We start from the raw sequence: 53043 nt of genomic DNA, 5'->3' as shown, positions 1-53043 counted from the left end.
GTGGAGCTGTGGCCGCCGCACGCCGCCGCCGACGACCTTCCACCGCCGCCCAGCGCCATCAGCATGCCGGACACCACGCTGTATCTGGAGCCGGTGGTGAACGGCCGCCAGACCGGCAAAGTGGTGCCGGTCACCTACCGCGGCGGCCACTACTATTTGACGCCGCAGCAACTGAGCGACGCCGGCCTGCCGGTGGCGAACAAGCAAGCGAAAGAGATCGCCGTCGATCAATTGGATAAGGTCGACGTCACCTACAGCGGCGAAACGCAGCAGCTGTTGATCTCGGTGCCCAACGACTGGCTGCCCAAGCAAACCCTCGGCGACGCCAACCCAGAACAGCGGCTGCCGGCGCAAAGCAGCCTGGGTTTCTTGCTGAATTACGACGCCTACGTCAGCCAGAGCGGCGGGCGCGGCAATCCGGGCTATTTTTCCGCCTGGAGCGAACAGCGGCTGTTCGACGGCTTCGGCGTTATCGCCAACACCGGCATTTTCCGCAGCAGCTTCAACGGCGAGACCGCCGCACAGCAGAACAATCGCTATATCCGCTACGACAGCAGCTGGCGCTACAGCGACGACGACACCATGCTCAGCTATACCGCCGGCGATCTCACGACCGGCTCGCTGCCCTGGACCAGTTCGGTGCGCATCGGCGGCCTGCAGGTGGCGCGCAACTTCGCCACGCGGCCGGATCTGATTACCTATCCGCTGCCGCAGTTCTCCGGCCAGGCCGCCGTGCCGAGCAGCGTCGATCTGTACATCAACAGCTACAAGAATACCTCCGTCAGCGTGAACCCCGGCCCGTTCACCCTGAATACCGTGCCTTACATCAACGGCGCCGGCCAGGCGACGGTGGTCACCACCGACGCGCTCGGCCGCCAGATCAGCACCACGGTGCCGTTCTATGTCGCCAGCTCGCTGCTGCAGGCCGGGCTAAGCGATTTCAGCCTGTCGGCAGGGGCGCTGCGTCAAAATTACGGCTACCGTTCCGCAGACTACGGCCAATGGGTGGCCAGCGGCAGCGGGCGTTACGGCGTCACTGATTGGTTGACGCTCGAAGGGCGGGCGGAAGGCGCGGCTGAGCTGGCGGTCACCGGCGCCGGCGCGGGCGTGCGCCTGGGGCAGTTAGGGGTCCTCAACGCCTCCTACAGCTACAGCCAGGCGGGCAGCGATGCCTTCAACGCCCCGCCGGTCACGCCCCTTTATTACGATCCGATCACCGGCCAACCGGTACAGCAACCGGATGCCGGGCCGGTTTATCAGTACACCGGCCGCCACGGCGATCAGACCAGCCTGAGCTATACCTACAGCAACCAATATTTCAGCCTCAATGCCCAACGGGTACTGCGCAGCGCGAACTTCGGCGACCTCTCCACCTACAAGAGCAGCTACCGCCTGAGCCGCCGCACCGATCAACTGACCGGCAGCATCGGCCTGAGCCGCTTCGGCAGCCTGGGCGCCGGTTATTTCGACGTGCGCGACGCCATCGGCCAACGCACCCGCCTGGTCAACCTGTCGTACAGCCTGACGCTGTGGCGCAATATCAGCCTGTACGCCTCGGCGAACCGCGAGATCGGCGGCGACGGCTACAGCTCGCAGCTGCAGATCAGCATTCCGTTCGATGCCTGGGGCACCGCTAACGTCAGTACCGCCCGCGACGCCGGCAACCGCTGGAGCGAACGCGTCGCGTACAGCCGCGCCGCGCCGACCGACGGCGGTTTCGGCTGGAACCTGGCCTACGCCGGCGGTCAAGGCAGCGACAGCGATTACCGCCAGGCAGACCTGACCTGGCGCACCTCGCTGTTGGAAACCCGCGCCGGGCTGTACGGCAACCGTAACGATTACACCCGCTGGGGCGAAGTCAGCGGTTCGCTGGTGGCGATGAACGGCGGCGTATACGCCACTAACACCATCAACGACGCCTTTGCCCTGGTTTCGACCAACGGCTACGCCGGTATTCCGGTCAGCTACGAGAACCAGCGCATCGGCGTCACCAACGACAAAGGCTACCTGTTGGTGCCCACCGTCACTTCGTATTACCACGCCAAATTCCAGATTGATCCGCTCAATCTGCCGGCGGACGTCAATTTGCCGTCGGTAGAAAAAACCGTCGCCATTCGCGATCACAGTGGCTACCTGGTCGAATTCCCCGTCCAGCGCCTTTCCGCCGCCGACGTGGAGCTGGTCGATACGCAAGGCAAACCGCTGGCCAACGGCAGCCAGGTGGCGGTGATCGGCAGCAATCAACAAAGCTACGTCGGGTGGGATGGCATGACCTATATCGACCCGGTGCAGCAGCACAACCGGCTGAGCGTAATCCCAGCCGACGGCGGCGCGCCGTGCCAGGTCAGCTTCAGCCTGGCCAACCCGCAGGGGCTACAGCGCGTCGGTCCCCTCGTCTGCCAATAACACACGGAGAAGAAGAACGATGTATCGGCAAGTGAAAATTCTTTTGGCGGCGCTGCTGCTGCTGTGCGGGCAACGCGCGCTGGCGGACTGCGCCACCACCAACGGCACGGTGACCCTGCCCAGCAGCAACTCCTTCGCCGTCTACAACGGCCAGATCAGCGCCCAGGGTACCGCCGGGCTCAACTGTACCGGGCTGGGGCTCAATCTGTTGACGCAAAACACCGTCACGGTCAAGATCGCCTCCACCACCAACAATATGGCCCTGCTGAACGGCAACGGCTCCGGCGATAAAATTTCCTATCTCATCTACCCGGATGCCAACTACCAATACCCCTACAGCGTCGGCCAGACCATCGACTACAGCTCGCTGAACCTGCTGTCGCTGATCCTGATCTCTTCCAACGTCAACTTTCCGGTGTACATCAAAACGGTGGCGGGTGCGAACGTCAGCGCCGGCACCTATACCGACACCATCAATCTGGTGTGGAACTACCATATTTGCGGCCTGGGCCTGATAGGGCTGTGTATCTGGTGGGACGGCACCAACCAACCCAGCACCGTGACCATCACCGCAGTCATCACCAAAAGCTGCCTGATCAATACCGCCAATAACGTCAACTTCGGCAGCATGGCGCTGGTGGGGCAATTCAACCCGATCAACCAGAGCATCACCCTGACCTGCACCAAATCCCAGTCATACAGCTCCTACTTTACCAACGGCAACAACCCCATCACCGGTTGGCGGCAAATGCTCAGCGGCACCAGCAACTTCCTGCAGTATCAGATCTACCTGCCCAACACCAGCACCGTGTGGAGCAGCACCAACGCGCAAAGCGGCACCGGCACCGGCCTGGCGCAAAGCATTCCCTTTACCGCCGCCATCAATCCGGCGCAGACCGAAGTGCCGGTTGGTACCTATCAGGATAACGTCAGCTATGTCGTGACCTATTAGCCTGGCCGCTAGCCGCTCAGGAAGAATGTTGCCAGAATGTATTTTTTATGTGGCATTTTTTGCTCATTTGGCTATGCTCATACCGATGGCCTTACTGGTCCAACCTCCTACCACATCATTGAGCAAGGAGTTCCCATGAGCAAAACCGTCGTAAAAATTGGCAGCTTCGAGGTCGATGACGCGCATCTTCACGCCGGCGCCGACCGCGCCGGCACCCTGAGCATTCCCTGCAAGTCCGATCCGGACCTGTGTATGCAGCTCGACGGCTGGGATGAACACACCAGCATTCCGGCGATCCTTGATGGCAAACAGTCGCTGCTGTACAAGCAGCACTACGATCGGCAGGCGGACGCCTGGGTGATGCGGCTGGCATGAAAATACGCCGGGCCTGCTGACGACGCGCTGCTTTCATCGGAAACAGCGCGTTTTTTTATGCGATGGCGATGCCGCGGCCGGCAAAGAAAGGGGTGAAGCGGTTGAGCGGCAGCTGTACCTGCTCGCGCGTCGCCGGGCTGTCGCCCGAAGGATTGTGAAAGGTCACGCTTTGCGTATCGGCGGCGGTGATCAGCACCAGATGCCCGCCCCGCTGTGGCGGCAGGCTCTCGGGCCGGCGAATGGAGGGGTGCACCGAGGCGATAAAGTAGCGGTATTGGCTAAGCAGCGCCGATACGTCGACGGCCTCCAGCCCCACCTTCACCTCCGCTTGCAGCGCAAACTGCTCGCGCACGTACTCGACGAACGGCGCGTAAATCAGCCCTTTTATCCGCTCCCCCTCGCGCACATAGGCACCGTAAGGCAGGCTGCGCCGCGCCAGCTCCAGCAGCGGTGGCGCTTCGCCGTCGCGGTGGCTCAGCACCATTTTCAGGCAGGCCATGCCGCATACGTGGTTGGCCCACTCGACGTACTCCGCCCGATCGCGGGCGCCGCTGCGCGCCCAATTCTCGTCTTGCGCCAGCGTCATACGGCCGGCGATCAGATCGGCCGCCAGCTCCGGGCTTGCCCACTGGCATTCGTAGGGAACGGCGCGCATCCGTTTAGAACTTGTCGACGACTTTGAAATTCATCAGCACCAGCGTCATGTCCGGCGAGAACAGATCGTACTCTTCGAAGAAACGCTGCAGCTCTTTGCGCCAATGCGCCAGCGAACGATCGCCCTCGCCTTCGGCAAAGGCGTGCGCTTCATCGACCTGATCGTAAGTTTTCATTTCCACCGCGGTCAGTTCAACCGCGCAGACCGGTTCACCTTTGCCATCCACCACCAGGAACAGATCGCCGGCCTGCGGGATCCCTTCGCCGTCCAGGTTGGAACAGGTGGCCGTTTTGGTGCCATTGAGGATCAATTGCACCACTTCATCGGCCTGCTGCTCGGTATCGCCGAACGCCCAGCGCTCAAGGTGCTCGTATTTCTGTGGAATTGCCGTCGCCATGATTATACCTTTTGGAAAAATGCATCAATGCAGACAGGATAGTACAACGTATTGCCGGCCGTCTGCATCCGTCGCGAGCGCGACTGCGCGTTCCGCCACCGCCGCCTTTACGAGTTTTTACCGTTCTTCGCTGTGCCTGTCGCGCTGCCGGGCGCATACTGTGGACATTATTCACCCAATGGCAACCGCCAGGCGGCAACATGCGGCAAGACGACATCGATGCTGACGATACCTTCAGCGATTTACTCAACGGCGTCGCCCTGGTGACGCTTTTCCTCATCACCCTCGTCGGCGGGTGGTACTTCAGTTAAGGAGGCAACGTGGCAACAAAACGCATGGGCAACAAACTCAGTAAAATGGTCGTGGTGCTGCTGCTGATCTGCCTGGCGTTGCTGCTGTTGCGTTGGGCGGCGATCGCCTTCGGTTAATCTCGCGAACCGGCGCCGGTCAAGCGCCGGCGTCGTGCTCACCGCCGCCCTGGCGCGGTCGGCTCCAGCAACTCCTGCAAATAGGCCAGACGCGCTTCCCCTTGTGGCAACCAGAGGCGACACAGCCAATGTTGCGTTTCACCCGTGCGGCTGAGGCGGTAGTACTCCGCCAAGGTTTCGACCCAGTTCATGATGTTTTCTCCTGCTTTTCGACACCGTCAGTATTGAGCGTAAAAACCAGAAGAAATACTGATGGCTTGTTTTTTATGCTTCCTGTTTTGGGTGGCCGGTAGCGAAGCCGCAATTCAGCTGCTACATTGGGCAAAAATCAACCAGCCGAGGTAGGCCATGACGTTCTCGGAACAGGAGATTAAACCCGTATGGGATGAGGTCGCACGCCTGATCGGCGACGGCGTGATGCAGCTGCGCCATCGTGGCGAAGCGCTGTCGGTGGAAACGCTGGAAAAACATCTGGCGCGGCAGCTGGCGGACAGCAACGATATCGAACGGCGCATCCTGCTCGGCGCCGCCATCAACATGTTGAAAGGCGGAAAATGAATCGCCAACCGAAAAGGTTGGCGATCCGACAGAAGCCCGAGGTATGCAAGCCCGGCCTTCTGCGCGCTACTATGTCACGCTAATATGACGGAATTAATAGGAATTGTCGGGTTTTTACCCAAAACGCCCTATTTTTGTTGCCAGCATTACGCCAACACGAAATCGCTGGCATCCAGCGGCTGCCCCACCACTTTCACCAGGAAATCGCTGGCGTCAAAAGCGCCGCCCAGGTTGATCGCCACGTCGCTGACGTGACTTTGCGCGTCATAGCTCAACATCGCTTCACCCGCCTTGCCGCTGAACTGATCGACGAAGCGAATGCCGTCCGCGCTGCCGGTGTTGAACAGCGTCAGATCGATCTTGTCTTCACCGCGCACGAAGTCGCGGATCCAATCCGGTGCCGCCGCCGTCGATTCATCCGCCGCGAAATAGACGAAGGTGTCCTTGCCGGCGCCGCCCCACAGCTGATCCGCCCCTTTGCCGCCATACAGCACATCATCGCCCGCGCCGCCCTTGAGCACGTTGTCGGCGGCGTTGCCCACCAGCACATCGTTGCCCGATCCGCCGATGGCATTTTCAATCGTTACGCCTGCGGCGATGGACACGTTGCCTTTCAGGCCGCCAACGTCCGAGAACGCTTTTTCATTCAGGTTGATGCGCTGATTCTGGCCAAAGCCGGAGAAGTCGAAGGTGTCGTTACCGCCGGCATCCCAGGCGGTGAAAATAATCTTGTCCTGCGCGCCGGTAGCGGTGAGGAAGTCGCGATCGGTATTGGAATTGAAGCCGTAGATCGTATCGCCGGTGCGGGTGTTCATGTTGGCGCCGTAGAAATGCTGGATCGCCGTAATGTCGTTGAGCAGCGGCCCGGAAGAGTACGCGCCTTTAAAGTCCTGCCCGGTGTTGCTTTCGCTGAAATAGCTCATCACGCTGTGGGCGCGGCTGTCCTCGAAATAGGTTGCGTCCTTGCCGTAGGTGATGCTGACGCCCGGCGCGGCGTTATAGTCGCCCGGATGCTGCAGCCCCAGCGCATGGCCGATTTCATGGGTGAAGGTCTGGCGACCGTACTCGTTCTCATGGATCTGGTTGTTGACGAAGGTGTGGTTCTTGGCGTTATACCAGGTTTGCCCGGCAACCGAAGGCGAGGTATCCGGGTTATACGCAAAGGCATAGGAGCCGCGCGAGCTGTAGTCGAACAGGCCGAATTTGATGTTGGCGGCGGCGGTGTTGCTGGTTTCGGTAAAGGTGACGTTGGCCACGTCGGACCATGACTGCAACGACAGTTTGGCCTGCTCGCGCTGTTCGGCGTTAAAGCTGCTGAAGCCGCTGATGCCCATGCTCGGCATGTTGCTCGGCGCCTTTTCCCAGAAGCTGAAGGTCAGGGAGACCGGCGTGTCAGTCACGCCCTTGTCGTGCCAACTGCGATCGCCGCGCACCAGCTCCAGGCCGGCGTTTTCGAACGTTTTCGACGGATGAAGCACGGTAATGGTGTCGTCTTCATCGGGTTTATAAGCGCCCAGCAGGGCTAATACGCCTTCGGCCTTAACGGAAGCATTGCTTGATGACATAACCTTATCTCCATATTCGTCAATTCAATCGGGGGGATGCCCCAACTGGCGGATTGCCTGAACGGCAGCGGCCCGGTGTTGAATCAATACGGGGATATCGGTAATGCGGTGGCGCCTTCCCTCGGCACTCTGAATGAGAACGATAATCCCTTAAGAGAAAAGAATAGACACATTTTCGCCGAGTACAGAATTTTCTTAGATAAAGTACGACTATGCATTTGCGCCATACGAATGATTTTCAAGGTAATCATCAGCATTATCACGATAAGCGGAAGAAACGCATAAAAAAACCGGGGCAATCCAACCCCGGCTATCCATAAGAAATTCTGGACTCAGACTAACCAACCGAGCAGCAGCGTCGCCCCGATGACCGTGGAAGCGCCGCCGATGCGCGTGGCGATTTGGGCGAACGGCATTAGCCCCATGCGGTTCGACGCCGACAGGATCGCCACGTCACCGGTGCCGCCCAGGCCGCTGTGGCAACAGGTGACGATCGCCGCTTCCACCGGGAACATCTTCAGGTAAGGCGCAATCAGGAAACTGACCAGCCCCATCGACAGCACCACCGAGCCGCAGACCACCACATAACCGACCGAGAACACTGCCACCACGCTTTCCAGCGGCACGTACAGCATGCCCAGACCGATCATCAGCGGCCACACCAGCGCCGTGGAGACGAACTTGTAGAAACTGTGCGCGCCGGTTTCCATCGAGGCCGGGATCACCCGGCAGTACTTGCACAACACCGCGAACAGGATCATCAGCACCGGGCCGGGAATATGCACGATGTGTTCGAACAGGCCACCGACGATAAAGAAGGCGCAGATCACCAGCAGACCGCCGCCCATCAGTTGGAAATCGACGTTGCCGCTTTGCTCCTTGATGGCGAACATCGCGTTCTCCTGCGCCGAGCGGATCAGCATGCCGTCGCCGCTCAGTGCCTTGCGCTGCATGCCGATGCGAGCCAGCACCCCGGCGGTCACGATGGCGAAGATATTGCCCAGCACCGCCGCCGGCGCCAGCTGCGCGACGTAGACGTCCGGCGTCGCTCCCAGGATCGCCGAATAGGCCAGCGACAGCGGTAAAATCCCCTCGCCGATGCCGCCGCCGATGATCGGCACGATGATGAAGAAGAAGGTGTGATAGAAGGTAAAACCGAACAGCTTGCCCACCAGCAGCCCGGTGATCACCGCCGTCACCGTACCGACCACCAAGGGCACGAACATGCGAATCATCCCCTGGATCAGGATCACCCGATTCATGCCGAGAATGCTGCCGACCACCAGACTGGCGATGACGAAATACAGCAGGTTGGCGTCTTTCATCAGCAAATGGACGGTGCCCATGACGTTAGGCTGGAAGACATTGAAATAGACCAGCACCGACGGCACCATCAAACACAGAATGGCCGGCCCGCCGATATCGCGCAGCACGGGAATGCTTTTTCCCAACTGCGCCAGCGCAAAGCCCAGCGTCATTATCACCGCCAGGCCGCCGATCATATTCTTCGGCAGGAAGTTGGCATAGGCGGAAATCGCCACGATCGCGCAAATCGTGATAAACAGCGCGATCGGTACCGCACCGATATCTATTTGACGAAGTTGATTAATTAATCCTGAGGATTCGGACGATGCCGTATTTTTATCACAGGCCAGTTCTGCATTTATCTGTTTCATTATTCACCCTGCTGACAAGCGTACAGTACGGTTAGATTCACCTGGCGCAACGGTCTTGCCATAGCCAAGCAAAAACAAATGATTACGAAAAATCCTATTGTGGATTTCGTTTTTTCTAATAAAAAATAAAACAGTAGACAGTTCTGACGATATGATAAAAAATAAAAATGCAAAACTAAATTACGCCGGCGGAATTCAATATTGTGACCCTCCGCCAAGGTTAGTTTTAATTAATTATCGTCAGCATTTTGTAATTAAAGTAATCGAGTTTAAATTCGCTGCTATGCTATAGGAGGGCGAAAAAGCCCCCTGCTTTATTAATAAAGAACCGGAAACGCATTAGCTGAATCCGGTCAGCTTGATCCGAACCTTAATCCTGCGCGCGGCACCGCACGGGAAAGAGGCATAATATGACTCATAAGGAAGTAGAATATGTCTTCACGCGCTGTTACCCCACAAACCCTCGCTCGCTACGGCATTCATCAGGCCGCCGACGTCGTCTATAACCCCAGCTATGAATTACTGTTCGCCGAAGAGACCCGCGCCGACCTGCCGCCGCTGGAACGCGGCACCCTCACCCAGCTGGGCGCGGTCAACGTCGCGACCGGTGAATTCACCGGCCGTTCGCCGAAGGACAAATACATCGTGCGCGACGACACCACGCGCGATACCGTCTGGTGGTCGGACAACGGCACCGGCAAGAACGACAACCAGCCGCTCTCCCCGGAAGTCTGGCAGCATCTGAAAACGCTGGTGGGCAACCAGCTCTCCGGCAAGCGTCTGTTCGTGGTGGACGCGTTCTGCGGCGCCAACGCCGACACGCGCCTGAAAGTGCGTTTCATCACCGAGGTGGCCTGGCAGGCGCACTTCGTGAAAAACATGTTTATTCGCCCGAGCGACGCCGAACTGGCAGACTTCGAGCCGGACTTCGTGGTGATGAACGGCGCCAAATGCACCAACCCGGACTGGCAGCAGCAAGGGCTGCATTCGGAGAACTTCGTCGCCTTCAACCTGACGGAACGCATGCAGCTGATCGGCGGCACCTGGTACGGCGGCGAGATGAAGAAAGGCCTGTTCTCGATCATGAACTACCTGCTGCCGCTGAAGGGCATCGCCTCGATGCACTGCTCGGCCAACGTCGGCGAACAAGGCGACGTGGCGGTGTTCTTCGGCCTGTCCGGCACCGGCAAAACCACCCTCTCCACCGATCCGAAGCGCCAGCTGATCGGCGATGACGAGCACGGCTGGGACGACGACGGCGTGTTCAACTTCGAAGGCGGCTGCTACGCCAAGACCATCAAGCTGTCGCCGCAGGCGGAGCCGGAAATCTATCAGGCGATCCGCCGCGATGCGCTGCTGGAAAACGTCACCGTGCTGGCCGACGGCAGCATCGACTTCGACGACGCCAGCAAAACCGAGAACACCCGCGTCTCCTATCCGATTTATCACATCGAGAACATCGTCAAACCGGTGTCCAAAGCCGGCCATGCGCGCAAGATCATCTTCCTGACCGCCGACGCCTTCGGCGTACTGCCGCCGGTATCGCGCCTGACGCCTGAGCAGACCCAGTACCACTTCCTGTCCGGCTTCACCGCCAAGCTGGCCGGCACCGAGCGCGGCATCACCGCGCCGACGCCGACCTTCTCCGCCTGCTTCGGCGCCGCGTTCCTGACGCTGCACCCAACGCAGTATGCCGAAGTGCTGGTGAAACGCATGGAGGCCGCCGGCGCCCAGGCTTACCTGGTCAACACCGGCTGGAACGGCAGCGGCAAACGTATCTCGATCAAAGATACGCGCGGCATCATCGACGCCATTCTAAATGGCGACATTGAGCAGGCCGAGACATTCACGCTGCCGATCTTCGGGCTGGCAGTGCCGACCGCGCTGCCGGGCGTCGATCCGTCGATTCTCGATCCGCGCAAAACCTATGCAGACGAATCGCTGTGGCAGGAGAAGGCGCAGGATCTGGCGCAGCGCTTTATCGATAACTTCGCCAAATATACCGTCACCCCGGCGGGCGAAAAACTGGTGAACGCCGGGCCTAAACGGTAACGGCATTCCCCCGCTCAAGGGCCGATTCGTCGGCCCTTTTTTGTTTTCACTCCTCTTCCAGCAAACCCGGCATCACCAGCGCCACCGCCGCCGCGATGCGCTCGTCGATCGCGCTGCACGGCGGCAACAGCCCCAGCGTCATCTGCCGCAGCGGTTCGGCGATGGTCATCGCCAACAGCAGGTCGCTGGTTTGCGCCCAGTCGTGCTCACGCAGCCATCCGCACTGCTGCTGGCGCTGCAGCCAGTCCGCCACCGTCGCACGGCCGCGCTGAATACCGTTGCGCTGGTAGCTGTCCAGCAGCCCCTCGCGCCCCGGAAATTCGCTTTGCAGCAGCCGGAACATGCCCACCGCTTCCGCACTCAGCACTTGCTGCGCGATGGCCTGCAGCCCTTTTTCCAACAGCGGCGCAACCGCCGCCCGCTGCCCGGCATCCTGGGCGAAGGCCGGCTGAAACGCCTCGGTCCAACCGCTTACCGCCTGCGCCACCAGTTCGTCGCGGTTGGCGGCAAAGCGATACAGGGTTTTTTTAGCCACCCCGGCGCGTTTCGCCACCGCATCCATCGTCGCCGCGGCATAGCCACCGTCGATCAGCAGTGCCAACGTCGCCTGAACCAGCGCCGCGCGCAGCGCCGTTTCCGGCGTGGCCGGCCGGCCGCGAGCACGCAGCGGTTCTTCATTCGGGTTTGCCATATTTATTCCTCATAAGCGTTGACAGACTCAGCATAGCGGCATAGCCTTATTTTGGAAACGCAATTCGTTTCCAAAATAAAAAAGGAACCCATTATGACACATCCTTCCCTGCTGGCGCCGTGGGGCGTTAACGATATCAACGAGTTGCTCAGGCCCGAACCGCTGCGGCTGGAGATGGGACTGAGCCGCAGCGCCGACGGCCTGCTGACCGTCGCGGTTCGCACCGACCTGCACGGCTGCAAAGGGCGCATGCTGGACTGGTGGTTCACCTTCTTCGAAACGACTCAGCATATCAACTGGTGGCACCCGCACGATCACGTCGAACACCGCGGCTGGGATCGCCACTGGAAAAAGGGGGAAAGCTACGTCGGCGCCAGCATCGAAGCGGTCGAGTGGTTGGCGGAGCTGCCGCCGGTCGCGGCGCGCCTCAAGTTTCACGCCGCCGAGGACTTCTTCTCGCCGCAGCCGCTGCGCCAGGCGCGCGACGCGCAGGCGCTCTCCGCCGCCGTTTGCGCGCGCATCGGCTTCGGTGACCAGGTGGCGCTGGATGACAACGGCGATCCCTGCGACGGCGAGATGCTGCACCTGGTGCGCGACACGCCCTATGGCTGCGTGCTGCGCAGCCGCTTCCTGCTGGGCAAAGCCTGCGCCAACGCCCACGACGAGCTGCCGGACGACATCGGCTTTAACCTGATGCGCCACTGCTACAACGAGTTCAGCTATCTGGCGCAGTTCCTGCCGTCGCTGTACTACGCCGAAAACGGCCGCGAACCGGCGCCGTTGCTCTGGTAATGCGTCAGCGGGGACCTGTTAATTTTTCGCGATGCCGCTATAGTGATTTTCATCGCCATTCCCGCGTTTATGACGGAGAACTCATGGAAAACCCCAGCTATAGCGGCGGCTGCCTGTGCGGGCATATTCGCTTTCAGGCACGCGGCCTGCCTGGCAATCCGCACAGCTGTTCCTGCGATTTTTGCCGCCGCCACTCCGGCGCGCCGACGCTCTGTTGGGTCGAATTTCCGCGTCAGGCCATCGAGTGGAACGGCCCGGGTGGCATGCCGGCCCTATACCGTTCTTCACCCTATTCCAGCCGCGCCTTTTGCCCACGCTGCGGCAGCACGCTGGGGGCGATCGACGACGAGCCGACGGTGGCACTGGCCACCGGCAGCTTCGATCGGGCCGATCTGCCGGAGCTGCGCCCGACCTCACATGCGTTCGCCGATGTTTGCCCCGAATGGTGGCGTATCGACGGCATGCGCTGAACGCCTCACAGTTCCCGCTAAAATCAATTGATTGTTTTGTCGTATAAATTTAGAACTGACGAACAATAATTCAAAAGTATGGAAACGGGGATGAATCAACAGACTCTCGACGCACGCCGCTCGCGTCAGGCGTTGCTGGCCGGCTCGGTCGGCAACTTTATCGAATGGTACGAGTTCGGGGTGTACGGGTTCCTGGCCACCGTTATCGCCGCCAATTTTTTCACGCTGCAGGGTGAAAACGAAATCACCAGCCTGATCCTCACCTACGCCGCCTTCGCGCTGGCGTTTTTCTGTCGGCCGATCGGCGCGGTGATCTTCGGCCGCATCGGCGATCGCATCGGCCGTCGCCCGACGCTGATTGCGGTTCTGCTGTTGATGACGCTGGCCACCGCGCTGATCGGCGTCATGCCGACCTATGCCTCGATCGGCGTCGCCGCCCCGCTGCTGCTGACGCTGCTGCGCATGTTTCAGGGGCTGTTCGCCGGCGGCGAATTCGGCGGCGCCGTGTCGCTGATGACCGAGTTCGCCCCGAAGGGCAAGCGTGGGCTGTTCGGCGCCTGGCAGTCGCTGACCGTCGCGCTCGGCCTGCTGGCCGGCGCTGGGCTGGTGGCGCTGCTGGCCGCGCTGCTCAGCGTGCAGCAGCTGCATGACTGGGGCTGGCGCATTCCCTTCCTGCTGGCGCTGCCGATGGGCGCCGTGGCGCTGTGGCTACGGCTCAAGCTCGAGGAAACGCCCACGTTCACCCAGGCGCAGCAACATGCGGAGCACGCCGCCGCGCCGCCGGAAGCGAAGCTGGGCGGCGTGGTGAAAACCATTCTGATCGGCATCGGCCGCATGATGGGCTGGTCGGCCGCCGGCTATACCTTCCTGGTGGTGATGCCTTCCTATTTGCAAACTTCATTGCACGCCACCTTCCAGCAGGCGCTGGTGGCGACGGTGCTGGCCAACGTCGGCTTCGCCCTGACCATTCTGCCGGCGGGCATCATCAGCGACAAACTGGGGCGTAAAACGGTGATGCTGACGGCAGTGGCGGTGGTGATCCTGTTCACCTTCCCGCTGCTGCACCTGTTGCAGGATGCGCAGAGTTCACTGTGGGCCAAAGGGCTGGCGGTCATGATCGCCGGTGCCGTGGTCGGCCTGCTGGCCGGCCCCGGCCCGGCGATGCTGGCGGAGATGTTCCCGACCCGGGTGCGCTATACCGGCTTGGGGCTGGCTTACTCGCTGTCCAATGCGGTGTTTTCCGGCTCGGCCGGGCTGATTATCACCGGCCTCATCAAACAGACCGGTAATATCGACATTCCCGCCTACTACGTGGTCGCCACCTCGGTGGTCAGCCTGTTTGCGCTGATGACGCTGCGCCGCGACGACCATCTGCGCTCGCTGAACGAACGTTAATCCTCCGGGGGCATATCGCCCCCTTGCCAACTCGTGACCTCGATCACAACGCCAAAATGTTAACGTTAACTTTTGTGATTAACATCGCACGCGTGATATCTGCTGGCTTCATCCCCTTGCGAGTTAACGTTAACAATAGAGCTAACTTCACTCACCGGGGCCCTACCCATGAACCGCGAAACTAAAAAATATTACGTGCTGCTCAGCGGCCTGCTGTTCTTCTTTTTCTTCACCTGGTCTTCCAGCTTTTCGCTGATCTCACTGTGGCTGAATCAGAAGATCGGCCTGAAAGGCGCCGAGACCGGCCTGATCTTCTCCGCTATCTCGTTGGTGGCGCTGTGCGCACAGCCACTGTACGGGTTTATTCAGGACAAACTTGGGCTGCGCAAGCACCTGCTGCAGTTTCTCGGCGTGATGCTGCTGCTGACCGGCCCGTTCTTTATCTACGTTTACGCCCCGCTGCTGGCCAGCAGCCTGCCGCTCGGCGCGCTGGTCGGCGGGGTATTTATCGGCGCCACCTTCTTCGCCGGCATCGGCGCGCTGGAATCTTATACCGAGCGAGTCAGCCGCATCAGCGGTTTCGAATTCGGCCGCGCCCGCATGTGGGGATCGCTCGGCTGGGCCAGCGCCACCTTTTTGGCCGGTTTTATCTTCAATATCGATCCGAACATCAATTTCTGGCTGGCCTCCGCCGCCGCCGTGGTATTCCTGTTGCTGCTCAGCCAGGTGCGCGAGCTGAAGCCGAACGCCATGGCCGGCCTGGCGTTCGGCAAACCGGAAAATCTGCGGCTGCAGGATGCGCTGGCGCTGCTGCGTATGCCGGGCTTCTGGGCGCTGGTGGTGTTTGTGCTCGGTATCAGCGTGTACAACGTTTTCGATCAGCAATTTTCGGTCTACTTCGCCTCGCAGTTCGCTTCTCGCGAACAGGGCAACGAGATGTACGGCTTCCTCAACTCGCTGCAGGTCTTCCTCGAAGCCGGCGGCATGTTCCTGGCGCCGCTGCTGGTGAACCGCATCGGCGCCAAACAGGGGCTGCTGCTGGCCGGTGGCGTGATGGCGCTGCGCATGTTCGGCTCAGGCTTGGTCAGCGGCGCATTGATGATCTCCGCCATGAAACTGCTGCACGCCGTAGAGTTGCCGATCCTGCTGATCGCTATCTTCAAATACATCGCCAGCCGCTTCGACAGTCGCCTCTCCTCAACGCTTTACCTGGTGGGCTTTCAGTTCATCACCCAGGTGATGGCCAGCTTCCTGTCGCCGCTGGCGGGCTACGGTTATGACCGCATCGGCTTTGCCGACACCTATCTGCTGATGGGGTGCGCGGTCGCCGCCACGACGCTTGTCTCCTGTTTCCTGCTGCGCGGCGAACGTTCCCCCAGCGCAGCCCCCTTTCAATCCGCCATTAAATCAAGTGAGTCTGTCCAATGAACACTGCCTTAGCTCAAGCCGACCATGCGGTCGAAGCCCTGCGCGCAGAGCGCCGAGACGAATACTACCCGCAGTTCCATCTCGCGCCGCCCGCCGGCTGGATCAACGATCCCAACGGCCTGATCTGTATTGACGGCGTCTATCATGCCTTCTTCCAGCATCACCCCTATAGCGAGCACTGGGGCCCCATGCACTGGGGGCACGCGACCAGCCGCGATCTGATCCGCTGGCAGCACCAGCCCATCGCCCTGGCACCCGATGCGCCCTATGACAAAGACGGTTGCTTTTCCGGCTGCGCCGTGGATGACAACGGCGTGCTGACGCTGATTTACACCGGCCACGTGTGGCTGGGCGAGCCCGGCGACGACAGCCAGGTGCGGGAAGTGCAATGTCTCGCCACCAGCGAAGACGGCATACGCTTCGTCAAGCACGGGCCGGTGCTGGCCGCGCCGGACGGCATTCAGCATTTCCGCGATCCGAAAGTCTGGCGCGAGAACGGCGAATGGTGGCTGGTGGTCGGTGCCAAAGAAAACGGCCTGGGCCAGGTGCGCCTGTACCGTTCTACAGACCTGCGCGCCTGGCGCTTCGATCGGGTGCTGGCCGGCGCGCAGGCGGCGCATCAAGGGTATATGTGGGAATGCCCGGATTTCTTCCCGCTGGGGGAACAACACCTGTTGTTGTTCTCGCCGCAGGGGCTGGCAGCACAGGGCTACCGCTACCGCAATCGCTTCCAGAGCGGCTATCTGCTCGGCCACTGGCGGCCGGACAGCGACTTTAGGGTGACCCAACCCTTCTGCGAGCTGGATGCCGGCCACGATTTCTATGCGCCGCAGACCTTCACCGCCGCCGACGGCCGTCGGCTGCTGTTTGCCTGGATGGATATGTGGGAATCCCCAATGCCCAGCAAAGCGCACCGTTGGGCCGGCGCCCTCACCCTGCCGCGTGAGCTGACGCTGGCCGCCGACGGCAGCGTCCGCATGAACCCGGCGCGTGAACTGACGGCGCTGCGCCGAGAATCGCACACCTTTTTGGCACAGACGCTGACCAATCAGCATCTGCCGCTGACGGACGACGTGCAGGAACTCACCCTGACGTTGAAACCGGCCGACAACGACGCCGAGCGCTACGGGCTGGCCATCGGGAGTGCGGCGCGGCTGTTCGTCGACAATCAGGCGCACCGGCTGGTGCTGGAACGTTTTCATGAAAACCCCGCCCTGTGCACCTGCCGCAGCGTGCCGCTGCCAGAAGGTGACAGCCTGTCGCTACGGATCTTCATTGACCGCTCATCGCTGGAGATCTTCGTCAATCAGGGGCAGGCCTGCCTGACCAGCCGAATTTATCCGACGGAGGGCGATCGCCGCCTCAGCCTGTTCGCCGAAGGCGGCCGGGCACAGTTTGAGCCCATCACGGGATGGCAGTTGGCAAACCTCTGGGGATAATGGGAATGAGCACCGGGCGCGCAGCGACGCACCCGGTGCGCTTACAGCGAACCACGCTCCAACAGCGGGCAAGGCACTTTCAACGTCTCACGCTGCTCCCGCTGCTCAATCACATGCAGCGCCGCAAGGCGGCCCAGCTCGTAATGCGGCAGCTGCACCGTCGTCAATGCCGGCAGGAACAGCTCGCCGGTGCCGACCATATTGTCGTAACCCAGCACCGCTACCTGTTGCGGTATCCGCCATCCTTGCGCCAGCAATACCTGATACACCAGAAAGGCTATCCGATCGTTCCCGCACACCACGACATCGCAATCGCGCCTTCCTGCAGAGAAATGTCGCTCCAACAGCGCGACGCAGTCGCGATAGCTTTGGTCGCCGCCGCTCAGATCGAGATGATACTGCCGCAGCTGTTCAACATCGCGCCCCGCTTCGCGCCAGGCGCGTTCCAGACCGCGGCGGCGCAGGCCCGCCGCCAGCGTATCCGCCGGTAAATGAATGCACAGTGGCGCGCGATAGCCTTTGGCGATCAGCGCGCGCGTGGCGTCATACTGCCCTTGCTCGTCATCAGGAATGTAGCTGGCGATCGAATGCGCCGGGCTGACGCAGTTGGCCAGCACCAGCTTTTTGTCCAACAGTTTGGCCGGCAATGTCACCTCGCGCAGCCCCATCGTGGTGAAGATCACCCCATCCGGACGATGCGCCAGCAGCAGATCGACGGTCTGTTCGGCGTTGTCGTCGGCAAACAGGTTGACGACGAAGCTGTTCCAGCCTCGCTCGCGCGCGGTTTTCTCAATCGACAGGATCATTTCCACCGAGAACGGCGTCGTGGCGGTGTCCAGCGCCAGCACGCCGAGCGTCTGCACGCGATTTCCGTCACCGCGAATACGCCGCGCCGACAGATCCGGCACGTAGTCCAACTGGTCGATAGCCTGTTTGACGCGGCGGTAGGTTTCCGGCCGCAGCTTGCCGGGTTCATTGATGGCGCGGGACACCGTCATCAGCGAGACTCCGGCAAGTTTTGCGACGTCTTTCAGCGAAGCCATGCGCCCTTCTTTATGATGATTAATGGGAAAAAGTGAATAATCCCATAACCGGGCGCAGGACTCTACTCTGCGTTAGCAGGCTGTGATGTTCGCCCACAGGAGAGCGCCGTCGGCCGTCAGCGGCGCCACTTCACCGCCCGCCGTCTGCCCCGCCCACCAGACGCCCTCGCGCACCCGCAGTTCGCCGCCCCCCGGCAGCGACCAGACCCCGCTCAGCACATACAGCACGCCCGCCTGGTGGGATGGCAGGGTGACGGGTGCCGTGCTGCGCCGCACCTCGGCCGCCTGTCGGCCACGGCGCGTCATGATGTTGAAATCCTGACTGGCGCCGCCCAGCAGCGTCGCTTCCAGCGCCACGTCGCCGGAGAACGCGAACGGTTCCCCGACGCGAGCCAATTGATGGTCGATATGCCCGGCGCTGAACAGCCGCACGCCGTCGCCTTCCAGCAAAGTGATCGAGCGGTCGATGCCCGTAAAGGCGGAAAACGGCCCGTCCTGCGCGATGGTAGCGATGCTGGCGCGCCAGTCAAAATCCTGCGCGCCCGGTGGCCAGCTGACGATTTCACGGGTTTCCCCACCGCCGTTGCGCCACGGGCTGACCGCCAGCGCGGCGAAGCTAAAACGGGTCAGGCTCATTACGCCTCCTGCTGAAAGGTTTTCAACACCTGCAGGAACTCGGCGCTGCTCTGCTGCTGCAGCGCGTGCCGCCCCTGCTCGATCACCTGCCGGCCGCCGACGAACACGTCGCGAATTTGCTCTTTGCCGCCGGCGAACAGCCAGCGGTTGAGGATCGAGGCGTCCGGTGCCGCCGCCAGATACGGATCGTCGCCGCCCAGCACCAGCCAGTCGGCGCGATAGCCGCTCTGCAACCGGCCGATCGGCGCGCCGCACGCCTGCGCACCGCCCTGCAGCGCCTGCAGGTACAGCACATCGCCCACCGCCGACTGTTCCTGCGTCGTCAGACGGTTGCGGCGCTGATCGCGCAGCCGCTGGCCGTATTCGAACCAGCGCAGCTCTTCCACCACGTTGAGCGAAACGTGGCTGTCGGAACCGATGCCCCAGCGCCCCTGCTGCTGCAGGTAAGCGTCGCCGGGGAAAATGCCGTCGCCGAGGTTGGCTTCGGTGGTCAGGCACAGGCCGGCCACCGCGCGGCTACGCGCCAGCGCTTCCAGCTCATCTCGATCCAGATGGGTGGCATGCACCAGACACCAGCGCTGATCGACCGGCAGATGGTCATACAGCCAGGCCACCGGGCGCTGCCCGCTCCACGCCAGGCAGTCGTTCACCTCTTTTTGTTGCTCGGCGATATGAATATGCACCGGCAAAGTGCGATCCGACGCGGCCAAAATCTGCTGCATCTGGCCCAGCTCCACCGCTCGCAGCGAATGGAAGCACAGCCCCTGATTCTGCAACGGACGATCCGCCAGCTGGCGGGCAATCACCTGCTGCTGGTGCAGATAGCTTTCGGTATCCTGGATAAAACGTTTCTGCCCCGGCTGCGCCGGCTGCGCGCCGAAACCGGCGTAGCTGTACAGCACCGGTAGCATCGTCATGCCGATGCCGGCCTGATGCGCGGCCTCGCTGAGGCGGCCGGTCATTTCACCGCGATCGGCGTAAGGCTTACCGTCGGCGTCGTGATGCAGGTAGTGGAATTCGGCCACCTGGGTGTATCCGCCCTTGAGCATTTCGATATACAGTTGACGGGCGACCACCTCCACCTGCTCCGGGGTCAGGCGCTGCACCAGGCGGTACATCAGATCGCGCCAGGTCCAGAAGCTGTCCTGCGGGTTGCCCGCCACTTCCGCCAGCCCGGCCATCGCGCGCTGGAAAGCGTGGGAGTGCAGGTTCGGCATGCCCGGCACCGCATCGCCGTGCAGCCGGATGCAGCCTTGCGGTTCAGCGTCGGCGGTAACTTGAGTCAGATAACCTTGCGCATCGACGTCCAGCCGGACGTTATGCGCCCAGCCCTCAGGGAGCAAAGCGCGTGGGGCAAAATAAGCAGGCATGGCAGTATTCCACTGTTGGTGTAACGGCGAATGAGGCGCGGCGATGGCGCGCATTCAGGAATTTTTGGCGGTCGCCGGCAAGTTTCTGGCGCGACGGCCACTAGTTGTATATACATATACATACGCCGACATCAACAGTAAACTGGTGTTATTATTTTTTTATTTGACGAGGTTAACGTCGTGGCTGAACAACAGACCGTGTTACAACTGGCGGCTGCAATGAGCGATGCCCCCGCCCCGATCTACCAACGGGTCAAACAGGCGATCGTGAATCAAATCCGTGCGGGGCATTGGCAACCGCACCAGCGCGTGCCCTCCGAAAGTGAACTGGTGGCGGAACTGGGCGTCAGCCGCATGACCATCAACCGCGCGCTGCGCGAGCTGACCAGCGAAGGTTTTTTGATTCGCATGCAGGGCGTCGGCACCTTCGTCGCCGAAGCCAAAGCGCATACCGCGCTGCTGGAAGTGCACAACATCGCCGATGAGATCGCCGCGCGCGGCCATCGCCACAGCAGCAAGATCCTCGAGCTGAAGGCCCGAGCGGCCAGCGAAGAAGAAGCGACGGCGCTGGGCATTCAACCCGGCCAACGGCTGTTCTACTCGCAGATCGTGCATTACGAAAACGATGTGCCGGTGCAGGTGGAAGACCGCTGCGTCAACCCGCTGGTGGCGCCGGATTACCTGAAGCAGGATTTCGACCGCGTCACGCCTTACACCTATCTGACGCAGGCCGCGCCGCTGACCGCCGGCGAACACATCGTCGAAGCGGTGATCCCCACCCGGCGCGAGCGCGAGCTGCTGCAGCTGGAAGACCACGAACCCGGCCTGCTGATTCATCGCCGCACCTGGTCCGGCAAAACCGTGGTGACCTCGGCCCGGCTGCTGTACCCCGGCAGCCGTTATCAACTGTTCGGCCGCTTCACCAGCGAAGTCTGATTCCCGGCGGGCGCGCCCTGCGCCCGCATCTCCGCTGTCGATCACATCCTGATAACAAAATCTCTCCCGCCTCTTGTGACATCCCGGTGAATGCGTTAGGTTGTTTTTAATTGTATATACAACCATGTGGGAGCTGCGGCTCCGGCGGAGGAAAGCAATGACGTCTGAGATTCACTGTGACAGCCTGTGGCACGGCGCCGATATCGTCACCATGCGCGACGGCAACTATCACACCCTGACCGACGGCGCGATCGCCGTACGCGACGGCAAGATCGTCTGGATTGGCGAACATGCGGCGCTGCCGCCCGGCCTGATCGCGGACGAAACGGTGAAATTCGACGGCGGCATCATCACCCCCGGCTTTGTTGACTGCCACACGCACCTGGTGTTCGGCGGCAACCGCAGCGGCGAGTTCGAACAGCGGCTGAACGGCGTGAGCTACGCCGACATTGCCGCGCAGGGCGGCGGCATCATTTCCACCGTGAAAGCCACCCGCGAGGCCGACGAGGCGCTGCTGCTGGAGCAGGCGCTGTTCCGCCTGCGGCCGCTGCTGGCGGAAGGCGTCACCTGCGTGGAGATCAAATCCGGTTACGGCCTCAGCCCGGAGAGCGAACTGAAGATGCTGCGGGTGGCGCGCAAGTTGGGCGAGCTGCTGCCGGTCGAGGTGAAAACCACCTGTCTGGCGGCCCATGCGCTGCCGCCGGAATACGCCAACCGCGCCGACGACTACATCAATCTGGTCTGCGATACCATCATTCCGCAGGCGGCCGCCGCCGGGCTGGCGGATGCGGTTGACGCCTTCTGCGAACATCTGGCGTTCTCACCGGCGCAGGTGGAGCGAGTCTTTGCCGCCGCCGAGGCCGCCGGGCTGCCGGTCAAGCTGCACGCCGAGCAGCTCTCCGCCCTCGGCGGCAGCACGCTGGCGGCACGCCATCACGCGCTCTCCGCCGACCATCTCGAATACGCTACCGAACAAGATGCCCGCGCCATGGGCGATGCCGGCACCGTGGCGGTGCTGCTACCCGGCGCCTATTACCTGCTGCGCGAAACCCAGTGCCCGCCGGTAGAGCTGTTCCGCAAGCACCACGTGGCGATGGCGATCGCCAGCGACGCCAACCCCGGCACCTCGCCGGCGCTGTCGCTGCGCCTGATGATCAACATGGCCTGCACGCTGTTTCGCCTGACGCCGGAAGAAGCGCTGGCGGGCGTTACCACCCACGCCGCCAAAGCGCTGGGGCTGCAACACAGCCACGGCACGCTGGAAACCGGCAAGGTGGCGGACTTCGTTCACTGGCCGCTGTCGCGGCCGGCGGAACTGGCTTATTGGTTGGGCGGCCAGCTGCCCTGTACGGTGATTTTCCGAGGAGAAGTACGTCAATGACCATTCGCGATCCTTTTAGCTTCCAGAGCGGCAGCCTGCCGCTGCTGATCAGCATCCCACACGCCGGCACGCAACTGACGCCGGCGGTCGAGGTCGGGCTGACCGACGACGCCCGCCCGCTACCCGATACCGACTGGCACATTCCGCAGTTGTACGACTTCGCCCGGGCGATGGGCGCCAGCGTGCTGGTCGGCAACTATTCGCGCTTCGTCATCGATCTGAACCGCCCGGCGGACGACAAGCCGCTGTACACCACCGCCACCACCGGCCTGTATCCCGACGTGCTGTTCGACGGCCGTCCAAGCTTCCTGCCGGGCAAAGCGCCGACGGACGCAGAACGCGCCGGTTATCTGCAGCAGATTTGGCAACCTTATCATCAGCAGCTGCAGGACGAACTGGCACGCCTCAAGGCGCGGCACGGCTATGCGTTGCTGTTCGACGCACACTCCATCGCCTCGGTGATCCCGCGGCTGTTCGACGGCCAGCTGCCGGATCTCAACCTCGGCACCAACGGCGGAGAAAGCTGCGCCCAGGCGCTGAGCGATCGGCTGGTCGCCTGCTGCGAGCAACAACAGCAGTACACCCACGTGCTGAACGGCCGCTTCAAGGGCGGTTACATCACCCGCGCCTACGGGCAGCCGCAGCAGCAACAGCATGCGATCCAGCTCGAACTGGCGCAGGTGAACTACATGTCCGAACAGTATCCTTACGCGTTCGAACCGCAGCGCGCCGCCTCACTGCAGCGCCTGCTCAAGCAGATGATTGAAGGCCTGCTGGACGGTGCCGCCAAACTCAACTGATCCCCCTGCAGGCGCCGCCGGGCGCCTGTTTCTCCCCCTGCCTTTTAACCGCAACGTCAACCGCAATCTGCGCGCTATATCAAAGTTTCGCGTGATTCCCCACTGACTGGTCTAAACAGCGCACAAAACAGCGGCCGACGAAAAACGCACTGCGCCACAATCAGCCGAAAAGCCCGCGCTCATCGTCAGCGCCGGGCGGCGTGTGGCCGAGCTGGCCCGTTTCGAACCATCACTCTGGAGGCCCTATGTCTGTAACACCGTTAAACTGGCGCGCTGCCGGCGCCCTCGCCGAACAATTGCTGGCCGGCTGGCAACGGCGTGGCGAACCCGGCGGCGCCATCACCCTGTTTGACGCCGAAAAACTCCGCGCCACCGCCTGCGCCGGCCTGGCCGATCTGGCGCAGAATACCCCCTTCACCGTCGACAGCGTGGTGCGCTACGCCTCCGTGACCAAACATATCTTCGCCGCGCTGGCGCTGAACGCCACCGGCCGCGCCATTCGGCTCGATCAGCGCCTGGGCGAACTGCTGCCCGCCCTGCAGCCTGCGCTGGCGGACGTCACCGTCGGCCAGGCGCTGGACATGACCGGCGGCCTGCCCGACGTGCGCGAAACGCTCGGCTTGCTCGGCATCTCGCTGCACGCCGTCAGCGAGGCGCAGCCGGTCATGCAGTTTGTCGAAGGGCTGGAAAAGTTGAACTACGAAGCCGGCAGCGAAATCGCCTACAGCAATACCGGCTATCGGCTGCTGGAGGCCGCGCTGCGTAGCAAAGGGTATGATTTCGACCAACTGGTGCAACAGCACATCGCCCGGCCGCTGCAGGTGCAGATGCAAGCACCGGAAAGCTGGTTCGACGTGGTGCCGGGGTTGGTGCCGGGTTACTGGCGGGCGCCGCAGGGCTGGCAACACGCCAGCGCCGGCCTGCACCTTTCCGCCTCCGGTAGCCTGACCGGCAGCCTCCACGCCCTCACTCGCTGGCTGCAAACGCTGCTGGCCGACGAGGGCCCCGGCCAGGGCGTGCTGGCGCAACTCGGCGCACCGCGCCGCCTCAATCAGGGCCAGCTCAGCGCCTATGGCCTGGGGCTGGCGCAGACGCCGCTGGGCCGCCGCCGCTTGCTCGGCCACGGCGGTTCCCACGCCGGTTACAAAACCTACTTCCTGCTGGCGCCCGATCGCCAGGTCGGCGTCGCGCTGGTGGCCAACCGCGAAGACTGCGACAGTTTCGGTATGGCTTTGCAGGTGATGGCGGCGCTGCTGGGCGAACCTTTGCCGCAGCGCAGCACGGCGATCCCCGACGGCCTTTACGCCACGCTGGCCGAGCCGCACTGGCTGGAGGTTAAAGACGGCAACCTGGCCTATCTGGGCAGCGGTGAACCGCTGTATCAGGGCGAGGACGGGTACGCGGTGTCGCTGTCCGCCCATATGCCAATCAAATTGAAGTGGACCGGCGAAGCGGTCGAGGGCGAAGTCGGGCATGTGGCGCGCCGTTTTCTGCCGGTCACGGCCAACGGCGACTGCCTGAAGCATGTGCAGGGGCTGTGGTATCACCCGCACTATCGCACCGCCTTTGAAATTCGTGGCGATCGGGTGCATATCGGCGTCGGCCCGGCGGCGCAGAGCGGTACGCTCAGCCCGCTCGGCCAGGGCCGCATGCTGGTGGAGTGCCAGGACGGCCCGTGGTTAAAACGCTTTTGCCTCTATTTCCGCGGTTACAACGTGGATCTCATCGCCAACCGCAGCCGAATGCTGACCTTCCGCCGCAGCACCGTCGGCCGCGACTGACGCTCAGCCTGCGCTGCCGGTTTTGACCGCCAGCAGCGCATCCGCCAGCCGCCGTTTGTCGGCGGCGCTGAGGTTCACCTGATCCACGGACGCCATAAACGCCGCCCGATCCGCCTCGCCAAGCGGGCCGGCACGCAGCCGCTCCGCCAGCCGTTGCAATATCTGGCTGCTCAACCGCGCAATCTGCGGGCGCACCTGCGCCAACGGGCGCGGCTGCCAACCGGTTTCCGGGCTCGCCAGCCAGTCGGCGCGATAGCGATACTGAATCGCCTTGGCGGCGTCCATCTGCGCGGCGATAAAAGGCCGCACCGACGCGGGCTCAAGCCCCAAACGCCCCGCCTCCGCCTGCGCGCTGGCCAACACCTTCGCCTCCTGCGCCAGGTCTTCGATCGGCAAATGCTGCTGGGCCTTGTAACCGGCAACGTCCTTCATCAACGACAGCCGTTGGTTCACCAGCTCCCCGAGAGCGGCGGCGCCGTCCGCCAACGCCGGAAAACTGGTCAAACAACAGGCTATCAATAACGCCCTGAACATGGCACCTCCCTTATGATGCGGTGAAAACGTAAGGCCTAAAGTTCACCACGTCCGCCCCGCGCTGGCAAATAAAAAGGCCCCGCCGCAGCGAGGCCCGATAACGCTCGACAGGCGTTAGTCGAACACGCCGTTGATGACGGAGGCCACAATCGCGGTGCTGAGTGCGACCAGCACCAGATCGTCGCCGGCGATACGCCACTCATACCCCGGGTACTGCGGCAGCTCACGCAGCATAGAGCGCGGCACCATTTTTTTTGCGATGCCCGGCGGCAGCGGTTTACCGCGCGCCAGATTCTTGGCGATGCCCGGCGGCAACGAACGGTAGCCGGTCAGGCCATAGTTGTGCGCCAGCGAACGGGCGCGATCGCGCGAGAGGTTGACGGTGATCAGATTGTCGTCGTTGCGATAAACGCCGTTATCATAATGGTCTTTATTGCCTTTGTTACCGTGATTGCCGTTATTGCCATGGTTACCGTTATTGCCGCTGTTGCCATGGCCATTACCGTTGCCGTTACCATTGCCGCCCTTATCGGCCAGAGCCGGAGCGGATGACAACCCCAGCGACGCAATCAGCGCCAACACCGTGAGGGTCGTACGACGTTTGTTCATGTTGTGTATTCCTGCGTGGGTGACTCTCTTGACTATAGCGGGCCTTTCCCGGACGAAGTATAAGGAAAACTCCGAGATGATGACGCGCGAGACGGCAGACGCGCCAAAATCTTGTTTTAACGCAAAACGCCTCGAAAATGCCGATACTTACCTCAGATTTTTCTTGAAGAAAAATAAGCCTTACGCTAGCGTGGGAAGGTAACAAAAAAGAGTTAGCGTGCTCTTTTTCGTCGCACCTCAAATCTTATTCTTATCATCCATAATGATAATAGCGAACACTTCCCGCCTCTCCGTGCGGGATTCTTTTTCCCGCCGCCGTCGCCCCAATCTGGTGCTTTATGTTGAGATTTAGTTGCCGATAATTTACATTCGCTGTCTGAGAAACCTCAACCTCCCGCGGTGGCCAGGCTGGCAACGGGTGGGCGTTCAGGAGCAAAAGACGTGCAAATGACCCTCATGGAATACATCACTCGACACTTTAACGGCGATCTTCATCGTTACGCGCAGTCGGAAGGCGTCAGCCGTGAACAAATCATTAGTTGGATAAATAATGAATGTCACGTGATCAAAGGCAGGCTGTTTATGCCGGTGAAGCATCTCCCGGTCGAACAAGCCCAGTGATGACGAAAAAAAACCCCGCCAGGCGGGGTTTTCTGTTTCTGATAACACGGAAAATCAGAAGTTATAGCCGACCACGAGGTAATAACCCCAACCGGTAGACTTGATCGGGCCCTGCGGGGTGCCGATATCCGCGCCATCCTGCCACTGGCCGCCGTTATGGAAATAACGCGCCACGAAAGAATAGTGCCAGTGATCGTAGTTCAGCGCCAAAATATGGCTGGAGGCGATCGAGTTGCCGGTGCGTACCTGTTTGCCGGTGCCGTCAACCCAATGGCTGTCCTTGCCCAGATCGGAACCGAAGTCGAAGTTGGTGAAGCCGATGTAGCTCAGGTTGCCGCCCCACACCTGGGTCAGCGGCACGAAGTATTTCACCTTGAAGCGGTAACCGTCCCAGCTGTTCTCGTTGGCAGCCTGGTAGTTTTCCCACTGGTATTTGGCATAGATGTTCATCGACAGGCTCATCGGCAGGCCGGTGTCGATATCGGTGCCCAGACCCATGTACCAGGTGTTTTGACGGCCGTCGGCGTTGTGGCCCAGATCATAGATGTAGTTGTTGGCGAAGTACCACTCTTTGAACGGCCCGAAGCTCAGATCGGTGCCGGTCAGCTTGTCGATGGAGAAGCGCGGTTCAATCTCCATAAACATTGGGGAGCCTTTGTCCCAGATGCCGCGGTCCGGGGTGTTGCCCACGCCGAAGAACTTCGGCACGTCAACGTAACCGTAGAAATCGAACCAGTCTTTCTTGGCGAAGGCTTCGTATTCGAGATACACGTCGTTATTCAGCTGCGGTCCGAAGCGGGTGTGGTAGCTGCCCACCACGTTGACGCTCTGGTGCCACCAGTCGGAGACATATTGACTGTCTTTGCTATCAGCCATTGATGATGCACTGTAAGACGCTGCGAGCAGTACACCTGCTGCGAGAGCTATTTTTTTCATTTTATTACCACATGCTTAAAGGGCCATTTCCTGCCCGTTTAGAAAAGATGACAATGAGTCTGCCGACACCTGGCGTTGTCTTCACACAGAAACTCGGATGACGCGCGCATTATAGAAACCACTGACTGTAAGAATCTGTGATCCAGTTACGCATTTCGCGAATAGGTAATCGATTGCGTTCACATTTGTCAAATTATGTTTCATGCAAATTCACATTCGCTGTGATTTTAGTCATGCACATCGATTTTTAGCGCAGTTTTTGAGCCAACTGTCATCAGGGCGTCACCTGCCCATTATCGCGACGTGGAAAAGAAAAAGCCGACGCATGAACGCCGGCCTTCATCAAAATCAACAGAAAATACGCAAAGCGAAATCAGTTCACCGCCGGCACCGCCTTGGCGATGTTTTCCTGGCGGAACGCCACCTCCTCGCCGTTTTTCACCTCCCAGCTGGCGACCGGTATGTCGGTCTTGGGCGCCGCCGCAACGACGGAACCGTAAATCAGCTTGTCGTCGCGGCGCAAAATATAAACGTCGAGCTGATATTCATGCCGCAGATTCGCCGTGGTCAGGCGCACGGTATCGCCGCGTTCATAGTGATGCGCGTCGATTTCGGGTTGTTGAATAAATTGAATGTCGCTTCTCATCGTCGTCGTTCCTTCAGGCAACATGGCTAGTTAAATTCTAGTTCAACATTGCGCCGACGGCGGATAATTTCCGTTAATTTCCACGGGTTGCCCGCCAACAGATCAGCGAGCCAAGCGTCACCATCGCCACGCCCTGCCAGAAATTGGCGGTCAGCGAGGTGTGCAACACCAGCGCGGCGAACACCGCCGACAGCACCGGGGTAAAATAAGAGACGGTGGCCAGCAGCGTCATGTTGCCGTGCAGAATGCCGACGTTCCAGGCGGCATACCCCGCCCCCATCGCCACCCCGGCGCACAGCAGCGTCAGGGTCACGCCGAGGCTGAAATGCATGCCGCTTTCCGCGCTGAAGGCATACTTCAGCCACAGCGCCAGCGCGGTCAGCACGATGAACAGCACCACGCCGTTGCTGCCCTGGGCGATCTTCTTGGTCAGGTTGCAGTACAGCGCCCAGATCACCGCACCGCTGAACGCCAGCCCGTAGCTGAGCGGATTGCTGCGCACGTTGGCCAGCATTTGCGCCGGTGACCAGCCGCCCTCGCCGCTCATGATCCAGCCGATGCCGAACAGCGACAACAGCAGCCCCGGCAGCAGCCACCATTTGGCCTTTTGCCCGTTGAGCGCCAACGCCATCAGCACGGTGAAACAGGGCCACAGGTAGTTGATCATGCCCACTTCTATCGCCTGCAGGCGGGTATTGGCGTAGCCGAGCGACAGCGACAGGCAGATCTCGTAGCTGACGAACAGCAGGCTGCCGACGATGAGATAAGGCCGCGGAAAGCTGCGCCATTTCGGCACGCCGAGCGCCACCAGCAAAAACACCGCGCTGACGCTGTAGATCATCGCCGCGCCGCCGATCGGCCCCAGCCCTTCGCTGACGCTGCGAATCAGGCCGACGACGCTGCTCCACAGCACAATGGCCAATAAACCGAACAGCGTGGCGCGGGTACGCGAGGGCAAAGCGGGCATAAGGCGGATCCAATGGGTTATTTTTTATCAGGTTTTTCACTCTACTGCCGCACGCGCCAAAAAGAAAGGCGGGAAATTCCCGCCTGTGATTTTATTGCTGCGGCTGCCGCTCGAGCTGCGGCGGCGGCTGGCGAAAACGCCGGGTCAACCAGGCCAAATAGCCGAAGCCCAGCGTCGCCCAGATAAGCCCCATGGTCAGCGAGCTCTTCTCCAGGTTCAGCCACAGCACCCCCACCGTCAGCGCCCCCACCAGCGGCAGGAACAGGAAGTTGAAGCGATCCTTCCAGCTTTTGTTGCGCCCTTCGCGAATGAAGAAGTGGCTGATGACCGACAGGTTGACGAAGGTAAAGGCCACCAGCGCGCCAAAGTTGATCAACGCCGTGGCGGTCACCAGATCGAACGACAGCGCAGACAGCGCCACCAGCCCGACCATCAGCACGTTGAGCGCCGGCGTGCGCCATTTAGGGTGGATGTAACCGAAGAATTTCTCCGGGAACACGTTATCGCGCCCCATCACGTACAGCAGGCGCGACACGCTGGCGTGCGACGCCAGGCCGGAGGCCAGCGTGTTGATGAAAGTCACGCACAGGAAGATCGACTGGAACAGCTTGCCGCCGACGTACAGCGCGATCTCCGGCAGCGCGGCATCGGGCTGGTGGAAGCGTTGAATGGACGGGAAAAACAGCTGAATAAAGAACGACACGCTGATAAAGATCACCCCACCGTACAGCGCGGTCAGGAAGATGGCGCGCGGGATCACCTTGGCGGCGTCGGGCGTCTCTTCACACAGCGTGGTGACCGCATCGAAGCCGAGGAACGAGAAGCACAGGATAGTGGCGCCGGTAATGATCGGCAGCAGATGCGCATTCTCGCTGAGGAACGGCCGCAGGCTCCACACCGTGCCCATCCCCTCGCCGTTATGCAGGCCACGCACCACCAGGTAGATGAACACCAGAATGATCGCCACCTGCGCCAGTACGAACAGGGTATTGAAGTTGGCCACCAGATTGACGCTTTTCAGGTTGATGGCGGTAATCAGGATAACGAAGCCCACCACCCACACCCAGGGCGGCACTTCCGGGAACAGCGCGGTCAGGTAAATCTTCGCCAGCAGCGTGTTGATCATCGGCAGGAACAGATAATCGAGCAGCGATGACCACCCCACCAGAAAACCGACGTGCGGGTTGATCGCCTTCTGCGCATAGGTGTAGGCGGAGCCGGCGGTAGGAAACTGGCGCACCAGTTTGCCATAGCTGATGGCGGTGAACAGCACGCCGGCCAGCGCCAGCAGATAGGAGGTCGGCACATGGCCGTCGGTGAGGCCGGAGACGATGCCGAAGGTATCGAACACCGTCATCGGCGTCAGATAGGCCAGGCCCATCATCACCACCTGCCACAGCTTGAGGGATTTGCGCAGCTGCGGTTTGCCCGCCGGGCCGCCGTCGATGGCTTTAATCGTCATGGCATTTCCCCTCTTGGTCCTCTGCTGTCAACCGTGCAACGTCATTCAGAGAGGCCGCGGGGAAACTGCTGCTCAGGCGGCGGGAAAAACGGGTTGGGATCACTGTCGGGCGGCCGGCGACCGGCCCGTAGGCACTGCGGCACAGGCAAACGTCTGCGCAGGGAGATGACTGAGTCATGGTTATTTCCTCGTCGGCGTCCTGTACGCCGTGATAGAAGAAATTCTGTACCGCAGCGCGCAGCCTCACCGGCCACAGGAGAGCCGATGAAATGCGCCAGACGCGCGCGGTCGTCGCAGGGTGAGCGGGATCAGGCGTTTTTCAGCATCCACTCGATTTCGGTTTCGGTGATCAGGCGCTCGAACTGCACCAGCTCATCGGTTTTGCAGGCCAGGTAGACATGGCTGAAACGTTCGCCCAGCAGTGCATTGAGCACCGGCTGATGTTCGAACTCGTACAGCGCGTCGCTCTGGCGAATCGGGAACGGCAGCCCGTCCTGCTCCAGCCCGTTGCCGGTCACCGGCTCAGGCAGCGGCAGCGCGCTTTCCAGGCCGTAGACGATGCCGGCCAGAATGGTCGCCATCACCAGATAAGGGTTGGCGTCGGCGCCCGCCACGCGGTACTCCACACGGTGGTTATCGCGATCGCCGCAGGGAATGCGCAGCGCCACGGTGCGGTTGTTATGCCCCCAGGAGGCCTGGGTCGGCACGTACATGCCGGGCTGGAAGCGGCGGTAGGCGTTGACGTTCGGCGCCAGCAGCGCCATCGAAGACGGCATCAGGGCGATCATACCCGCCAGCGCCTGTTTCAACAGCGCCGAGTCTTCGCCGTCGTCGTCGGCGAACACGTTGTTGCCCTGCGCGTTCAGCATGCTGATGTGCACGTGCATGCCGCTGCCGGCGTGCTCCTCATACGGCTTGGCCATAAAGGTGGCCTGCATGTTGTGGTTCTCGGCCACCATGCGCACCAGCCGCTTCAGCGCCAGCGCGTGATCGCAGGCCTGCAGCACGTCGTCGGTATGGTGCAGGTTGACTTCGAACTGTCCCGGCGACGCCTCCGCCACCGCGCCGTCCGCCGGAATGCCCTGCAAACGCGCCAGTTCGTCGATCTCGCTCAGCACGTCGGCGAAATGGTTCAGGTTATCGACGGAATACACCTGGCTTTGGGTGTTGCGCTCTTGCGTGCCCGGCGCGCACGGCGGCTGCAGATAGCCCTCTGCGTCGCGTTGACGATCGATGAGATAGAACTCCAACTCTACCGCTACCACGGGGGAAAGCCCGCGCTGACGCAAACGCTGCCACACTCGGTTCAGCACATTGCGCGGTTCAACGTCAAAGGGAGTGCCATCTTCATCCAGCATGGTGAGCAGCACCTGCGCAATATATTGCGGATCCGCCGCCGACGGCGTCAGCGTGCCCGGCACCGGCACGCACACGTGATCCGGCTCGCCCAGCTCCTGCCCCAGCCCGGCCTCTTCGACGACGTTGCCGAGAATATCCATCGCAAATACCGACGCCGGGAAGTAACAGCCCTTCTCCAGCTTGCTTAGGCCGCCGACCGGGATGCGTTTGCCGCGGAAGCTGCCGTTCAGATCGGTCAACAGTACGTCGACATGTTGGGTTAACGGATAACGTTCCAGGTACTTCTTCACTTCGCGCTGGAACGCGCTACTTCGTCTCTCTTCACTGTGCTGAACAAAGTTTTCCACTTCTACGATGTTGGTCTGCATGGTTCACCCGCCGTTTGTGTTTTGCTGTCGTCGATGTTTATTGACCGCACTGTTCAATATAATGCCCACAAATGAAACGTAGATGAAACAAATTTGTTTTGCAAGTGTTACTTTTGGTTTGAATATTGCCCAATCGACTGCTAGATTTATAGAATATTGAACGAAATCGGCGGTGGAGAAGCTTATCGTTCATAATTTCGAACGTACCAAGGGGATAGCATGGACAATATATTTAACAGACCAGTCATCGGCGTCGTCATGTGCAGGTATAGGTTAAACGGGCACCTCACACAGACCTTGCAAGAAAAGTACCTGAATGCCGTTATCACCGCCGGCGGCTTGCCGATCGCCCTGCCGCACGCGCTGGCAGAGCCGGAAATGCTGGCGGAACTGCTGCCGCGCCTCGACGGCATTTTGCTGCCGGGCAGCCCCAGTAATGTGCAGCCGCACCTTTATGGTGAAAACGGCGATGAGCCTGACGCCGATCCTGGCCGAGACGCGTTGAGCCTGGCGCTGATCCGCCAGGCGTTCGACAGGCGCATTCCCCTTTTCGCCATTTGCCGCGGCATGCAGGAGATGGTGGTCGCCACCCAAGGTACCCTGCATCGCCGCCTGTACGAACTGCCCGAGCTGCAGGAACACCGTGAAGATCACGACCTGCCGCTGGAACAGCAATACGCCCCCGCCCACGAAGTCATCGTTCAGGAAGGGGGGCTGCTTTCGCAACTGATACCGGATTGCAACAGATTCTGGGTGAACTCGCTGCACGGCCAGGGCGCCAAAACCCTGGGCGCGAGCGTTCGCATCGAGGCGCACGCCGCCGACGGGCTGGTGGAGGCGATCAGCGTGCGCGATCAGCCTTTCGCGCTCGGCGTGCAGTGGCACCCGGAGTGGAACAGCGACGAGTACGCCCTGTCGCGCCTGTTGTTTGATGGTTTCATCACCGCCTGTCGGAACTATCAAAAGGAAAAACGCCCATGAGCGACGTCAGCTTGGCACCGGGAAAACGTCTGTCGCAGATCCGTCAACAATTAGGGTTGTCGCAGCGCCGGGTCGCCGAACTGTCTGGGTTAACCCACAGCGCCATCAGCACTATCGAGCAGGACAAGGTCAGCCCGGCCATCAGCACGCTGCAAAAGCTGCTGACGGTATACGGTCTGTCGCTGTCGGCGTTTTTCGCCGAGCCGGAAAAACCGACGGAGCCGCAGATCGTGATCGGCAGTGACGATCTGATCGAAATCGGCAGCCAGGGCGTTTCGATGAAGCTTATCCACAACGGCGACCCGAACCGCACGCTGGCGATGATGATCGAGACCTACGAACCGGGCACCACCACCGGCGAGCGCATCAAGCATCAGGGGGAAGAGATCGGCACGCTGCTGGAGGGTGAAGTGGTGCTGCAGGTCAACGGCCAGAGCTATCACCTGTTGGCTGGGCAGAGCTACGCCATCAATACCGGCATCCCCCACAGTTTCAGCAACACGTCGGCGCGCATTTGCCGGATTATCAGCGCCCATACGCCGACGACATTCTGATCAACGGAGCCAGGCATGAACTTTCACCATTTGCAGTATTGGCAACAACGGGCGCAGGCCCTGAAGATTGAGCACCAGCTGTTTATCGACGGCCGCTACCAGCCGGCCGCCGCGGGGAAAAGTTTCGCCGTGGAAGATCCCGCCGGGCGCCGTGAGCTGGCGCAGGTCGCGCGGGGCGAAGCCGCCGACATCGATCGGGCGGTCAGCGCGGCGCGCGCCGCCTTTGAGCGTGGCGACTGGGCGCAAGCCGCCCCGGCGCAGCGCAAGGCCACGCTGCTGCGCTTCGCCGAGCTGATGGAGCAGCATCACGAAGAGCTGGCGCTGCTGGAAACGCTGGACACCGGCAAACCGATTCGCCACAGCCTGCGCGACGACGTGCCGGGCGCCATTCGCTGCATCCGCTGGTACGCCGAAGCGATCGATAAGGTGTACGGCGAAATCGCCCCCACCGGCCGCGATGCGCTGGCGCTGATCGAGCGCGAGCCGATCGGCGTGGTCGGCGCCATCGTGCCCTGGAACTTTCCGCTGCTGCTGGCCTGCTGGAAACTCGGTCCGGCGCTGGCCGCCGGCAACAGCGTGGTGCTCAAACCCTCCGAAAAATCGCCGCTGAGCGCCATCCTGCTCGGCAAACTGGCGCAGCAGGCCGGGCTGCCGGACGGCGTGCTGAACGTGGTGCCCGGCTATGGCCACGACGCCGGCAAGGCGCTGGCGCTGCACCGCGACGTCGACGCCCTCACCTTCACCGGCTCCACGCTGGTGGCGAAGCAGCTGATGATTTACGCCGGCGAATCGAACATGAAACGCGTCTGGCTGGAGGCCGGCGGCAAGAGCGCCAATATCGTCTTCGCCGATTGCCCGGATCTGGATCAGGCCGCCCGCAGCGCCGCCGCCGGCATCTTCTATAATCAGGGGCAGGTGTGCATCGCCGGCACTCGCCTGCTGGTCGAAGCGAGCATTGAGCAAGAATTCCTGCAGGCGCTGCGCAAACACGCGGCGGCCTTCGTTCCCGGCGATCCGCTCGATCCCGCCACGGTGATGGGCACGCTGATCGACAGCGGCCACTGCGAAAAAGTGGCCGGCTATATCGATCGGGGGCTGAGCCAGGGCGCCGCACTGTTCCTTGACGGGCGCGACCATCCGCAGGGCGACCACGCAGGCTACCTGGGGCCGACCATCCTCACCCAGGTGAACAACGCCATGAGCGTGGCGCGCGATGAAATCTTCGGCCCGGTGCTGGCGGTGACCACCTTCGACGACGAGCAACAGGCGCTGCAGCTGGCCAACGACAGCGACTACGGCCTCGGCGCCGCGGTCTGGACCCGCGATCTGGCCCGTGCGCACCGCATGGCGCGCCAGCTGAAGGCCGGCACGGTGTTCGTCAACAACTACAACGACGGCGACATGACCGTGCCGTTCGGCGGCTACAAGCAGAGCGGCAACGGTCGCGACAAATCGCTGCACGCGCTGGACAAGTTCACCGAATTGAAAACCACCTGGATCTCGCTGGAATAAGGGCTTATCTCATGACTGAACACGTAAAAAGCTACTATGCGGCCACGGCCAACGCACATCAGCCCTATCCGCAACTGAATGAATCTATCGAATGCGACGTCTGCGTGATCGGCGGCGGCTATACCGGCCTCTCCTCCGCGCTGTTTCTGGTGGAAGCCGGCTATAACGTGGTGGTGCTGGAAGCGGCGCGCATCGGTTTCGGCGCCAGCGGCCGCAACGGCGGCCAGTTGGTCAACTCTTACAGCCGCGACATTGATGTGATTGAAGAGCGCTACGGCGCGGAAAGCGCCCGCCTGCTCGGCAGCATGATGTTTGAAGGCGCGGAGATCATCCGCAGCCGCATCAGCCGCTACGCCATCGACTGCGACTACCGCCCCGGCGGCATCTTCGCCGCGCTGAACAACAAGCAGTTCCATGCGCTGATCGAGCAGAAACGCAACTGGGAACGCTATGGCAATACCCAGCTCGAGCTGCTCGATGCGGATCGGGTACGCCAGGAAGTTGCCAGCGATCGCTACGTCGGCGCGCTGCTCGATCACAGCGGCGGCCACATCCATCCGCTCAACCTGGCGCTGGGCGAGGCCGAGGCGATTCGCCTGCAGGGCGGGCGCATCTTCGAACAATCGGCGGTGACGAACATCCGCCACGGCGAACCGGCGCTCATCAGCACCGCCAACGGCCAGGTGAAGGCGCGTTTCGTCATCGTCGCCGGCAACGCCTATCTGGGCGACAAGCTGGAGCCGCGGCTGGCCAAGCGCAGCATGCCGTGCGGCACTCAGGTGGTGACCACCGAGCCGCTGGCGCCGGAGATCGCGCAGGCGCTGATCCCAAAGAACTACTGTGTGGAAGACTGTAACTACCTGCTGGATTACTACCGCATCACCGCCGATCATCGCCTGCTGTACGGCGGCGGCGTGGTGTACGGCGCGCGCGATCCGGACGACATCGACAACCTGATCAGGCCAAAATTGCTGAAGACCTTCCCGCAGCTGAAAGGGGTGCGTATCGACTATCGCTGGACCGGCAACTTCCTGCTGACGCTGTCGCGCATGCCGCAGTTCGGCCGGCTGGAGAATAACGTGTACTACATGCAGGGCTACAGCGGCCACGGCGTGACCTGCACCCATCTGGCGGGCAAGCTGATCGCCGAGTTGATGCGCGGCGACGCCGAACGCTTCGACGCCTTCGCCAAGCTGCCGCACCTGCCGTTCTTCGGCGGGCGCAATCTGCAGATCCCGTTCACCGCCATCGGCGCGGCCTACTACACGCTGCGCGACCGCATCGGCGTCTAAAACAGCAGGCCCGGTCGTCCTGACCGGGCCTGTGCGTTAACGCTTAAACGATCTTCGGCTGGCCGTCCGAGGCGGTCGCCCCGCCATCGACCGGGATGTTGGCGCCATTGATAAAGCTGGCGTCGTCGCTGGCCAGGAACGCCATCACCGCCGCCACTTCTTCCGGCTCCGCCGCGCGCCCCAGCGCGATGCGCTCATTGAACTTGTCGCGGATCTCCTGTGGCCAACCGTTGGTCATGTTGGTTTTCACCAGGCTAGGGCAGACCGAGTTGATACGCACGCCGTCACCGCCGTGGTCCAGCGCCATGGCGCGCGTCAGGTTGACCACCGCGCCTTTCGCCGCGCAGTAGTAGGCCGCGCCCCAGTCGCCGCCCAGGCCGGACACCGACGCGGTATTGACGATGCAGCCCTTGGTTTTCAGCAGGTGCGGCAAGGCGAATTTGGAGCAGAACACCACGCCGTCGATATCGACCCCGGCGATACGGCGCCAGTCGTCGACGCTGGTTTCCAGCACGCTGCCCGCCACGTGTACGCCGGCGTTGTTCAGCAGGACGTCGATGCGGCCCAGTTTTTCCGCCACCTCGTTCATCATTTTCTCAACCGCGACGTGATCGGACACGTCGATATGTACCGCCATCGCCCGGCCCTTCGGCAGCGAAGCGGCAACCTTATCTACCGCCTCTTTGGCCCAGTCGGCCAGCACCACGATGGCACCCTCGGCGGAGAAACGCCGCGCCGCCGCTTCCCCCATGCCGTTGCCCGCACCGGTGATAACCACGACTTTATTGTCAAAACGCATGAGACCTCCTCCATGTGAACGTATTTATATAAGTCATACAAATCTCATTACCCCGAGGATAAGACGCCCCTCCCCTGAGAGCCAGTCAAAACGTGCGGTTTATTAACCAAAAGGAGGTATGTCAGTGATTTCAATGCGCTGGATTAACCTTTATCGGATTTTGGCCAACATATTGATGGATAAAATAAAATTACGGTGAGTCACTATTTTCCTGGCAGATTGTCAGCGGGCGAGACTATTGCAGGTGTGCGGTTATGGACGCACAGAGATAAACGATGTGAATCAAAAACGGCAGCCGCCCGCAGGCGGCCGCGACTATTTTTTCTCGATGGGAACAACCAGCAGATCGACGTTCAGTTCGTTGATCGCCTGGCGCGCCGAAGAGACCAGCCGGCTCCAGACGTCGTGATGGTGGCCGAAGATCACCAGGTCGAACCCTTTTTCTTTCGCCACCCGGTTCAGCTCTTCCGTCAACGCGCCGCGGCTGACGATCACCTCTTCGACCGGGTAGGACGACTGCCCTTTGATCGCATTGAGCATATTCTTCACCCGCTCCGAAAAGGTGCGATCGGTGTAGTTGTAATCGCCCACGCCCAGATCGACGTAATAACCGGCGCGGTGGATGTCGATATAGATCAGGGAAAGTTTGGCCTTGAGCGCGGCGGCCAGTCTGGCGCCTTTGCCCAGCAGGAACTCGGCGTCTTCGCTGAGATCCGTGGCGACAACGATATGCCGGTAAGCCATGATGGCGGCCCTCCTCGTCAACTACGTAAACAGGATGGCGCTCCTTGCCGCATGTTTCTCATGCATCTTAAGTTTAGCCCAGCGCGGGTTCACTCGCCTGCCGCACCGTCGTTCCATCTGTGGAACGATGCATCCCGCCTGCACGGTCTACCGGATTTTTCTCCCCTCCCTACACTGTAGGCAAGCGCTGAGTTTCAGCCTTATCAATCAAAGAAGATACCCACTGACCTCACGACGAGAAAAGGAAAACACCATGAGCACTCCAGCCAACTTCAACGGCCAGCGTCCTGTTATTGATGCCAATGACGCGGTCATGCTCCTGATCGACCACCAGAGCGGCCTGTTCCAAACCGTCGCCGATATGCCGATGACTGAACTGCGCGCCCGCGCCGCTGGCCTGGCCATCATCGCCACCCTCAGCAAACTGCCGGTGATCACCACCGCCTCGGTGCCGCAGGGCCCGAACGGCCCGCTGATCCCGGAAATTCACCAAAATGCGCCGCACGCGCAATACGTCGCCCGCAAAGGGGAAATCAACGCCTGGGACAACCCGGACTTCGTGGCGGCGGTCAAAGCCACCGGCCGCAAGACCCTGATCATTGCCGGCACCGTCACCAGCGTCTGCATGGCCTTCCCGTCCATCAGCGCGGTGGCCGAAGGCTATAAAGTATTCGCGGTGATCGACGCCTCCGGCACCTACTCGAAAATGGCGCAGGAAATCACCCTGGCGCGCGTGGTGCAGGCCGGCGTAGTGCCGATCGACACCGCCGGCGTGGCCTCCGAGCTGCAGGGCAGCTGGAACCGCGCCGACGCTCAGCAGTGGGCCGAGGTCTACACCAAAATCTTCCCGGCCTATCAGTTGCTGATCGAGAGCTACCTCAAGGCGCAGGACGTGGTGAAAAACAACGAACGGCTGGACTCGCAGCGTTAAGATCGCGGGCACAAAAAACCCCGGCCAGGGCCGGGGCTATTAATCATGTGCCGGTGACTTTCCCGGCTGTCATGTTATGGCGTAAGCGTCCATCCAACACTCCAACATTACGCAGCCTAAGCGCGACTTTTTCACAACAGGAAAACAGACTGGAAAGCGGCATTATTATTTATGCGAAAATCTGTTTTTCTGTTGCCAATAATAATTAATTATTGGAACGTCATCGAGGAATCGAACCCCAGTCCGCCAACGAATATTTCGCTGCCGCTCTTCCTGCTGAGCTAATGACGTATCGATAAAGACTCCGGGCGAACCCGGAGTTTATTCAGGCTGAGGGTGTTATTTCTTAACTGCTCCGGCTTAAACCTTCATCGCTGTCGTAAGAAACCGCACCTTGGCCGAAAATTATAACGCGACCACGTTGCCGGCAGAAGGACCCTTCATACCCTTTTCGATAGTGAACTCAACCTGTTGGCCTTCGTCCAGCGTTTTGAAATCGTTGCTCTGGATAGCGGAGAAGTGTACGAACACGTCTTTGCCGCCGTCTGCCGGGGTGATAAAGCCGAAACCTTTACCTGCATCAAACCATTTTACCAAACCCGTCATTTTAGTAGACATAGAGATATTTCCTTTCTATTTTTGCGACGCCATAGGGCGATAGAGGTCTGTTTTTATTGGAAACTTATGGGGCACTAGAGAAGAAAATTCGCGGAAGAAGAGGTATCTGAGGGATATCGCTAATACTGAGAACTGCTTTACTAAAACTGCTTTCATAAGGTCTGTACTACAAACCGATGACGCTATTTACACACGGCTGAGTTATTTAAGCAAGCAATATTTAAATTTATATTCATAAACCGCGTAAACATATTCCCCCCAGGCACCGTGGAAAACGGGCCTGGGGCAATTTATTAGCCGATAACCGCAATCCCTAACCGCTCCAGCAGCTGCGCGGCCTGATGGCTGTCCATTTTGACGCCCTGCAGATCGGTGGTGCGCAAATCCAATTCGCCCAGTTCCGCGTTGCTCAAATCGCACTGGGTGACGTCGGCAGCGCGCCAGTCGAATCCGGAGAACTCGCCGCCGGACAGATCGGAGCCGCTGAAGCTGGCGCCGAGCACCTGTGCGCCGTGCCAGCGGTTTTCCCACAGCTCGCATTTCTCCAGCACCACCTTGGCGAAGTTGGCGTAGCTCAGATTGCTTTTGGTGATATAGGCGCTGCAAAACCAGGTGCGGCTGGTGATCATGTTCATAAAGCTGGCGCCGCGAAAATCAGCGCCCTGCGCGCGGCACTCGCGGATCTCCAGCCCCAGGGCGCTGGCGTGGCGGAAGTCGGCCATCGACAAATCGCAGCTTCTGAAGCTGGCGTCTTTCAGTATCGCGCGGCTGAAATTGCCGCCCTGTCGGCTGTCGCGATCGTAAAACTGGCAGCCGATAAACTCGGTGCCGGTCAGATCGGCGCCCGAAAAATCGCACAGCATAAAGCTGCCGTTTTCAATCTTCTCGCCGGTAAAGCGGTTACGGTCGATCTTTTCACCCTTCAACATCAGACTCATCGCAGCGCACCTGTTTATTTATACAGTCAGTGCGGCATTTAATCCTATTCCGGCCGGGTTGGCAACCGTCGCCGATCGGCGGGCCTCCGCTCTAACGCCACCCTGACGATGCTGAACGTCCTGGTTCTCTCCGCCTGAGCGACGTCGGCAAACAAACGGGGATAACGCGAGTTGACGACCCACACCTCGCCATCGCGCAGCGCGGCGCCGGTCGGCCCATCCAATTCCGGCGGCGTGGCGACCGCCGTGATATGCGCGCTGGCCCAGCCGTCGTTCGAGGAGAGCAGCGTTACGTCGCCGGACATGCTCCCCTTTGCCCCCGGAAAAGACTGTACGATCACCAATTCATGGGCGTTTTTGAGCCGCAGCCCGTCCGGCCCTTTCAGCCGCTGCGGTAGCCTGATTTCACTTATCGCAGGCGCGCTATCCAGCGTCACCTTCCACAACAGCCCGCGGGTGTAGTCCGCCGCAATCAGATAGCCATCCGGGTGATACACGATACCGTTGAGATAAGGCTGCGTGCCCTGCGCAGCGGCGGGAACCTCGGCCGGCATCAAACGCGCTGAGCGCACCAGAATCGATACCTGGCGCGTTGCCCGGTCGACCTTGTAAATCTGCGGCTGGAAGCTGTCGGTCACGTAGATATTGCCCTGCGCGTCGAGCGCCAGATCGTTGGCCAGCGTCGGCCCACGGCTTAACGATGAGAGATCGTACGTCTGCTGCAGCGCGCCGGTATCGAGATTGAACTCCAGCACCTGCGCCACGCGATTGCGCGTACCGGGAGCAGAGCTGAGGGAAACCCCCACGTCTTCGTTGCACACCAGCACCCGATTACGCTCGGCGTCCACCAGCATGCCGGAGGTAGTGATAAACCCCTTACCGATGGAAAACCGCCGATAGCGGCCATCCGGGTAGACCAGGCCAAGCTGCCCACCGCGCAGGGAGGAGACCAGAAACGCACCGGCGCGCGGGTTCCAGGCGATACCCTCTGGATAAGCGCCGGCGGCATCCGGCGAGAATTCGATACGCTGCGCGGCCTGTGCCTGCATGACGCCGCTGAGAAGCAGCGCGCCGACGGCCAACGGGATGACGCGCCGGTGGCGCTGTAATAAGAAAGAAAAGAGGTTGAAGCGGAACATGAGCATGACCCTGATAAGGATTCGGATCGCTAGAGTAGGATCGCGTCGCTCACGGCACCAGCCGGGAAAAAGGCAATACGCCACTAAAAAAATCGCAGTAATCAGCGCAAAAAAAAACCGCCCGGTGCGGGCGGTTGAGGTGACGGCGAACCGTTACTTCAGGGCTTCCTGAATGGCGTCGGCCATCGGGCCGATGTGCTTTTCCGCCGCCTTCAGCTGGAAGTCTACGCCGTTGCCGTCGTTGGTATCCGACAGCGTGGCCTTGATCAATTCCAGCGCCGCCTGCACCGCCACCAACCGTTTGTGCTGTTCGTCCGTGACCGGTTCGGCGCCCATATTGGCCGGATAATAGTGTTCTAACATCGCGATCTCCTTTTGATGACGTTAAGCTCTAACCTACCAGAAAACCGCGCATTTACTAAGGAAACCGGGCCCTGCGCGGCCGAGTGGCGATAAATTGCACTATACTGGGCAAACACCCCTCCTGCTACAGGATCATCGCCATGTCATTCCAGGGAAGCTGCCACTGCGGCGCCGTCACCTTCTCCGTGGACGCCGAACTGCCCACCGAAGCCCTCAGCTGCAACTGTTCCATCTGCCGCCGCAAAGGGCTGCTGCTGTCTTTCTTCCCTATCAGCGCCTTCACGCTCAACAGCGGCCAGGACCAGCTCAGCACCTACACCTTCAATCACCACAAGATCCGCCATCAGTTCTGCCGAGTCTGCGGTGCCCAACCCTTCGCCTACGGCACTGCGCCGGACGGCGCCGCGATGTGCGCCGTCAACCTGCGCTGCGTGCCTGACGTTGCGCTCGATGCATTGCAGATCCACAGTTACGACGGCGCCAGCGTCTGAGATCCCGCGTTTTCAGCGGTAGACGGAGAATTTCTTGGTCAGCGGCTTAAGCTGTTCGGCGTCGCCGTAGAGCGCCACCGCCACGAAATCCAGCTGTTCGTAAGGGGTGTTGGCGGTGTCGGCGATCTGCTGTTCGGCGGAGTGTGACAGCATGGTGGTGGTGAAGAAGTTGGACAACACGCCCTCTTCCTTGCACTTCAGAATCAGGTTGCTGAGCTGGCTGCTGTTCTTGGCCTGCAGGATCACGATCGGATAGTGGCTCATATTGGCGCTGACGCCGTCGAGGCTGCTCGGATAGTGGTGAAACTCGCGCTGCTCGATCAGATCGGTGATGCCTGCCGTCAGATGGCAGGAGGCGTTAAACAGCGTGGCCGGTTCGTGATTGCGGTTGAGGATGATATAAAACTTTTTCTCGTTGTCGATGTACATGCTCTTCTCCTTGAATAGGCAGCCAGTTTTACCCAACCTGCACGCGGTTTCAAGGCGCGATAAGGGGCCGCGTCCGGCCCCGTGATAACGCAGCCGACTCAGACGGCGCCTTCACCCGGGCCGAGCGGCTGCGCCACCTGATGCAGCACGGTGATGTTCTGCAAAAGGGTACCGCCGTCGATCGGCTTCATCTGGCCGTCGCGATCTTTATAGTGCGTCGGCTTGGCGCCGTGGAAGAACAGCCCGGCGTTGACCTGCACGCCCAGATAACCTGCGCTGGCCGGCAGGCGCTGCACGTCGGTCCAGGGATTGGAAACCGGCACGTACTGGAAGCCCTCGCCCGTCTTGGCGTACAGCGGGCGCAGCAGCGTGACAAAGGCCATCATCGGCGACAGCGCGTCTTTAAAGATCTGCACCGGCCGATCGACCGTCATCAAGAAACCCTGCGGCTGCTCCTCGACCGTGTCGAGGCTCAGACTGCTGCTGATATCATCACCCCGGCCGCCATAGCTCCATTCAATGGCCGGCGCCCCACTCTCGTTCATCATCTCTGACATACACTGCTCCTTATAAAATGAATACAACACGCCTGCTGCGTGTCGGAACAGTAAACCGCTGAAGGGAGGCGAGCGTCCACGCCGGGCGGCACGCTGGCAAACCAAACAACGAAGGCGCGCAATCAATAAAGCTCGAAATGAATAATTTCCCTGCGTGATAGCGCAGCATTTGAACGACCTCAGCCGTTGCAAGAGCACATAGTGATGGCGTTACCGCCACTGGAGAGTGTTATGACCGCCATTAAACCGGACGCCATCGACCGCGTTTCCCCTGCCGCCACGCCCTGGCTAGCCGTCATCAACGTGCTGTTCGCCGGCATCGCCGCGGCGCTGCACGTGGGCAAGGCCACCATCGCGCTGCCGGCGCTGCAGGCCGAGTTCGGCCGTTCGCTCGAGGCGCTAAGCTGGGTTATTTCGGCCTTTCCCTTCGTCGGAGTGTTCGGTGGCATCGCCGCCGGGCTGCTGGTGCGCCGCTGGGGCGACCGGCGCCTGCTGGCGCTCGGATTGCTGATCATTAGCGCCGCCAGCTTTACCGGCGCCACGCTGCACGACTTCGGCGGGTTGATCGTCAGCCGCTTTGTCGAAGGCCTCGGCTTCGTGATCGTGGTGGTCGCCTCGCCGGCGGTGCTGAACCGCCTCGTCGCCCCGGCGCAGCGCAGCCTGGTGTTCGGCATCTGGAGCACCTTCATGCCGGCGGGCATCGCCATTTCGCTGTTTTTCGGCCCGCACCTGGCCGACTGGCAACAGAGTTGGCAGGCCGGTGCGGCGCTGACGCTGCTGGCCGCCCTGCTGTTGCCGCTGACCCCCCCCCGACGCACCGCCGAGGCACACGTTCCGCCGTTACAGCTGCGGCAAGCGCTGGGCGCGATGCTGCGGGCGCGCCGGCCGCTGTTGCTGGCGCTGATGTTCACCACTTACAACCTGCAGTTTTTCTCGGTGATGACCTTCCTGCCGATCTTCCTGATGCAACGCATCGGCCTGTCGTTGGCGGCCGCCGGCGGCATCAGCGCGGCGGCGGTGGCGGCGAACATCATCGGCAACCTCGCCGCCGGCGTACTGCTGTCACGCGGTCTGCCCGCCAGAACGCTGCTCGCGGCCACCAGCCTGATCATAGGCATCTTCGGCATCGGCATTTTCCTGCCGATGACGCCCAACGGCCTGCTGATCCCGCTGTGTTTCCTGTTCTGCGCCATCGCCGGCATGCTGCCTGCCACCATTCTGGCCGCCACGCCGGCGGCGACGCCGAAACCGACCCTGCTGCCGCTGAGCCTGGGGCTGGTGATGCAGGGGAACTATCTCGGCCAGGTGATCGGCCCGGTCGCGCTGAGCGCCATCGTGGCCGCGGCCGGTTGGGCGGCCCCGGCGTGGCTGGTGCTGGCGGCGGCGGTGTCAGGGGCGCTGTTGGCGCTGGCGGCTAATCTTCCGTCAGAAAATCGATGAATTTCCGCACTTTAAGCGGAACATAACGCGCATAGGGATAAAGCAGAATGAAGGGGCGTGAGGCGCCGGCGTAATCTTTCAGCACCTCCACCAGCGCCCCGCTTCTCAGCTCTTGTTCGACGCTAAAGCGATAAACCTGCATCAACCCGGCACCATTTTTCACCAGCGTCAGCGTGGCGAGATAATCTTCCTGGCAGAGCCAACGCCCGCGGGTTTCCACTTTGCTATTTTCGCCCTGCACGTTAAAGGCCCAGGTGGTTTTCCTGCCGGTGCTGGGCAACGCATACTGAATGCAGTCGTGCTGGGCCAAATCCGCCGGCGTAAGCGGCGCAGGATGGCGCTGCAAATAGCCCGGTGACGCCACTACGATGAGTTCGGCCTCCTCCAATCGCCGCGATACCAGGCCTGAATCGTTCAGTTCGCTGCCACGAATGGCAACGTCGAATTTATCTTCGGAAAAGTCGATATTTTGATTACTGACGTGCAGATTCAGCGTGAGTTCGGGATAGCGCTGCGCAAACTCGGGCAGGCGCGGCAACAACCTAAAATGTGCGTATAGCGTCGGTACGCTGATGCTGAGCGTGCCGACCGGTTTCTGCCGCTCGCCGGAAATTTTCGCTTCGGCCTCGATCAGTTGGCTCAGCGCCTTGCGACACTCCAGGTAATAACTTTGGCCGGCATCCGTGACGCGCATCTGGCGCGTCGTGCGGATAAACAGCTTCGCCTGCAACCGCGCCTCCAGGCGCGCAACGGAACGGCTGACCGCCGCAGGCGTTATCCCGGCGGCATTTGCCGCGGCGGTGAAACTGCCGGTCTCGACGGTCAGGCAAAACAGCTCGATGCTGCCCACTTGGACATCGTCAAAATGACGTTGCATATCTATCCCTGCCAATTCATTACATAAAGTATAAATTAAAGTTCTTTTCCCCTCATTTTTCAATTCAAAGGTATGGATTACCGTTCACCTAGGCTAAATCACAGCCCTGTCGAGGAGGGGACATGAACAAGGTAAAAACGGTCATTGTAACGGGGGCATCGAGCGGATTGGGCTTTGCCATTGCGCAAGCCTATCTGGCACGCGGTTATCAGGTTGTCGCAAACGCCCGTTCGCTTGAACGGCTGCAAACGGCGGCGGACCAACTCGGCCATCAGGCCAATCTGCTGCTGGTGCCGGGAGACATTGCGCTGCCGGAAACCGCCGAACGGTTGTTCAGCATGGCGACACAAAGGTTTGGCCGGGTGGATATTCTCATCAATAACGCCGGCATATTTATCGCCAAGCCGATCGCCGACTATTCGCCGGAGGATGTCGAGGCCATGGTGGCAACCAACCTGAAAGGCTTCTTCTACCCAGCGCAGGCCGCCGCGCAGCATATGCAACAATTCGGCGGCGGCCATATCGTCGCCATCACCGCGTCGATCGCCATGCAGCCCAACAGTAAAGTGCCCGCCTTGCTGCCGGTGCTAATCAAAGGCGGCCTGAATCAGGCCGTACGCGAACTGGCGTTGGAGTTGGCGCCGCATAACGTGATGGTCAACGCCGTGGCGCCAGGCATCATCGCCACGCCGATGCACCAGAACGATGAGCAGAACCTGGCGCAGATGCGGCAACTGGCACCAACCGGCCGCATAGGTCAACCTCAGGATATCGTCAACGCGGTGCTGTACCTGACCGATTCCCATTTTGTCACCGGCACCGCGATCGCGGTGGACGGCGGCGCAACCGCCGGGGTCTGGTGACCCCATGGAGCAATGATATGCCATACATCAACATTAAAGTGACCGATGAAGGGATCAGCGCCGAGCAAAAACGATGGCTGATCGAGGGGGCCACCGCGCTGCTGGAACAGGTGCTGAATAAACCGCGCCACACCACCTTCGTGGTGATTGACGAGGTGCCTACCGACAACTGGGGCGTCGGCGGAGAGAGCGTAACCACCCTGCGCGCCAAAGAACGGCGCGGATAACGGATGATTCATTATGTGAATGTATTGTCGTAGGGTACAGCGGCTAATTATCGTTATCGGGTCTGCATAGCTAGAGCAACCGCGCTATCGCGAAGGATAAGGCCAGTGATGATCAAGGCCCGATAATGACAAGGCGCCGGTCGCGGCAAGATAAACCAGTACGCCGGCGAAAACGATCAGCAGTGCTTTTTCTATAACGGCAAGTCGTTTGTGTTCAGTCATTTGCATACTCCTACGTGATATCGGGCGAACGGCCGCCCTCATCAACACTAGGAAAGCCTGGCGCAGGCGGCAAGCGTGGCTCACAAAATGAAACACAATCGATAAATTTTGTTAATTATTTTGCCCTCTTTCTTTTCTCGCGCCGCCGCCTGTTCACCGTACGGCGCCCGCCTTGCCCTTAATAACCATATGGAATACGCCACTAAAAATCCCCTACCGGTTAAGCAAAGGTGATGATAGTGTTGTTTTCATTCAGTTCATCTATGCTGAAAATTCATCTTTTGAGGGACGACTATGATGTCTAAAGGCATTTCCAAGGGATTCTTTATTCTGATCCTGTTTATCGTCACCGCCGCCTTTCTTGACGTGCTGGGGCCTTACTACTCCTCGGTGCTGTGGGCAATTATTCTGGCGGTGATTTTCCATCCGGTGAAAAAGAAGCTGAAGCAGTACGTCGGCGAACGCAATGGCGTGGTGTCGCTGCTGACGGTGGCGCTGATCTGCCTGATCGTGTTCACGCCGCTGGCGATCATCGCCTCGTCGCTGGCGATGGAATTCAACGTGATCTACACCAAGCTGCAGACCAACAACAGCCAATTGCCGACCATGCTGGCGGACTTTATGCGCCACCTGCCCGGCTGGGCGCAGCGCTTCCTGGCGGAGCATAACCTCAACAGCGCCGCCGAGATCCAAAAGCAGCTTTCCGAGGTGGCGCTCAAGGGTGGGCAATACCTGGCGGGCAGCGTGTTCCTGATCGGCAAGGGCACCTTCAACTTCGTCGTCGGCTTCGGCGTGATGCTCTACCTGCTGTTCTTCCTGCTGAAAGACGGCCCCTACCTGGTGAACCTGGCGCTCGAAGCGCTGCCGCTCTCCCAGCACGTGAAGCACCACCTGTTCGTGAAGTTCGCCGCCGTCTCCCGCGCCACCGTCAAGGGCACGGTGGTGGTCGCCGTGGTGCAAGGCGCGCTCGGCGGGCTGGCGTTTTACTTTACCGGCATCGACGGCAGCCTGCTGTGGGGCGCGCTGATGGCGTTCCTGTCGATCATTCCGGCCGTGGGCTCCGCCATCATCTGGGTGCCGGCGGTGATCTACTTCTTCGCCACCGGCATGCTGTGGAAAGCCATTTTCCTGGTGGTGTTCTTCGTGGTGGTGATCGGCCTGGTGGACAATATTCTGCGCCCGCTGCTGGTGGGCAAAGACACCAAAATGCCGGACTACCTGATCCTGATCTCCACCCTGGGCGGCATGGAAATCTACGGCATCAACGGCTTCGTCATCGGCCCCTTGATCGCCGCGCTGTTCATCGCCTGCTGGAACATCCTGTCCGGCCGCGACAGTGAGGAGAACATCGAAGAGATCGACGAAGCGTTTATCGAGGAAGGCAAAAACCATCCCGACGCGGCGGAGTAACCCTCCCGCAGCGAATCACGCCGGGGCCCAATTGGGCCCCTTTTTTGTCTGTGGTATCCTTGCCGTGCTTACAAGGAAGAACGGGTTTCGTTATGCTTATTTTTTACGCCACGCTGGCTATCGCCTTCACTCTGCTGTGCCTGATGGCCTTTCTCTATTGCGCTTATCAGCTGTCGAAGCACGGCGACGTCAAGTTTTTGGCCTCGCTTTCCGTGCTGCTCTTCGCGCTGCTGGCCTTCTATGCCGCTTATGGCTACGTCAGCACCTGGCTGCAACAGCAGGCGGTCGATGTCCGGCTGTATTAGCGCGCCTGGATAAAAAAGACCTGCTCCGGATCGCCGTCATCGAGATTGTCAATCTGGCCGCTGGCGACAAACCCGGCGTTCAGCAGCAGCCGCTGCATCGGCAGGTTGGAGCGATTGGTGGAGGTGAACAGCTTCGGGTGCCGACAGTGGGACTTCAACGCGGCAATCAGCACCAGCCCGACGCCCCGGCGGCGATAGCGCTCGCCAACCATCAGCATCTCGATAAAGCCGCAGCCGAAGAAGTGATAGTGCAGCACGCCGTAGCCCATCGCCATGCCGTGTTCCTCGGCAAGATAACAGATGCCCTGCCCGCACCAGGCGCGGATCTGCGCCGCGCGCTGTGGCTCGTCTTCGGCAGCGCTGTCGAGGGCGATCAGGGCTGCGGCATCGGTTTCAGTGGCAAGACGAACAGGCATGTTTACCCCCTCATGTTTATGGGTAGCGGCGACACCGCTTCAACGAAACGGCAACCGAAGCGGGATAATTTTTACATCCCCGCCGAATTTTGTAATCCTATTATAGAGTTACTAGAACCCACGCCAAGGAAGGAAAGCATTTCCCAATGAGAATACCGCAAATCTCCGCCGCCCTGCTGTTTACCCTGCTGCTGGCGGGCTGCCAGTTCCACAAAACCGTGTTCCCGCCGCCGTATATCGGCACCCCGCAAGAGATCAGCACCTACGAAGTGAAAGGGCTGACGTTCGTCACCACCGTCACCTTCAGCGGCCTGTTCGCCGAAGATCTGGTGCGCGAATACGCACAGAAACATCACTACCGCTACTATGTGGTAACGATGCGCAGCAACGGCTTTAAAGATCGGGCCGAACGCGTGAGCGCGATGATGTATCGGTAGGTATTGGCAACATATGCCGTGAAAGAATGCCGAAAAATCCAGGTTCAGCATAGGAAAGCGCGATACGGAACGTGGCAAAGCCACAGGCCGCATGAAAGTGCGGCCTGTGGCTTCTTTTAACCCAGTTGCCGCCCTTTACCTTCTACTGTCACTACGGGCGAAATTCCAATGTGATAATTTGGAACGCATTATGAACCTCTGGCGTTGGCGGCTTAGGCAGACGCGCATCGGCAACCGCCTTCATGGCGGCACGGCAAAGATCCGGATCGCCACCTTCAGTTCGAACACCGACTGGCATGCCGTCCGGCGCCAGCGTGATACGCAATGTACAGCGTTGGCCTGAGTAAGTGGCGGCGTCTTTTAAATGGCGTTGAATCTCAGCTTGCACCTGAGTCATGTAATGTAATTTCTCTTTTCCCGGCGCCGGCGTCTTTGGGTCGCCAAGGTTGGCGAAAAGATCATCGACCTCTTTATTCACCGGATCGTTTTGGCTGGGGGCAGTGTGCTTGGCACACCCCGTTAACGTCAGCGCGGTCATCGCCGCCAATAGTATCGCGATGCCGGTTTTGTAGCCTGAATGCGTTATTTTCATATCCCTGTCCTTATGGATGATTATCAGCCGAATCAACGTTGTATTCAAAAAGATCCCCGGTGAATACTTATACAGAATTAACACCCAACCACCAGAGACATTGTTAGTATCAAGCATCGGCATGCGGAGGATCGTAAGCCGATGATGACATGAAGCCATAGCGCCCTCGCCGGGCAGTACGTCTGCGAACTTTGACCTATCGATAACTTTGTTATCCGAGCGATCAATCACCCCATCAATAAATTAAGAAATTCTTAATTTTTTATCGCATTAAAAGCGTTTCAACGCTAACAATCTGGAGATCCTGCCTATACTTACTTTCCTGCTATTAAATTCATTTAAGTAACCAGGATGGTAAGTATGAAAAGTAAACGACTCTTTGCCGCGCTTCTTACTGCGACTACGGTGATGTTCATAGCGGGCTGCGCTTCCAATCAGGCGATCAAAACAACGGATGGCAAGACCATTGTCACCGACGGCAAGCCTCAGGTCGATAAAGATACCGGGTTAGTCTCCTATCGAAATGCAGAAACGGGCAAAACGGAACAGATCAATCGAGATCAGATTGCAAACATGAGTGAGTTGGATAACTAAAAGGAGCTACAAATGAAAAAAACGCTTGTTCTTCCCGCGATCGCCCTGGTTGCCATCGCCGCACTGTCAGGCTGCACACGCACCAGCTACGCCATCCATACCCACGACGGTCGAACGCTCATCAGTGACGGCAAGCCGAAAGAAACCGCTGCCGGATTGATCGGTTATACCGACGCCAATGGCGTTAAACAGCAAATCAACAAGACGGAAGTCAAAGAGGTTTCAGAGATCCCTCATTAAGATTTCGATAACCTTAGCCAGTTAAAACCAAGGGAGCCAATGGCTCCCTTTCTACTCGAAAAAACCGGCGTGCTTGCGTGAATTTAACGATAACGCCGATAAACACCTGACATTTAGCGGCAACGTTCTCAGGTTTGCCATAGGGATCTCTCCTTTCCCTGCATCAAGCAGCTATAATCCAAAAAGTGGAGTTTTTTGATAACGATAAGGAGGGAGTATGTATAAAACTATCTTGGTTCCCGTGGATATTACCGAGCCGGAATTAACACAGCAGGTCATCCCGCATGTCAACGCGCTCGCCAGGCTCGAAGACTCCCACGTCCATTTCCTGGCGGTGATCCCGTCGCGCGCCACCTACGCCGCTTTCGGCTTTGCCGCCACGGCGGCGATAGAAACCAAAGACGAAACCATTGCGCTAGCGACCGAGGGGCTGGCAAAAGCGGCAAAACAATTCAGCGTGCCTGAAGATAGAGTGACCACGCACGTTGCCGTCGGCGATCCTAAAGATCAGATCCTGGAACTCGCTGATGCGCTTAACGCGGAGATTATCGTGATGGGTTCCAACCGCCCTTCTGCGATCACTTACCTCCTCGGTTCCAATGCCACCGCCGTCGTCCGCCACGCCAATTGCCCGGTGCTGGTCGTACGTGAATCGGCTAACGCCGCTCGCTGAGCCTGTCCGATACCTCACTCATATTTGAACAATAAAAAAACGGGAGCCCTAAGGCTCCCGCTCTCATTCAAACGCTGAACACACTTACATGTGCTTAACGATAGCGTCGCCAAACTCTGAGCATTTCAGCAGCTTAGCGCCTTCCATCAGGCGTTCGAAGTCATAGGTCACGGTCTTGGCAGCGATAGCGCCTTCCATGCCCTTAACGATCAGGTCAGCCGCTTCGAACCAGCCCATGTGGCGCAGCATCATCTCTGCGGACAGGATGATGGAGCCTGGGTTCACTTTGTCCTGGCCGGCGTACTTCGGCGCGGTGCCGTGAGTCGCTTCGAACAGCGCGCAGTCGGAGCCGATGTTGGCGCCCGGCGCGATGCCGATGCCGCCAACCTGGGCCGCCAGGGCGTCGGAGATGTAGTCGCCGTTCAGGTTCATACAGGCGATCACGTCGTATTCCGCCGGGCGCAGCAGGATCTGCTGCAGGAAGGCGTCGGCGATCACGTCTTTAACCACGATCTCTTTGCCGGTGTTCGGGTTCTTGATCTTCAGCCATGGGCCGCCGTCGATCAGCTCGCCGCCGAACTCTTCGCGCGCCAGCTCATAGCCCCAATCCTTGAAGGCACCTTCGGTGAACTTCATGATGTTGCCTTTGTGAACCAGGGTCACGGAGTCGC

Annotated in this window: 60 protein-coding genes and 1 pseudogene (2 of these 61 only partly in view); 31 read left to right on the top strand and 30 right to left on the bottom strand. The window is 60.3% G+C overall.

Going from position 1 to position 53043, the window contains the following annotated elements:
• The 3 genes from ACJ8QI_RS06385 to ACJ8QI_RS06375 all read left to right on the top strand — a co-directional run.
• Positions 1-2406, top strand: partial view of a fimbria/pilus outer membrane usher protein gene (locus tag ACJ8QI_RS06385; protein ID WP_442532683.1) — the 3' portion only. Its footprint begins 42 nt before the window's first position; the window shows 2406 of its 2448 coding nt (coding positions 43-2448); its start codon lies off the left edge, out of view; its stop codon occupies positions 2404-2406.
• A gap of 19 nt (positions 2407-2425) precedes the next feature.
• A complete protein-coding gene (locus ACJ8QI_RS06380; protein ID WP_169318363.1) occupies positions 2426-3358 on the top strand; it encodes a Csu type fimbrial protein in 933 nt (310 codons plus the stop codon).
• A gap of 135 nt (positions 3359-3493) precedes the next feature.
• A complete protein-coding gene (locus tag ACJ8QI_RS06375) occupies positions 3494-3733 on the top strand; it encodes a DUF1480 family protein (RefSeq protein ID WP_004931517.1) in 240 nt (79 codons plus the stop codon).
• Between the two features lie 55 nt (positions 3734-3788).
• On the opposite strand, the gene ACJ8QI_RS06370 is transcribed toward ACJ8QI_RS06375, so the two are convergent.
• Positions 3789-4388 (bottom strand): C39 family peptidase, encoded by a 600-nt coding sequence (locus tag ACJ8QI_RS06370; RefSeq protein WP_442532238.1) that lies wholly within the window; start codon positions 4386-4388, stop codon positions 3789-3791.
• A 4-nt stretch (positions 4389-4392) separates the two neighbouring features.
• Entirely contained in the window at positions 4393-4785 is a 393-nt protein-coding gene (locus ACJ8QI_RS06365) for an ASCH domain-containing protein (protein ID WP_004931522.1), read from the bottom strand.
• A gap of 335 nt (positions 4786-5120) precedes the next feature.
• Here ACJ8QI_RS06365 and yniD point away from each other — a divergent pair, with 335 nt between their 5' ends.
• Complete coding sequence (yniD, locus tag ACJ8QI_RS06360) at positions 5121-5213, top strand: small membrane protein YniD (protein WP_016928013.1); 93 nt, start codon at positions 5121-5123, stop codon at positions 5211-5213.
• Positions 5214-5251: 38 nt separating this feature from the next.
• On the opposite strand, the gene ACJ8QI_RS06355 is transcribed toward yniD, so the two are convergent.
• On the bottom strand, positions 5252-5404 hold the full coding sequence (locus ACJ8QI_RS06355) for a hypothetical protein (protein WP_172906239.1): 153 nt from the start codon (positions 5402-5404) through the stop codon (positions 5252-5254).
• Positions 5405-5561: 157 nt separating this feature from the next.
• Between ACJ8QI_RS06355 and ACJ8QI_RS06350 the strand changes: the two genes are divergently transcribed.
• The gene (locus ACJ8QI_RS06350) at positions 5562-5771 is read left to right on the top strand and encodes a hypothetical protein (RefSeq protein ID WP_004931526.1); all 210 of its coding nucleotides are present in this window, start codon (positions 5562-5564) and stop codon (positions 5769-5771) included.
• A gap of 146 nt (positions 5772-5917) precedes the next feature.
• On the opposite strand, the gene ACJ8QI_RS06345 is transcribed toward ACJ8QI_RS06350, so the two are convergent.
• The gene (locus ACJ8QI_RS06345) at positions 5918-7336 is read right to left on the bottom strand and encodes a serralysin family metalloprotease (protein WP_197785447.1); all 1419 of its coding nucleotides are present in this window, start codon (positions 7334-7336) and stop codon (positions 5918-5920) included.
• A 332-nt stretch (positions 7337-7668) separates the two neighbouring features.
• Positions 7669-9012, bottom strand: coding sequence for a 2-hydroxycarboxylate transporter family protein (locus tag ACJ8QI_RS06340; RefSeq protein WP_038877686.1), 1344 nt, complete (start codon positions 9010-9012; stop codon positions 7669-7671).
• Positions 9013-9444: 432 nt separating this feature from the next.
• Between ACJ8QI_RS06340 and pckA the strand changes: the two genes are divergently transcribed.
• Positions 9445-11064 (top strand): phosphoenolpyruvate carboxykinase (ATP), encoded by a 1620-nt coding sequence (pckA, locus tag ACJ8QI_RS06335; protein ID WP_087763523.1) that lies wholly within the window; start codon positions 9445-9447, stop codon positions 11062-11064.
• Positions 11065-11110: 46 nt separating this feature from the next.
• Here the strand turns inward: pckA and ACJ8QI_RS06330 are convergent, their stop codons facing one another.
• Complete coding sequence (locus ACJ8QI_RS06330) at positions 11111-11755, bottom strand: TetR/AcrR family transcriptional regulator (protein WP_442532237.1); 645 nt, start codon at positions 11753-11755, stop codon at positions 11111-11113.
• A gap of 93 nt (positions 11756-11848) precedes the next feature.
• On the opposite strand from ACJ8QI_RS06330, the gene ACJ8QI_RS06325 reads away from it, so the two are divergent.
• From ACJ8QI_RS06325 to ACJ8QI_RS06305, 5 genes are all read left to right on the top strand, one after another.
• Entirely contained in the window at positions 11849-12547 is a 699-nt protein-coding gene (locus ACJ8QI_RS06325) for a DAPG hydrolase family protein (RefSeq protein WP_049196250.1), read from the top strand.
• Positions 12548-12630: 83 nt separating this feature from the next.
• On the top strand, positions 12631-13017 hold the full coding sequence (locus ACJ8QI_RS06320; protein ID WP_084826349.1) for a GFA family protein: 387 nt from the start codon (positions 12631-12633) through the stop codon (positions 13015-13017).
• A gap of 90 nt (positions 13018-13107) precedes the next feature.
• Complete coding sequence (locus ACJ8QI_RS06315; RefSeq protein ID WP_442532235.1) at positions 13108-14412, top strand: MFS transporter; 1305 nt, start codon at positions 13108-13110, stop codon at positions 14410-14412.
• 168 nt (positions 14413-14580) lie between these two features.
• Positions 14581-15840, top strand: a complete 1260-nt coding sequence (locus ACJ8QI_RS06310; RefSeq protein WP_069100098.1) for an MFS transporter — start codon at positions 14581-14583, stop codon at positions 15838-15840.
• Positions 15837-17279, top strand: coding sequence for a glycoside hydrolase family 32 protein (locus ACJ8QI_RS06305; protein ID WP_442532234.1), 1443 nt, complete (start codon positions 15837-15839; stop codon positions 17277-17279). Before ACJ8QI_RS06310 ends, ACJ8QI_RS06305 begins: the two co-directional genes overlap by 4 nt.
• A 41-nt stretch (positions 17280-17320) precedes the next feature.
• On the opposite strand, the gene ACJ8QI_RS06300 is transcribed toward ACJ8QI_RS06305, so the two are convergent.
• The 3 genes from ACJ8QI_RS06300 to ACJ8QI_RS06290 all read right to left on the bottom strand — a co-directional run bounded on the left by ACJ8QI_RS06300 (position 17321) and on the right by ACJ8QI_RS06290 (position 20328).
• A complete protein-coding gene (locus tag ACJ8QI_RS06300; protein WP_442532233.1) occupies positions 17321-18322 on the bottom strand; it encodes a LacI family DNA-binding transcriptional regulator in 1002 nt (333 codons plus the stop codon).
• 72 nt (positions 18323-18394) lie between these two features.
• Complete coding sequence (locus ACJ8QI_RS06295; protein WP_442532232.1) at positions 18395-18958, bottom strand: HutD/Ves family protein; 564 nt, start codon at positions 18956-18958, stop codon at positions 18395-18397.
• Positions 18958-20328, bottom strand: a complete 1371-nt coding sequence (locus ACJ8QI_RS06290; RefSeq protein WP_442532231.1) for a formimidoylglutamate deiminase — start codon at positions 20326-20328, stop codon at positions 18958-18960. The genes ACJ8QI_RS06295 and ACJ8QI_RS06290 overlap by 1 nt, the downstream gene beginning before the upstream one ends.
• 180 nt (positions 20329-20508) lie before the next feature.
• Between ACJ8QI_RS06290 and hutC the strand changes: the two genes are divergently transcribed.
• The 4 genes from hutC (at position 20509) to ACJ8QI_RS06270 (ending at position 25226) form a co-directional block, all read left to right on the top strand.
• The gene (gene hutC, locus ACJ8QI_RS06285) at positions 20509-21264 is read left to right on the top strand and encodes a histidine utilization repressor (protein ID WP_033646346.1); all 756 of its coding nucleotides are present in this window, start codon (positions 20509-20511) and stop codon (positions 21262-21264) included.
• Between the two features lie 157 nt (positions 21265-21421).
• Positions 21422-22645, top strand: a complete 1224-nt coding sequence (hutI, locus tag ACJ8QI_RS06280; protein WP_038877714.1) for an imidazolonepropionase — start codon at positions 21422-21424, stop codon at positions 22643-22645.
• Positions 22642-23445 (top strand): N-formylglutamate deformylase, encoded by an 804-nt coding sequence (gene hutG / locus ACJ8QI_RS06275; RefSeq protein WP_442532230.1) that lies wholly within the window; start codon positions 22642-22644, stop codon positions 23443-23445. The genes hutI and hutG overlap by 4 nt, the downstream gene beginning before the upstream one ends.
• Before the next feature lie 245 nt (positions 23446-23690).
• Entirely contained in the window at positions 23691-25226 is a 1536-nt protein-coding gene (locus ACJ8QI_RS06270) for a serine hydrolase domain-containing protein (protein ID WP_442532229.1), read from the top strand.
• Positions 25227-25229: 3 nt separating this feature from the next.
• Here ACJ8QI_RS06270 and ACJ8QI_RS06265 read toward each other — a convergent pair whose 3' ends face one another.
• Positions 25230-25760, bottom strand: a complete 531-nt coding sequence (locus tag ACJ8QI_RS06265) for a chorismate mutase (RefSeq protein ID WP_060419302.1) — start codon at positions 25758-25760, stop codon at positions 25230-25232.
• A gap of 114 nt (positions 25761-25874) precedes the next feature.
• Positions 25875-26369, bottom strand: a complete 495-nt coding sequence (locus ACJ8QI_RS06260; protein ID WP_087763533.1) for an anti-virulence regulator CigR family protein — start codon at positions 26367-26369, stop codon at positions 25875-25877.
• A 441-nt stretch (positions 26370-26810) separates the two neighbouring features.
• Here ACJ8QI_RS06260 and ACJ8QI_RS06255 point away from each other — a divergent pair, with 441 nt between their 5' ends.
• The gene (locus ACJ8QI_RS06255; RefSeq protein ID WP_025160261.1) at positions 26811-26990 is read left to right on the top strand and encodes a hypothetical protein; all 180 of its coding nucleotides are present in this window, start codon (positions 26811-26813) and stop codon (positions 26988-26990) included.
• A 54-nt stretch (positions 26991-27044) separates the two neighbouring features.
• Here the strand turns inward: ACJ8QI_RS06255 and ACJ8QI_RS06250 are convergent, their stop codons facing one another.
• From ACJ8QI_RS06250 to ACJ8QI_RS06230, 5 genes are all read right to left on the bottom strand, one after another.
• A complete protein-coding gene (locus ACJ8QI_RS06250) occupies positions 27045-27926 on the bottom strand; it encodes a nucleoside-specific channel-forming protein Tsx (protein WP_070914894.1) in 882 nt (293 codons plus the stop codon).
• 373 nt (positions 27927-28299) lie between these two features.
• Positions 28300-28572: a hypothetical protein gene (locus tag ACJ8QI_RS06245; RefSeq protein ID WP_049272745.1), complete on the bottom strand. Its 273-nt coding sequence runs from the start codon at positions 28570-28572 to the stop codon at positions 28300-28302.
• A gap of 73 nt (positions 28573-28645) precedes the next feature.
• A complete protein-coding gene (yddG, locus tag ACJ8QI_RS06240; RefSeq protein WP_102984800.1) occupies positions 28646-29539 on the bottom strand; it encodes an aromatic amino acid DMT transporter YddG in 894 nt (297 codons plus the stop codon).
• A gap of 91 nt (positions 29540-29630) precedes the next feature.
• On the bottom strand, positions 29631-31001 hold the full coding sequence (locus ACJ8QI_RS06235) for an APC family permease (RefSeq protein WP_025302554.1): 1371 nt from the start codon (positions 30999-31001) through the stop codon (positions 29631-29633).
• Positions 31002-31309: 308 nt separating this feature from the next.
• Positions 31310-32728 (bottom strand): glutamine synthetase family protein, encoded by a 1419-nt coding sequence (locus ACJ8QI_RS06230; RefSeq protein WP_049296669.1) that lies wholly within the window; start codon positions 32726-32728, stop codon positions 31310-31312.
• Between the two features lie 219 nt (positions 32729-32947).
• Here ACJ8QI_RS06230 and puuD point away from each other — a divergent pair, with 219 nt between their 5' ends.
• The 4 genes from puuD to ACJ8QI_RS06210 are packed head-to-tail and all read left to right on the top strand — an operon-like array spanning position 32948 to position 37067.
• A complete protein-coding gene (gene puuD / locus ACJ8QI_RS06225; RefSeq protein ID WP_038877729.1) occupies positions 32948-33709 on the top strand; it encodes a gamma-glutamyl-gamma-aminobutyrate hydrolase in 762 nt (253 codons plus the stop codon).
• Entirely contained in the window at positions 33706-34263 is a 558-nt protein-coding gene (gene puuR, locus ACJ8QI_RS06220; protein WP_049288046.1) for an HTH-type transcriptional regulator PuuR, read from the top strand. Before puuD ends, puuR begins: the two co-directional genes overlap by 4 nt.
• Before the next feature lie 15 nt (positions 34264-34278).
• Complete coding sequence (gene puuC / locus ACJ8QI_RS06215) at positions 34279-35775, top strand: aldehyde dehydrogenase PuuC (protein WP_060424244.1); 1497 nt, start codon at positions 34279-34281, stop codon at positions 35773-35775.
• An 11-nt stretch (positions 35776-35786) separates the two neighbouring features.
• Positions 35787-37067, top strand: a complete 1281-nt coding sequence (locus tag ACJ8QI_RS06210) for an NAD(P)/FAD-dependent oxidoreductase (protein ID WP_180548464.1) — start codon at positions 35787-35789, stop codon at positions 37065-37067.
• A 43-nt stretch (positions 37068-37110) separates the two neighbouring features.
• Here the strand turns inward: ACJ8QI_RS06210 and ACJ8QI_RS06205 are convergent, their stop codons facing one another.
• Entirely contained in the window at positions 37111-37866 is a 756-nt protein-coding gene (locus ACJ8QI_RS06205; RefSeq protein ID WP_025302549.1) for an SDR family NAD(P)-dependent oxidoreductase, read from the bottom strand.
• Positions 37867-38181: 315 nt separating this feature from the next.
• Positions 38182-38610: a universal stress protein gene (locus tag ACJ8QI_RS06200; RefSeq protein WP_038877738.1), complete on the bottom strand. Its 429-nt coding sequence runs from the start codon at positions 38608-38610 to the stop codon at positions 38182-38184.
• 253 nt (positions 38611-38863) lie between these two features.
• On the opposite strand from ACJ8QI_RS06200, the gene ACJ8QI_RS06195 reads away from it, so the two are divergent.
• Positions 38864-39541, top strand: coding sequence for a hydrolase (locus ACJ8QI_RS06195; protein WP_442532227.1), 678 nt, complete (start codon positions 38864-38866; stop codon positions 39539-39541).
• A gap of 213 nt (positions 39542-39754) precedes the next feature.
• Here the strand turns inward: ACJ8QI_RS06195 and ACJ8QI_RS06190 are convergent.
• The 5 genes and pseudogenes from ACJ8QI_RS06190 to ACJ8QI_RS06170 all read right to left on the bottom strand — a co-directional run bounded on the left by ACJ8QI_RS06190 (position 39755) and on the right by ACJ8QI_RS06170 (position 42599).
• Positions 39755-39832: pseudogene (locus ACJ8QI_RS06190) on the bottom strand.
• 114 nt (positions 39833-39946) lie between these two features.
• Entirely contained in the window at positions 39947-40159 is a 213-nt protein-coding gene (cspE, locus tag ACJ8QI_RS06185; protein WP_025302547.1) for a transcription antiterminator/RNA stability regulator CspE, read from the bottom strand.
• Positions 40160-40452: 293 nt separating this feature from the next.
• Positions 40453-41097: a Qnr family pentapeptide repeat protein gene (locus ACJ8QI_RS06180; RefSeq protein WP_070914890.1), complete on the bottom strand. Its 645-nt coding sequence runs from the start codon at positions 41095-41097 to the stop codon at positions 40453-40455.
• A gap of 44 nt (positions 41098-41141) precedes the next feature.
• Positions 41142-42236: an SMP-30/gluconolactonase/LRE family protein gene (locus ACJ8QI_RS06175; protein WP_442532226.1), complete on the bottom strand. Its 1095-nt coding sequence runs from the start codon at positions 42234-42236 to the stop codon at positions 41142-41144.
• Between the two features lie 153 nt (positions 42237-42389).
• Positions 42390-42599, bottom strand: coding sequence for a hypothetical protein (locus tag ACJ8QI_RS06170; protein WP_004941260.1), 210 nt, complete (start codon positions 42597-42599; stop codon positions 42390-42392).
• Positions 42600-42739: 140 nt separating this feature from the next.
• On the opposite strand from ACJ8QI_RS06170, the gene ACJ8QI_RS06165 reads away from it, so the two are divergent.
• Entirely contained in the window at positions 42740-43090 is a 351-nt protein-coding gene (locus ACJ8QI_RS06165; RefSeq protein WP_049202725.1) for a GFA family protein, read from the top strand.
• Between the two features lie 12 nt (positions 43091-43102).
• Here the strand turns inward: ACJ8QI_RS06165 and ACJ8QI_RS06160 are convergent, their stop codons facing one another.
• Both ACJ8QI_RS06160 and ACJ8QI_RS06155 read right to left on the bottom strand, forming a co-directional pair.
• On the bottom strand, positions 43103-43519 hold the full coding sequence (locus ACJ8QI_RS06160; protein ID WP_442532225.1) for a DUF2000 family protein: 417 nt from the start codon (positions 43517-43519) through the stop codon (positions 43103-43105).
• A gap of 98 nt (positions 43520-43617) precedes the next feature.
• Positions 43618-44076 (bottom strand): hypothetical protein, encoded by a 459-nt coding sequence (locus ACJ8QI_RS06155; protein WP_060660813.1) that lies wholly within the window; start codon positions 44074-44076, stop codon positions 43618-43620.
• A gap of 231 nt (positions 44077-44307) precedes the next feature.
• Here ACJ8QI_RS06155 and ACJ8QI_RS06150 point away from each other — a divergent pair, with 231 nt between their 5' ends.
• Positions 44308-45516, top strand: coding sequence for an MFS transporter (locus tag ACJ8QI_RS06150; protein WP_442532223.1), 1209 nt, complete (start codon positions 44308-44310; stop codon positions 45514-45516).
• Here the strand turns inward: ACJ8QI_RS06150 and ACJ8QI_RS06145 are convergent.
• A complete protein-coding gene (locus tag ACJ8QI_RS06145; protein WP_336843370.1) occupies positions 45491-46393 on the bottom strand; it encodes a LysR family transcriptional regulator in 903 nt (300 codons plus the stop codon). The genes ACJ8QI_RS06150 and ACJ8QI_RS06145 overlap by 26 nt on opposite strands.
• Positions 46394-46515: 122 nt before the next feature.
• On the opposite strand from ACJ8QI_RS06145, the gene ACJ8QI_RS06140 reads away from it, so the two are divergent.
• Together ACJ8QI_RS06140 and ACJ8QI_RS06135 are read left to right on the top strand one after the other, a co-directional pair.
• Entirely contained in the window at positions 46516-47256 is a 741-nt protein-coding gene (locus ACJ8QI_RS06140) for an SDR family NAD(P)-dependent oxidoreductase (RefSeq protein WP_442532222.1), read from the top strand.
• Positions 47257-47273: 17 nt separating this feature from the next.
• The gene (locus tag ACJ8QI_RS06135) at positions 47274-47483 is read left to right on the top strand and encodes a tautomerase family protein (protein ID WP_087763540.1); all 210 of its coding nucleotides are present in this window, start codon (positions 47274-47276) and stop codon (positions 47481-47483) included.
• An 84-nt stretch (positions 47484-47567) separates the two neighbouring features.
• Here the strand turns inward: ACJ8QI_RS06135 and ACJ8QI_RS06130 are convergent, their stop codons facing one another.
• Complete coding sequence (locus tag ACJ8QI_RS06130; RefSeq protein WP_175444106.1) at positions 47568-47705, bottom strand: hypothetical protein; 138 nt, start codon at positions 47703-47705, stop codon at positions 47568-47570.
• A gap of 294 nt (positions 47706-47999) precedes the next feature.
• Here ACJ8QI_RS06130 and ACJ8QI_RS06125 point away from each other — a divergent pair, with 294 nt between their 5' ends.
• Entirely contained in the window at positions 48000-49115 is a 1116-nt protein-coding gene (locus ACJ8QI_RS06125; RefSeq protein ID WP_084826356.1) for an AI-2E family transporter, read from the top strand.
• Positions 49116-49207: 92 nt separating this feature from the next.
• A complete protein-coding gene (locus ACJ8QI_RS06120) occupies positions 49208-49420 on the top strand; it encodes a hypothetical protein (RefSeq protein ID WP_033638232.1) in 213 nt (70 codons plus the stop codon).
• Here ACJ8QI_RS06120 and ACJ8QI_RS06115 read toward each other — a convergent pair.
• Positions 49417-49836, bottom strand: coding sequence for a GNAT family N-acetyltransferase (locus ACJ8QI_RS06115; protein WP_084826357.1), 420 nt, complete (start codon positions 49834-49836; stop codon positions 49417-49419). The genes ACJ8QI_RS06120 and ACJ8QI_RS06115 overlap by 4 nt on opposite strands.
• A gap of 146 nt (positions 49837-49982) precedes the next feature.
• Between ACJ8QI_RS06115 and ACJ8QI_RS06110 the strand changes: the two genes are divergently transcribed.
• On the top strand, positions 49983-50273 hold the full coding sequence (locus ACJ8QI_RS06110) for a hypothetical protein (protein ID WP_025302534.1): 291 nt from the start codon (positions 49983-49985) through the stop codon (positions 50271-50273).
• 151 nt (positions 50274-50424) lie between these two features.
• Here ACJ8QI_RS06110 and tolA read toward each other — a convergent pair whose 3' ends face one another.
• A complete protein-coding gene (gene tolA / locus ACJ8QI_RS06105) occupies positions 50425-50988 on the bottom strand; it encodes a cell envelope integrity protein TolA (RefSeq protein ID WP_442532221.1) in 564 nt (187 codons plus the stop codon).
• A 237-nt stretch (positions 50989-51225) separates the two neighbouring features.
• Here tolA and ACJ8QI_RS06100 point away from each other — a divergent pair, with 237 nt between their 5' ends.
• The 3 genes from ACJ8QI_RS06100 (at position 51226) to uspF (ending at position 52372) form a co-directional block, all read left to right on the top strand.
• Positions 51226-51459 carry a YgdI/YgdR family lipoprotein gene (locus ACJ8QI_RS06100; protein WP_038877765.1) on the top strand — a complete coding sequence of 78 codons (234 nt, stop codon included), beginning with the start codon at positions 51226-51228 and terminating at the stop codon, positions 51457-51459.
• A 12-nt stretch (positions 51460-51471) separates the two neighbouring features.
• Entirely contained in the window at positions 51472-51699 is a 228-nt protein-coding gene (locus tag ACJ8QI_RS06095; RefSeq protein WP_038877767.1) for a YgdI/YgdR family lipoprotein, read from the top strand.
• 217 nt (positions 51700-51916) lie between these two features.
• Positions 51917-52372, top strand: coding sequence for a universal stress protein UspF (uspF, locus tag ACJ8QI_RS06090; protein ID WP_060419331.1), 456 nt, complete (start codon positions 51917-51919; stop codon positions 52370-52372).
• 84 nt (positions 52373-52456) lie between these two features.
• Here the strand turns inward: uspF and icd are convergent, their stop codons facing one another.
• A protein-coding gene (gene icd, locus ACJ8QI_RS06085) for an NADP-dependent isocitrate dehydrogenase (RefSeq protein WP_015377612.1) crosses the window boundary here: on the bottom strand, positions 52457-53043 show its 3' end. 667 nt of this gene lie beyond the right edge of the window; the window shows 587 of its 1254 coding nt (coding positions 668-1254); its start codon lies off the right edge, out of view; the stop codon is at positions 52457-52459.

Origin of the sequence: Serratia sp. CY84636, from assembly GCF_052166245.1 — a bacterium.
Lineage (GTDB): Bacteria > Pseudomonadota > Gammaproteobacteria > Enterobacterales > Enterobacteriaceae > Serratia > Serratia nevei.
Note: the sequence above shows the minus strand (reverse complement) of the source record. Positions and strands in the feature narration are given on the sequence as shown.

What these genes read in the sequence shown, in the direction of transcription:
- ACJ8QI_RS06380 (WP_169318363.1), top strand. Translation starts at nt 2,426, where the DNA reads ATGTATCGGCAAGTGAAAATTCTTTTGGCGGCGCTGCTGCTGCTGTGC.
- ACJ8QI_RS06375 (WP_004931517.1), top strand. Translation starts at nt 3,494, where the DNA reads ATGAGCAAAACCGTCGTAAAAATTGGCAGCTTCGAGGTCGATGACGCG.
- ACJ8QI_RS06370 (WP_442532238.1), bottom strand. Translation starts at nt 4,388, where the DNA reads ATGCGCGCCGTTCCCTACGAATGCCAGTGGGCAAGCCCGGAGCTGGCG.
- ACJ8QI_RS06365 (WP_004931522.1), bottom strand. Translation starts at nt 4,785, where the DNA reads ATGGCGACGGCAATTCCACAGAAATACGAGCACCTTGAGCGCTGGGCG.
- yniD (WP_016928013.1), top strand. Translation starts at nt 5,121, where the DNA reads ATGGGCAACAAACTCAGTAAAATGGTCGTGGTGCTGCTGCTGATCTGC.
- ACJ8QI_RS06355 (WP_172906239.1), bottom strand. Translation starts at nt 5,404, where the DNA reads ATGAACTGGGTCGAAACCTTGGCGGAGTACTACCGCCTCAGCCGCACG.
- ACJ8QI_RS06350 (WP_004931526.1), top strand. Translation starts at nt 5,562, where the DNA reads ATGACGTTCTCGGAACAGGAGATTAAACCCGTATGGGATGAGGTCGCA.
- ACJ8QI_RS06345 (WP_197785447.1), bottom strand. Translation starts at nt 7,336, where the DNA reads ATGTCATCAAGCAATGCTTCCGTTAAGGCCGAAGGCGTATTAGCCCTG.
- ACJ8QI_RS06340 (WP_038877686.1), bottom strand. Translation starts at nt 9,012, where the DNA reads ATGAAACAGATAAATGCAGAACTGGCCTGTGATAAAAATACGGCATCG.
- pckA (WP_087763523.1), top strand. Translation starts at nt 9,445, where the DNA reads ATGTCTTCACGCGCTGTTACCCCACAAACCCTCGCTCGCTACGGCATT.
- ACJ8QI_RS06330 (WP_442532237.1), bottom strand. Translation starts at nt 11,755, where the DNA reads ATGGCAAACCCGAATGAAGAACCGCTGCGTGCTCGCGGCCGGCCGGCC.
- ACJ8QI_RS06325 (WP_049196250.1), top strand. Translation starts at nt 11,849, where the DNA reads ATGACACATCCTTCCCTGCTGGCGCCGTGGGGCGTTAACGATATCAAC.
- ACJ8QI_RS06320 (WP_084826349.1), top strand. Translation starts at nt 12,631, where the DNA reads ATGGAAAACCCCAGCTATAGCGGCGGCTGCCTGTGCGGGCATATTCGC.
- ACJ8QI_RS06315 (WP_442532235.1), top strand. Translation starts at nt 13,108, where the DNA reads ATGAATCAACAGACTCTCGACGCACGCCGCTCGCGTCAGGCGTTGCTG.
- ACJ8QI_RS06310 (WP_069100098.1), top strand. Translation starts at nt 14,581, where the DNA reads ATGAACCGCGAAACTAAAAAATATTACGTGCTGCTCAGCGGCCTGCTG.
- ACJ8QI_RS06305 (WP_442532234.1), top strand. Translation starts at nt 15,837, where the DNA reads ATGAACACTGCCTTAGCTCAAGCCGACCATGCGGTCGAAGCCCTGCGC.
- ACJ8QI_RS06300 (WP_442532233.1), bottom strand. Translation starts at nt 18,322, where the DNA reads ATGGCTTCGCTGAAAGACGTCGCAAAACTTGCCGGAGTCTCGCTGATG.
- ACJ8QI_RS06295 (WP_442532232.1), bottom strand. Translation starts at nt 18,958, where the DNA reads ATGAGCCTGACCCGTTTTAGCTTCGCCGCGCTGGCGGTCAGCCCGTGG.
- ACJ8QI_RS06290 (WP_442532231.1), bottom strand. Translation starts at nt 20,328, where the DNA reads ATGCCTGCTTATTTTGCCCCACGCGCTTTGCTCCCTGAGGGCTGGGCG.
- hutI (WP_038877714.1), top strand. Translation starts at nt 21,422, where the DNA reads ATGACGTCTGAGATTCACTGTGACAGCCTGTGGCACGGCGCCGATATC.
- hutG (WP_442532230.1), top strand. Translation starts at nt 22,642, where the DNA reads ATGACCATTCGCGATCCTTTTAGCTTCCAGAGCGGCAGCCTGCCGCTG.
- ACJ8QI_RS06270 (WP_442532229.1), top strand. Translation starts at nt 23,691, where the DNA reads ATGTCTGTAACACCGTTAAACTGGCGCGCTGCCGGCGCCCTCGCCGAA.
- ACJ8QI_RS06265 (WP_060419302.1), bottom strand. Translation starts at nt 25,760, where the DNA reads ATGTTCAGGGCGTTATTGATAGCCTGTTGTTTGACCAGTTTTCCGGCG.
- ACJ8QI_RS06260 (WP_087763533.1), bottom strand. Translation starts at nt 26,369, where the DNA reads ATGAACAAACGTCGTACGACCCTCACGGTGTTGGCGCTGATTGCGTCG.
- ACJ8QI_RS06250 (WP_070914894.1), bottom strand. Translation starts at nt 27,926, where the DNA reads ATGAAAAAAATAGCTCTCGCAGCAGGTGTACTGCTCGCAGCGTCTTAC.
- ACJ8QI_RS06245 (WP_049272745.1), bottom strand. Translation starts at nt 28,572, where the DNA reads ATGAGAAGCGACATTCAATTTATTCAACAACCCGAAATCGACGCGCAT.
- yddG (WP_102984800.1), bottom strand. Translation starts at nt 29,539, where the DNA reads ATGCCCGCTTTGCCCTCGCGTACCCGCGCCACGCTGTTCGGTTTATTG.
- ACJ8QI_RS06235 (WP_025302554.1), bottom strand. Translation starts at nt 31,001, where the DNA reads ATGACGATTAAAGCCATCGACGGCGGCCCGGCGGGCAAACCGCAGCTG.
- ACJ8QI_RS06230 (WP_049296669.1), bottom strand. Translation starts at nt 32,728, where the DNA reads ATGCAGACCAACATCGTAGAAGTGGAAAACTTTGTTCAGCACAGTGAA.
- puuD (WP_038877729.1), top strand. Translation starts at nt 32,948, where the DNA reads ATGGACAATATATTTAACAGACCAGTCATCGGCGTCGTCATGTGCAGG.
- puuR (WP_049288046.1), top strand. Translation starts at nt 33,706, where the DNA reads ATGAGCGACGTCAGCTTGGCACCGGGAAAACGTCTGTCGCAGATCCGT.
- puuC (WP_060424244.1), top strand. Translation starts at nt 34,279, where the DNA reads ATGAACTTTCACCATTTGCAGTATTGGCAACAACGGGCGCAGGCCCTG.
- ACJ8QI_RS06210 (WP_180548464.1), top strand. Translation starts at nt 35,787, where the DNA reads ATGACTGAACACGTAAAAAGCTACTATGCGGCCACGGCCAACGCACAT.
- ACJ8QI_RS06205 (WP_025302549.1), bottom strand. Translation starts at nt 37,866, where the DNA reads ATGCGTTTTGACAATAAAGTCGTGGTTATCACCGGTGCGGGCAACGGC.
- ACJ8QI_RS06200 (WP_038877738.1), bottom strand. Translation starts at nt 38,610, where the DNA reads ATGGCTTACCGGCATATCGTTGTCGCCACGGATCTCAGCGAAGACGCC.
- ACJ8QI_RS06195 (WP_442532227.1), top strand. Translation starts at nt 38,864, where the DNA reads ATGAGCACTCCAGCCAACTTCAACGGCCAGCGTCCTGTTATTGATGCC.
- cspE (WP_025302547.1), bottom strand. Translation starts at nt 40,159, where the DNA reads ATGTCTACTAAAATGACGGGTTTGGTAAAATGGTTTGATGCAGGTAAA.
- ACJ8QI_RS06180 (WP_070914890.1), bottom strand. Translation starts at nt 41,097, where the DNA reads ATGAGTCTGATGTTGAAGGGTGAAAAGATCGACCGTAACCGCTTTACC.
- ACJ8QI_RS06175 (WP_442532226.1), bottom strand. Translation starts at nt 42,236, where the DNA reads ATGTTCCGCTTCAACCTCTTTTCTTTCTTATTACAGCGCCACCGGCGC.
- ACJ8QI_RS06170 (WP_004941260.1), bottom strand. Translation starts at nt 42,599, where the DNA reads ATGTTAGAACACTATTATCCGGCCAATATGGGCGCCGAACCGGTCACG.
- ACJ8QI_RS06165 (WP_049202725.1), top strand. Translation starts at nt 42,740, where the DNA reads ATGTCATTCCAGGGAAGCTGCCACTGCGGCGCCGTCACCTTCTCCGTG.
- ACJ8QI_RS06160 (WP_442532225.1), bottom strand. Translation starts at nt 43,519, where the DNA reads ATGTACATCGACAACGAGAAAAAGTTTTATATCATCCTCAACCGCAAT.
- ACJ8QI_RS06155 (WP_060660813.1), bottom strand. Translation starts at nt 44,076, where the DNA reads ATGTCAGAGATGATGAACGAGAGTGGGGCGCCGGCCATTGAATGGAGC.
- ACJ8QI_RS06150 (WP_442532223.1), top strand. Translation starts at nt 44,308, where the DNA reads ATGACCGCCATTAAACCGGACGCCATCGACCGCGTTTCCCCTGCCGCC.
- ACJ8QI_RS06145 (WP_336843370.1), bottom strand. Translation starts at nt 46,393, where the DNA reads ATGCAACGTCATTTTGACGATGTCCAAGTGGGCAGCATCGAGCTGTTT.
- ACJ8QI_RS06140 (WP_442532222.1), top strand. Translation starts at nt 46,516, where the DNA reads ATGAACAAGGTAAAAACGGTCATTGTAACGGGGGCATCGAGCGGATTG.
- ACJ8QI_RS06135 (WP_087763540.1), top strand. Translation starts at nt 47,274, where the DNA reads ATGCCATACATCAACATTAAAGTGACCGATGAAGGGATCAGCGCCGAG.
- ACJ8QI_RS06130 (WP_175444106.1), bottom strand. Translation starts at nt 47,705, where the DNA reads ATGACTGAACACAAACGACTTGCCGTTATAGAAAAAGCACTGCTGATC.
- ACJ8QI_RS06125 (WP_084826356.1), top strand. Translation starts at nt 48,000, where the DNA reads ATGATGTCTAAAGGCATTTCCAAGGGATTCTTTATTCTGATCCTGTTT.
- ACJ8QI_RS06120 (WP_033638232.1), top strand. Translation starts at nt 49,208, where the DNA reads ATGCTTATTTTTTACGCCACGCTGGCTATCGCCTTCACTCTGCTGTGC.
- ACJ8QI_RS06115 (WP_084826357.1), bottom strand. Translation starts at nt 49,836, where the DNA reads ATGCCTGTTCGTCTTGCCACTGAAACCGATGCCGCAGCCCTGATCGCC.
- ACJ8QI_RS06110 (WP_025302534.1), top strand. Translation starts at nt 49,983, where the DNA reads ATGAGAATACCGCAAATCTCCGCCGCCCTGCTGTTTACCCTGCTGCTG.
- tolA (WP_442532221.1), bottom strand. Translation starts at nt 50,988, where the DNA reads ATGCCGATGCTTGATACTAACAATGTCTCTGGTGGTTGGGTGTTAATT.
- ACJ8QI_RS06100 (WP_038877765.1), top strand. Translation starts at nt 51,226, where the DNA reads ATGAAAAGTAAACGACTCTTTGCCGCGCTTCTTACTGCGACTACGGTG.
- ACJ8QI_RS06095 (WP_038877767.1), top strand. Translation starts at nt 51,472, where the DNA reads ATGAAAAAAACGCTTGTTCTTCCCGCGATCGCCCTGGTTGCCATCGCC.
- uspF (WP_060419331.1), top strand. Translation starts at nt 51,917, where the DNA reads ATGTATAAAACTATCTTGGTTCCCGTGGATATTACCGAGCCGGAATTA.